Below are 56,988 nucleotides of genomic sequence, written 5' to 3' on the forward strand. Positions count from 1 at the left end.
CGGCCGGCTCGCCATCAAGCTCGACCGGCATCACCGAGAGCGCGTTGAAGGCGATGGGGTGCCCGGTCGCCTCCTCCGAGATCAGCGTGACGATGGCGCGCGCGAGCCGCTCGCGCTCGCCGGAAAAGATGCCGTAGGTGAGGCTGCCGGCCGGCAAGGTCTTGCCGGCGACGATGCGCAGTTGCGCGACCAGTTCGTCGAGCTCGGCTTGCGATAGCGAAAGTCCGGGCCGCTCGACGATCCGCGTGATGAGGTTAGCATGGGTGCGTAGGCTGAGATCGATGGTTTGCTGCGAAAAGGCGTTCAGCCAGAACGTCGTAAGGCTGCGCAATCGCGCGACCGACGATCGAATCTGCTCCCACAAGGACGCCATGCCGCCTGCCCGCTGCCGGGGAAGATGTGTGCATGGTCTATCTTAAGGAGGTTTGAGCGGAGGGGAATGGTTTGGCGAACGGTAAATGATGTTTGAACGGCGCGACTAGACGCGGAAGAAGACGACAGGCAGGAGCTTTTCAACACAAAGGCCGACACCGTAGCCCACGAGAATTACGATTGTCGCCCAGGCTGATACCAGTCGAACCACGAACCACAGCAGCCAGCCAAACTTTCTGGCTAGCCAGATCATATCAGACCGCCGATGCGACGGCGGCTCGCTGCCGGCCGCCGTAATCATGCGCGAGCAGCGAGCACGCACCCATAATGACGGCTCCGCAAAGCGCGAAAAGCGACAATACCAATGGCGGCAAAAGGCAATGAAACAGATAGGAGGCCAAGGTGAAGGAAGCGGCAGCGCCGATGATCGCTGTCAGGGACGCCCTTAGCGGGATTGAGAAATCGCAAGACAACGCCCCGTCGATGGTCACGGCCATTGCCGCCACAGCGAAGGTGAAGAGGAAGAATATAGTTGCAAGGAATGAGGCAAAGCCGCTTGGGCCGCCGGCGGAAACCACTGTCAGCGCGGCAATAAGCGCAACCACCGAGGGACCTGCGACCAGAAACACGAAAGCTCTTTTCATCGACGTCAACCTTGTGAGATGTCGCAATTGCCTGATCGGTGCAGCGGTCGGCGGGCGGCTGGAGATCACCGCCCGCCGCCCCGCTACTCACCTCCCTTCAACTTCACGCCGCGCGCGAGCTGCGCTCGACTTCCATCAGGAGGCGCTCGGCCTTGGCGTCCTCGATGCGGTTGACCAGTTTGCCGCTCTCGTGGTTGTCGCGCATCGTCTTGGTCATGGTGATGCAGGACTGGGTGAGCATCAGGAAGCCCATGGTGAGGTAGCCCTTGATCGCCAGGTCGAGCGGCAGCAGCCAGATGCCGATGCCGACCATGAAGGCCGAGGCGCCGAACGAGATGTAGGTGAAGGCGACCCAAGCGGGGCTGTGCTGGGCGGCGACGGGATGATTGGTGTTCATGGCAATTCTCCTTGTGATGTGGGTTTAAGGTTTCAACTTCAATTCAACAGTTGCGTGGTTCAGGTGGTGGTCTGCGTGCGTTTGGCGTTCAGCCGCGCGAGCACGTCGTCCGCGGTTGATTTGATCCGGGGGCCAAAGCCCTGTTCGGCGAGTTTCTCGGCGGTCGCGAGCGGGCCGCTCGCGGCGTCGAGTTCGATCAGCGCCTCGTCGGCGGCCTGGGCTTCCATCTGCCGCTCGCGCAGGCGCTTGAGCGTGTTCTCCGCTTCCGGCAGCGTGGACTCGTAGGGCCGCGCGGCTTCGATGCCGCCGCGGCGGAGGTTGCGCACGGCTTCCGAGGCGCGCGCGATGCGGCGGCCGCGATCGAGTTCGGTAAGGCGGGCCTCCGCGTTCGAGACATGGCGCTTCAGCCGCGTGATCTCCTGGGCGAACAGCGTGCGCGCGGTCATCGCGGCGTCGCGGTCGGCTTCGAGACCCGCGATCTGCTGCGCCGCCTCGCGGGCGAGGTCCTCGCGGCCGCCGTCGAGGGCCGCGGTGGTGCGGACTTCGAGATCGGCGATGCGCGCGTTGGTGGCTTCCAGCCGGCGGCCTTCCTGCTGGTCCTGCGCAATGGCCAGCGCCAGCGTGCGCTTGCTGCGATCGACGGCCGCCGCCGCATCGCGCATCTGCTGGTCGAGGATGACGAGCGCAGTGCGGTCTTCCAGTTGCTCCTCGGCGACGGCGATGCCGCCGCGGAAAAGTGTCAAAACGGTCTTGAACATTGGTGGCTCCCTGCTATGAGCATTGCTCATGAGGGGAACGTAGCATATTTTGAGCATTGCTCAAGAATTATTTGAGCGACGCTCATAAGAACGGTGAACGAATGGTTAAGACATTGGAAAGGCGAGAGAAACAGCGCGAGGAGCTGGTTGCCGCGGCCGAGCGGATGGTTGCGGCGAAAGGTCTCAGCGGGCTGAAGAGCCGGGAGCTGGCGCGCGAAATCGGTGTCGCCAACGGCGCGGTGTTCAATCTCGTCGCCGACATGGACGAACTGATCCTGCGCGTGGGCTCGCGGACGCTGGCACGGCTCGACGCCGCGCTCAGTGCGGCCGAAAGCGACAGCGCGCCCTCGCCGGCCGAAACGCTGGTGCGCATCGCAGTCGCCTATTGCGATTTCGCGGCGGAAAATCTCGAACTATGGCGCGCGCTGTTCGAGCACCGCATGGCGCCGGAAAAGCCGGTGCCGGAATGGGCGGTCGAGGAGCAGATGAACCTGTTCCGCCACATCTATCATCCGCTGGCAAAGCTGTTTCCGAAATGGAGTGCGGATGAGCTGAGCATCACCGCGCGCAGCCTGTTTGCCGCCGTGCACGGCATGGTGAGCCTTGGGTTGGAGCAGAAGCTGATCGCGGTGCCGGTCGCTGCGCTGCGCGACGAGATCGCGACCCTGGTCAAGGCGACGATCAAGGGGCTTGCGGACTAACTGGATTGCGCAGTTATTCTCGTCATGGCCGGGCTTGTCCCGGCCATGACGACCTTTTCAATAGATCGCTTTCGACTACTTAGCGATGTCAAACGGTGAACACGGTGGACCCCGTGGTCTTGCGCGCGGCGAGATCGGCGTGGGCTTTTGCGGCGTCCTTCAGCGGATAGGTCTGGTTCACCTCGATCTTCACCGCGCCCGATTTCACCACGTCGAACAATTCGTTCGCCATCGCGACCAGATTCTCGCGCTTGGCGGCGTAGGTGAACAGCGTCGGGCGGGTGACGTAGAGCGAGCCCTTGGCAGCCAGCAGGCCGAGATTGAACGGCTCGACCGCGCCGGAGGACTGGCCGAACAGCGCGACGACGCCGAGCGGGGCGAGGCAGTCGAGCGATTTCAGGAACGTGTCCTTGCCGACGGAATCGTAGACCACGGGGCACTTGTTGCCGCCGGTGATTTCGTCGACGCGTTTGACGAAATCTTCCTTGGTGTAGTTGATCGTGTGGTCGCAGCCATGGGCTTTTGCGAGCTTGGCTTTCTCCTCGCTGCCGACGGTGCCGATCACGGTGGCGCCGAGATGCTTTGCCCACTGGGACAGGATGAGGCCGACGCCGCCGGCGGCGGCATGCAGCAGGATGGTGTCGCCGGCCTTCACGCGATAGGTCTGGCGGATCAGGTACTGCGCGGTCAGGCCCTTTAGCATCATGGCGGCGCCGGTCTTGTCGTCGATGCCGTCGGGCAGTTTCAGCAGACGATCGGCCGGGATCAGCCGCGCTTCGGAATAGGCGCCGAGCGGCGAATTGCCATAGGCGACGCGGTCGCCGGGCTTCAGGTCGGTGACGCCGGCGCCGACCTCCTCGACCACGCCGGCCCCCTCGCCGCCAAGCCCGCTCGGCAGCGCCACCTGGTAGAGGCCGGTGCGGTTGTAGATGTCGATGAAGTTGAGGCCGACGGCAGTGTGGCGGATGCGCGCCTCGCCGGGTCCGGGCTTGCCGACCTGCACCTCCTCCCAGACGAGAACGTCGGGGCCGCCGGTTTTGTGAAAGCGGATGGCATGCGTCATGGAATACTCTCCTCGATGAGATGACGGGGGATGGAATGGCGGGGCGCGCTACGTCTCGATGATGACGTAGCTGTCCTCGACATGGACGGGAAAGGTCTCGGCCACGTATGGCCCTTTTTGCAGCTCCTGGCCACTCTCAACGGCAACCGGGTAGGATCGAACCTTGAAGCGTTTTGGATCGAACCAGGACTGGCCGTTGCGCATGTCGAATTCCCAGCCATGCCACGGGCAGCGCAGCAGTTCGCCGACGCGGTCGCGGACATAGACGCCCGGCTCCGGCGAGGTCAGCCGCGCGACGCAGGCGGCCTTTTCCAGCGGCGCGCCTTCATGCGGGCAGCGGTTGAGCAGCGCGAAGAATTCGCCGTTGACGTGGAAGATCACGATGTCGCGGCCTTCCACGCCGACAACCTTGTTGCCGCCGGGAGGAATGTCCGAGGTACGCGCGACGATGTGACGGGTCATCAGAACTTGTACACTGCTCGCGCGTTCGCGTTGAAGATTTTCTTTCGCTCGGTCTCCGTCAGCGGCGTCTTGAAGGCAAAGCGCGCGTCGTCATAGTCCCAGTGCGGATAGTCCGACGAGAACAGCAGGCGATCGATGCCGACCCATTCGATCAGCGAGCGCAGATGTTTTGCCTCGTCCGGCTCGTCGATCGGCTGGGTGGTGAACCAGAAATGCTCCTTCACATATTCGGACGGCTTTCGTTTCAGATGTGGCACCTCGTCGCGGAATTTCTCGAAATGCTGGTCCATTCGCCACATCGTGGATGGGATCCAGCCGAACCCGCCCTCGATGAAGACGATCTTCAATTTCGGGAAGCGTTCCGGAATGCCTTCGAGCACCAGGCTGGTGAGCGACGACGCGACCGTGTGCGCGTTCGACTGATGCTCCTCACAATAATAGGACGGCCAGCCGCCGCCGGTCGGCGCGTGCCCGCCATAGCCGCCGACATGGATGCCGAGCGGCAGGCCGAGCTCTTGCGCACGTGCGTAGATCGGCCAGTAGCGGCGACGGCCGAGCGGCTCGTTGGCACGCGGAGAGACGTTGATCTGGATGTGCTCGCCGATTTTGGCGCAGCGCTCGATTTCGGCGACGGCAAGCGCCGTGTCGTCCTGCCCGACCAGGATCGAGGCTTTCAAGCGCGGATCGCGGCGTGACCAGAACTCGAGTTGCCAATCGTTGATGGCGCGGCTGATCGCCGCGCCGAATTCGAGGTTCTGCTGCGAGAAGATGAAGAGGTCGAGCACCTGCAAAATGCCGAACTCGACGTCGAGCGGATCGAGGTGCTGCTTCTGCATGAAAGCAAGATCGGAGCCCGGCGGCCCGCCGGTCGGCGGCCAGGCATCGCGCCGCGCGATCAGCGGCGAGGAACGCGGGTAAGGCGTGGTGCCGATATAGGGCGTGCGCAGATGGCTGCCATAGGTCTTCAGATGCTCCTGCCAGCGCTTTGGCAGGAACTCGTTGAGGTCGCTATGCGCGTGAATGCTCGGATGGACGTCGCAATCGATGATGCGCAGCCGCGTCGCCGCGGTCTTTTCCTGCTCGAGGATGGGACGGTCGATGACGTCACTCATGCGAACCTCCTTAATTCAGCTTCAACCGAGGAAAGGTTTCAAGCGGATTGTCGGCGCACATCCGCGCGACAAGGCCCTTCGGCAGGTTCGGCGGCACCGGATCGTCGCCGTCGAACTGCCAATGCGGATAGTCGGACGCGAACAGGAACATCTTCTCCGAGCCGATCTGGTCGATGATATCCTCGACGGCGGTCGCATCGGCCGGCGCGTCGAACGGCTGCATGGTGACGCGAAAATTTTCGCGGATGATGGAGGCCGGCTCGCGCTCGACCCAGGGCACCTCGACCCGCACGCCGCGCCAGGTCTTGTTGGCGCGCCACATGAAGGCCGGCAGCCAGCTCACGCCCGATTCCATCAGCACGACTTTCAGGTTCGGATATTTGCCGAACACGCCCTCATAGATCAGGCTCAGAATTTGCGCCTGAAACGCCTGCGCTTCCGCCATGTAGTATTCGTAGCGATAGGACGGCCAGCCGATCGAGCTCGGCGCGGTGCGATAGGCGCTGCCGGCGTGGATCGCGAGCGGCAGCTTGTACTTTTCCGCGAGCTGATAGATCGGCCAGTAATGGCGGCGGCCGAGCAAGGTCTCGCCCTGCGACAGCACGAGGATGGAGACGAAGCGGTCGTCGGACGCGCGGCGCTCGATCTCTTCCAGCGCGAGATCCGGCGCCTGGATCGGTACCACGATGGAGGCGCGCAGCCGCTTGTCCTTATCGAGCCATTCGGCCGTGATCCAGTCGTTGATCGCCTTGCAGAAGCCGGCGGCCATGTAGGGATCGTAGACTGCCTGCGCGCCGTAGACGACGTTGCAGATCGCGTGGCTGGCCCCTAACTGGTCGAATGCGCCGCGCTGCACCATCGAGAGATCGCTCCCCGGCTTGCTGCCGTCCTCCGGCCGCCAGTCGGTGCGGCCGCAAAACGGCATGTTCGGCGGATAGGAATTGAGGTCGAGGCCGTCGATGGCGCGGCTCACCACCTGCTCTTTCCAGTGATCGTCGAGATAGGGCAGCAGCGTCGTGCGCGTTCCGCCCACCGCCGGGTGGATGTCGCAGTCGATGCGCATGGCGACCATCGTTGTTTCCCCGGAGTGGTTTCCTCGGACGTCGTTATTGGCGGCGCGCTGCCGCAGCGGCAAATGTGCCGCCGATGGCGGCCAAGCGCAAGGGCGGCCGACGCCATGCAGGGCTTGTCCGGCATGCGGAAAACGCAACCAGTCGCAGCTCGACATGCGGACAAATGCCGCACGGCCGGTCATCATCGGAAGAGTTATGCCGCGCTCGCCTGGACGATCTGTTCCAGCTCGCTCACAAGACTTTGCTTGCTGACCTCGGCCGTGGAAATTTCGCTCAAGTCGCGGGCTGCGGCGCGATACCGAGGATCCTCCGTCAATCGGCCGATCGCAGCAGCGATTTCCGTTTCGGTGGCTGATGGCGCCAGGGTCAAGCCGGCGCCGCAGGCTTCGACGCGCGCTGCGACGTCGCCCTGATCGCGCCCCATCGGCATCACCAACAGCGGCAGGCCGTGCAACAGCGCCCGGCTCACCGTGCCATGGCCGCCATGGGTCACGACGAGCGAAACTTCCTTCATGACGGCATCATGCGGCGCGCTGGGCAATAGTGTCACATTCGCCGGCGCGTGGAGCGAGACGCCGTCAAGAGCCGGCCCGAGCGTTGCAACCGCTTCCATCCCGATGCGCCCGATCGCGTTGACGACGCGTTGCAGCGCGTCGGCCTGGCCCTGATTCGTCGTGCTGAAGGAAACCAGTGCACGAGGACGATCGGACGTTCGGGACCAGGGGAAAGTCCACGGCTTCGACCAATCCGATAAATCCAGCAGCGGGCCGATATAACGAACGTTGCCGGGCAGCCGGTCGGCGGGAAAATCAAATGCCGCGCTCATGGCGATCAGGAGGCGGGCGGGCCGATCGAACAGGTCCAGCACATCGCCGCATGCGGCAAGCTGCAGGCTGGCGCGCGCCTCGTTCAGCATCGGCAGCCATTCGTTCATGACGGCGATGAACCGGCTGGTCGAAGCTTCGACCCGCAGGCGCTCGCCGAGTGTGCGCGGTGCGGACAAGCCGCTGCCGACCGGCGGTATGCCGGGCAAAGGCCGTATGCTGACTGTGGGCGAGAGCAGCGCGCAGGGAATGCGCGCGGCCTCGGCGGCCAGCACGGAGCCGAACAAGGCGCTGTCGGTCAATAATCCGTCGGTCGGGGCGCGCCTGATTTCATCCAGCGTATCAGCTCCGCGCGCGGCGGCCGGGCCAAACAGGAGTTCATCGCACGCGATTTCAAACGGCTCGCCGCCCTGCGCAATCGGCGAGAAGCGTGGCTCTCGCTGCCAGGTGGCAAAGCCGAAGCCTGCGGCCTCCACCGGTTCGCGCGCGTCTGCGCGTGCAATGAATCTGACATCATGGCCACTTTCGCGCAATTGCCGCGCTGCGGTCAGGGTCGGGCCGAGATGGCCCGGGCCTCCCCAGGACGCCACCAGAAAATTGCAGGAAGAATTGCGAGACATGGCTTGCCTACGCCGTGAATTGCTCTGTTCGCCGCGCCTAGTCTGGCGAAGTCAGGCAAAACCGTCTTGGCATTTTCGGACGCGTGATTCAGCGTTCCGTGATCGAACGTGAACCGCGGCTTGCAGATGACGCAAACTTCATATTGCCGTTCGGGAACGCATGTAAGATGAGCCGATTGAGACAAAGGAAACGAAGATGAAGCTGGCCCGCATCGCCGCACTTGCCCTTTCCCTGTCGGCCGCCTGCATCTCCACGGCGCTCGCGGGATCCTCCTCGGGATCGCCGGCGCTGGCAGTGGCCGCGCTGATCGCGCCCTATTCGCCGGACCTGTCGGCGCTCGACAAGGTGACGGTCGCCGCGCTGTTCGACGGCGAGAGCGGCAAGGTCGCGGCAAAGAAGATTTCCGTCACCGCCGACAAGATCACGTGCCGGACCAGCAATGTCGACCTGACGTCGCGCTCCTGCGAGCTGTCGTTCAAGGACGGCACGCATGCCCTGAAAGGACGCGAAGCCAATGAACTGTTCGCGACCATGGCGCTCGCGGGCGTCGCTCCCGAGGGCGCTGCCGGATCGAACATTGCGGGCGCGTCAAAGCTGCGTTGCACCCTCGACATCGCCGCCATCAAGCAGAAGGACGGCGGCGGCGCCTCCTGCTCATTCGAAGCCGGTAATTAGCGTCGCCCTTCAGCGCGGCGAAAGGCCGCCCCTCGCCGTGAGCGGTGGATGCCGCGCCACACCCCTTGCCGCCAATGCGGAAAGCGAAAATACTCGCCTCGAAAGCGGACGTAATCCGCTGGATTGGCGCAAGGGGAGGAAACCATGGCGCATGACGTTGAGACTGGATTCGGCGCGAGCCGCCGTGGATTTTTGGGCGGCACGGCGCTTGCCACGGCAGGCGCTGTCATCGGCAGCATCCTGCCCTCCGGCAATGGCGGAGGCATTCCGCAAGCCCATGCGCAGGCCGCCGCGCCTGCCGCACCGAAGGGACCGCAACATTTGAAATTCCCCGGCAAGAACGAAAAACTCGTCGTGCTCGGCGACAAGCCGCTGGTGGCCGAGACGCCGGAAAGCCTGCTCGACGACGAGACCACGCCGATCGAAAAATTCTTCATCCGCAACAACGGTCAGCTTCCCGAAGAAGCGAAGAATCCCGATGCGTGGAAGATCACGATCGACGGCGAGGTCAACAACAAGCTCGAGATCACGCTGGGCGAACTGAAATCGAAATACAAGCCGGTGACGCGGCGGATGGTGCTGGAATGCGGCGGCAACGGCCGCGGCGCGTTCTCACCGCCGGCGCGCGGCAACCAGTGGACCAATGGCGGCGCCGGTTGCGCCGAGTGGACCGGCGTGCCGCTGGCCGAAGTGCTGAAGGCCGCGGGCCTGAAGAAAAGCGCAAAATACACCGCGCATTACGCCGCCGACCTGCATCTGTCGGGCGATGCGGCCAAGCCGACGATTTCGCGCGGCGTAAGAATCGAGAAGGCGCTCGATCCATACACCATGATCGTCTGGGCGATGAACGGCCAGCCGCTGCCGAACATCCATGGCGGCCCGGTGCGCCTGATCGTGCCCGGCTGGCCAGGCTCGGCCTCGCAGAAATGGCTGACGAAGATCACCATCCGCGACAAGGAGCATGACGGCCCGGGCATGACGGAATTCTCCTATCGCACGCCGATCAAGCCGATGGTGCCGGGCGACAAGGGCGACCCCGCCAACTTCCGTATCCTGGAATCGATGCCGGTGCGCTCGATCGTGACCAGCCCCGCCAATGGCGCCAAATTCGCAGCCGGCACCAAGGAGCTGAAGCTGCGCGGCGCCTCATGGGCGGGCGAGCTTACGGTGAAGCAGGTCGACGTCTCCATCGATTCCGGCGCGACGTGGCAACGCGCGGTGCTCGAAAAGCCGAAGAACAAATATGACTGGCAGCGCTGGACGGCGACGCTGAAGCTGCCCTCCGACGGCTATTTCGAGATCTGGACACGCGCGACCGACTCCAAGGGAGTGATGCAACCGCATCAGGCGGGCTTGTGGAATCCGCAAGGCTATGGCGGCAACGCCATGCATCGCGTCGCGGTGCTGGTCGGATGAGGCTGCGTGGAGCGCCGGCCCTGCTGGCGGGATTGCTGTGGATCGCGCCGGCGTTTGCGCAAACCGCGTTCACGCCGCGCGATGAAAGCCCGGAAGAATTCGTCGCCGGCCCCGGCCGCGACGAGACCTTCTATACCTGCACCGCCTGCCACGGCTTCAAGCTGGTGGCGGCGCAGGGTCTCACACGCGCGCAGTGGGAGGACTCCATCAACCTGATGATCCGCCGCCACAACATGCCGCCGCTCGAGGACAAGGACCGCGCTGTTGTGCTCGGCTATCTCGAGACGGCCTACCCGCCGCGCGCCCCTGCCGGGCGCGGCGGATGGCAGAATCCGTTTGCAAAATAGCGTCTATTTTTTCAGGCTTGTGGCTTCATCCTTCGAGACGCGGCCAAGCGGCCGCTCCTCAGGATGAGGTCTGAGACCCTCATGGTGAGGAGCGCATCTTCGCGCGTCTCGAACCATGAAGGCCCTTGACGCTGCAAGGATCGATCAGACTTCGAACTGGACTAATGCGCCGGGCTCAGCGACGCGCGCTGATAGCGCAGCCAGATCACCGCGACCGCCGCGGCCATCATCAGCAGCACGGAAAACCAGTTGAGCGGCTGCCAGCCCCAGCGGTCCTGCAAAAAGCCCGCCATGAAGCTTGACGTCGCGGTGGTGCTGAAGACCAAGAGGTCGTTGAGCGCCTGGGCCTTGCCGCGCTCGTTGGGACGATAGCAGGTCGTCACCAGCGCGGTGGCGCCGACGAACAGAAAATTCCAGCCGACGCCGTTGACGGTGAGCGCAATGCGGAAGTTCCACGCGTCTATCCCCGACAGCGCAGTGATGACGCCAACCAGCATCAGCACGATGCCCGCCGACATCACCGTGGTGACGCCGTACCGGTTGATGAGGTTGCCGGTGAAGAAGGACGGCACGAACATGCCGAGCACATGCATGAAGATGACCCAATGGGCTTCCGCATGCGGAAATCCGCAGCCGACGATGGCGAGCGGCGAGGCGCTCATGATGAAGGACATGGTGCCGAATGCCAGCATGCCGGCGATCGCGGACGCAATGAAGCGCGGCTGACTGGCGATCTCCCACAGCGGACGCGGCGGGATGGCGGATTCTGCCGGGCCGGCCGCCGCGGCTGATGAAGCGACCGAGGGGAAGTTGATGAAGGACATGATCGTGAAGACGATCACGTGCAGCACGAAGATCGCGGCATAGGTCGCAAGGTAAAGCGGCATGACCAGATCGTGCGTCACGCGCACGAGGCTGGGGCCGATCACGGCGGCCGCAACGCCGCCGGCGGTGACCCACGAGATCGCCTTGGCGCGGTAGCTGACCGGCACCAGCTCCGCCGCAGCGAAGCGATACATCTGAAGACACGACACGGCATAGCCAAGGATGAGGCCGCCGAGGCACATCACCAGGAAGTTGGCGGTGTAGAGGCCGGTGCACATCACGGTGGCGCCCGCCATGCCGAACAGCGAGCCGACGCGAAAACCGATGTTGCGGCCGATCCGCTGCATCAACAGCGCGGCCGGAAACACCCAGATCATCACGCCGAGATGCTGCATGGTGACCGGCAGGTTGGCCAGATCAGGACGATGATAGAACGTGATGACCGACAGCCCCGTCGCCGCGAACATCATGGTGTTGCAGGACTGGCCGACCGCCTGGCAGCAGGTGAGCAACAGGAGATTGCGATGGGCGTGCCGGTCGAGCCCCGGCTCGGGATCGGCTTCCGGCTTCAACGCGGAGTCGGGATTGAGTGCATCCATTATTGTCGTTGCCCAGTAGACCTCGGGAGGCACGCGCACGGCTGGCGCGTCAGGACGCCGCACGCCCTTCTCCAGCAAAAGAGCCTCCCGCTCAAGGCCAGAATGGAAGATTTTGCTGACATCCCCTGCATGGCAGCCATAACATTCTTCACGGCGTTGATGACCCCGCCAAATCGCGTAAGCTCGCGCCGCCGCTCAGGCCAAGGCACCGGCCGTAAAATCGTGCTGAATTGAATGCGGCGGGGGCGAGGAATGTCCGACGGTCTCGATTTCACAGTGCAGCGCCCGCCGGCCTATGGCGAGCTGACGGATGTCCTGCCAAAACTGTTCTGGGTGCGGCTGCCGGTGCCGACGGCGCCCAACCACGTCAATTGCTGGCTGCTCGACAACGGGCCGGGCTGGACGATTGTCGATACCGGCCTCAACACCGACGACACCTTCGAGATGTGGGACAAGCTCTGGCGGGGATTGCTGCGCGCCCGCCCCTTGCAGAACCTCACCTTCACTCATGCGCACGCCGACCATTTCGGCCTCGCCGGCTTCTTCGTGAAGGAAACGAAATGCAGCGTCCGCATGCCGCTGGCCGAATGGCTCAGCGGCTGGAAGATGTGGCACGAGCGGGAGGAAGGACCCGACGAGCAGTTTGCGTCCTTCATGAAGCGCAACGGGGCGTCGGGCGACGAAGCCGCAGTGATCATGGCGGCGCAACGCCCGTCAAAATTCCTGGGAGGGCGGCCGCCGCGCGAATTCATTCGGATCAGGGATGGCGATGTCATCGCGATGGGACAACGCGAATGGCAGGTGATCACCGCGGGCGGGCATTCGGCCGAGCACGCGCTGTTCTTCTGTGCGGGCGAGAAAATCCTGATCGCGGGCGACCAGATCCTCTCGCACATGGCGCCATCGGTGATCGCGCCTGCGGCGCAGCCGGAAGCCAATCCGATGCAGGAATATCTTGACGCGCTGTTCCGGCTCGAGGCGCTGCCGGCGGACACGCTGGTGCTGCCGTCGCATGGCCTGCCGTTTCGCGGACTGCATCAGCGGCTCGCCCAGTTGCGCGAGCACCACCAGGCGCGGCTCGACGACGTGATGTCGGTCGCATCGGGCAAGACCAATGCGTTTCTGGTCGCGCAGGAAATCTTTCCGCGCGCGCTGTATGCCAATCCGCGCCTGGCGTTTGGCGAGGCGCTGGCTCATCTGAATATGCTGGCATCGATGGGACGACTGGCGCGCGACGTCGACGGCGACAGCGTGATCTCGTTCGCGCCGGCGTGAAGTCGGGTTCGACGTGGCTTCGTCCGGCGATCTTCCCAAAGCAACGATCGGCCTGCTGCACGCAAGAGCGTGGCAAATTGCCATGATCGGGCTGGGCACGGCCGCAGTACAGCTCGATACGTCCGTGAATATCGCCTTCCCGGCCATCACCCGCGGATTTGGCCTCGCGATCGGCGATATCCAGTGGGTGGTGATTTGCTATGTGCTGACCTATGCGAGTTTGCTGCTGGCGTTCGGACGCGTCGGCGACACCGTCGGTCACGCACTGATTTTCCGCGTCGGCCTGATATGGAGTGCGGTGGCGCTGGCCCTCGTCGCATGGTCGCCGACATTCAGCGCGATGCTGTTCTTTCGTTTCCTGCAAGGCATCGGCGCCGCGCTGGTACTGAGCTGCGGCGTTGCGCTGGTGACATCGCTCTATGGCGAGGAGCGGCGCAGCCGGGCGCTTGGCATCTACACCATGATGCTGGCACTTGGCCTGATGCTGGGTCCCTTGCTCGGCGGCGCGCTGACGGCAGCCTGGGACTGGCCCGCCGTGTTCTGGGTCCGGATTCCGATCGCGCTCGTGCCGTTGTTGCTGTTGCACGGGATACCGGTCGCGGCGAAACGCGAGACCGGCGACCGCTTCGACGTGCCGGGAGGCGTTGCGCTGGTGCTGGGCCTGGTCGCGATGCTGTTGGCAATCAATCGTGTTCGCGAATTTTCCGCCATCTGGTTCGCCCTGCTCTCCACCCTGTGCTTCGCAGCCTTTGTCATGCGCGAGCAGCGCGCGGCGCATCCGATCATCGCGGTCGGCATTCTCAGGAAACCAGGCTTTGCGCTGCTCAATCTCGTCAGCGTGCTGGCCAATCTCGCAGCTTTTTCGGTGTGGCTGCTGGTGCCGTATTATCTGGCGCGCGTGCCCGGTTATTCCCTGACGGAAAGCGGCGCCATCCTCGCGGCCGCCGCCGCAGGCGCTGTGCTGGCTGCACCGATCGGCGGCCGGCTCGCCGGACGGCACGTCTCCGCCGAGCGCCTCGCCATCGCTGGCGCCGTCATGATCGGCAGCGGATTGCTGATGCTCGGCTCCTGGACGGAGCAAACCCCGACGGCCTTGCGGATCGCGGGGCTCACTTTGCAGGGCATCGGCCTCGGCCTGTTCCAGCTTGCCTATTCCGATATCGTGACCGCCACGCTGCCGCTGAGGGATCGCGGCGTCGCGGGCAGCCTCGTTCTGCTGACGCGAACGCTTGGCACGGTAACAGCCGCTTCCGTCGTCCTGATGGTGTTCGGAATCCTGAACACCATCAGCGGCTTCGTCGAAGCCTTCCAGCATGCCTTTCAGCTTGCCGCCTTGCTGGCCTTTGCCTCGGCGGCGCTGCTGGCGGTTTCGCCGGGCATCCGGCGAAGGCCGGCAGATTAAGCGGGTTCGAGACCGAGCGACTTCGACGCTTCGATCCAGATCGGCAATTCCCGCTGATACAGCGCGTTGCTTTCCTTGAATCCGATCGCCGGCTCCAGCACGAAAGTCTTGAGTATTTCCTTCACTTTGGGATCGTTGTTGGCCGCGACGCAGAGTTCCGAGAGGCGATCGACGATCGGCTGCGGCGTCGCCTTCGGCAAGGCCCAGCCCGTAAAGCCGCTCACGGTAAAGAATTTCGATGTCGCGCCCTGGTCGGGCAAGGTCTTGATCTCGGGGATCGCGTCGACCTTTTTCGAATGCACCGCGAACACTGTGCCGTTGTTGCTTCCCAGGACGGCTTGCGCGGCGGTGTAACTGCCCATCGCGGCATCGATCGAACCCTCGGCCAGTCCTGTCCACATCGGCGCCTCGCCCCGGTAATGGACCGGCTCGATATTGAGGCCATACTGCTTGTTGAGTTCGTTGATCGTCATGTGCGGCGACGAGCCCGCGCTGTAGGTGCCGAAATTGACCTTGCCGCTCTTCTTCGCGAACGCGACGAAATCCGCCAGCGTCTTGACGCCGGTCTTCGGGTTGGCGACCAGAAGCAGCCCGGCGCCCGGGATGACGCTGACGAGCGTCAAATCCTTGTCCATGTCGTAGCCGGGGTTCTTCATCATCGCCCGGTTCATCACATAGGTGGTGGAGATCGAGCACAGGATGGTGTGTCCGTCAGGCTCGGCGCGCGCCACGTCCGCAGCGCCAATGGCGCCCGAGGCGCCCGCCTTGTTCTCGATGACGACGGTCTTGCCGACTTGCCGGGAGATGTAATCGCCGAAGGCGCGCGCGAGCAGGTCGGTCTGCCCGCCTGCCGGATAGCTGCAGACCATGCGGATCTGCCGCGACGGCCATGCCGTTTGCGCCAAGGCGCCGCGCAAGACAAACGGCGTCGCGACGGCTGCCGCCCCGGCAGCGATGAAATGGCGGCGATCGATTTTTGCAGACACAATTTCCTCCCTGATTCTCAGGGAGGTTACTGCATCACTCCGCCTCTGCCACGCGTGGAAGCCGGGACAGATTGGCGCATTGAAACCCGATCGCGCCCCGCTATGCGCCGAGGCCGGCCTTGGCGCATTGCTCGTCCTGGTCGCCGGTGACGCCGCTGACGCCGACCGCGCCCGTGACCTTGCCGTCGACCATGATCGGAATGCCGCCGGGCGAGGCGAAGACGCCGGGCAGCGTGGCCGTGGCAGGCCCGCCCTTGTTGATCGCTTCCATGAACACGCGCGTCGGGCGCCGATAGGTTGCCGCCGCCCTCGCCTTGCCGACGGCGATGTCCATGCTGGCGGTCTGCGTATTGTCCATGCGCTCGAAATACACCAGGAAGCCGTGATTATCGACCACGGCGACGGCCACGTTCCAGCCGTTCTTCCTGCATTCGGCGAGGACGCCGGCTGCAATCTTCTTGGCGCCTTCGGCATTGACCGCGGTGCCGTAGTCGGGACGCTTGTCTTGCGCCGATGCGCCCATGGCAAAGGCGGCGAGCGCAGCGGCAAGCAGGATTGTCCTGGTCTTCATCGTGATTCCCCCCGAGGTTTATTGTGCGGGAACATGATACCGCAGCGGGGAAGAGACGTCGATTGCATCAAATGATCGCACAACCCGGCCGGCGACGACCTGATGTCAAGTTCCGCAAATGCGATGGTGCGTTGCGTCAATCCGCCGTTCAAGCGGACGCGACATAGGGAATGCTGGCGACGATCGCGACGGTCTGGATCGCATTGCCGAGCATGCCGCCCCAATGCATCCGCCGCAGCCGCCGCACGGCACATTTGTCGCCGGCATCCCTGGCGCTGAGTTGGGCATCCCACCGGCGCAGAAACGAGCCGCGACTCCAGAACGCGAACGCCGCGATCAGGCCGATGCCGATGGCGAAGACCGGCCGGCCCGCAATGGCGAAGGTCAACGTCCCGATGATTCCGGCGATGCTCACCATCAGGAAATGCGCATTGAACATGCCGCGAAGCAGCAGCGTGACCGGCGGGATATCGAGCTTCACCAGCAGGAAGGCCGGCGCCGCCAGCAGGAAATAGCCCATTGGAAAAAGCAGGATGACAATGGCAGCCAAGGCGAGACCATCTGCGGTCATGCGAACACTCTCCTTCCGGGTGGCAAGGATCTCCGGCATCAGCCTGGCATGATATTGGAGAGTATTTCTGCGCCACTATTGGGCTTTGGTCGGACGTGGAGGCCACAGGGCAGCCCCTGCGATCGCTCCACCGAACCTGTTGGGAAATCCGTTCGCGCCGCAGACGCAGTCAGATTGCGAAAACCCAGACCGCAACGATTGTCGCCAACGTCGCAACGCCCGAGATCGTCCAGCCCACGGCATAGGCTGCGTCGTCCTCGCCGGTGTCGTGCATCATCTCGACCGGGCGGTCGGCACGTATCCATTGGTCGGCCATGACGGCCTCCATCGCGCCTGCCCTGCCCGGACAAAGCGCGATGGAGCCTTCGGTTCCCGCCGAAGGCGCTTACGCCTGCGTGATCCCGGCAATCCCTTCGATGCCGGTGGATCAGCACAGGTGCCGCGCGCTTGTGATCAGGCGGCCTTGGCTGGGCGCAGGCGATCCAGCACCGGCAGCAATTCCGACGGATCGGGCCGCTGGGTGTAGTCCGGGTTCACCTCGGCGTAAGCGATGACACCGTCGGCGCCGATCACGTAGCGCGCCGGCATCGGCAGCACCCAGGACGGATCGTTGTTGAACGCCGGCAGGTCGTTCTTGAAGCTCTTGTAAAGCTCGACGAGGTAGTCCGGCAGCGCAAAGCGGATGCCGAAGGCATCGGCCACCTCGCTCCTGACATCGCTCAGGATCGGGAAGCCGAGCTTGTTGTCGCGCTGCGATTTGCGGTTATTCGGGGCGGTCTGCGGCGAGATCGCGACCAGGCTGGCGTCGCGCACGATGATGTCGGTAAGCGCCTCCTGGAGTGCCTGCAGGTCCAGATTGCAATAGGGACACCAGACGCCGCGATAGAACGAGACAACCAGCGGCCCCTTGGCGAGCAGTTCGCGCGAAGAGACCGGATTGCCATCCGTATCCTTCAGCAAAAACTCCGGCGCGACATCGCCGGCCTTCTTGGCCCGCTGTGCCTGACCGCTGGCGATCAGTTCGGCCGTGGCACGCTCCATGATTTCGAATTGGTCTTTCGTCACGTTCCAGGGCGGACGGCCGGAGCGGAAGTCGGCTTTGAAGGCATCGAGGCGGTCTTGCAGGGCCATGAAAATCTCCATCGGTTGGGGTTGGCCCGCAAAATCTGGCTCATTTGCCGAATAGGGAGTATACAGCAAATACGGAGATCATTTATTTGGATATCAAATGAGTGACCGGTTGCAGGAATTGGCGGTTTTCGTGCGCGCGGCGGATAGCGGCAGCTTTTCCAGGGCCGGGCGCGAGCTCGGGCTTTCACAGCCGTCGGTCTCGCGCATCATCGGCGAACTGGAAGCGCGGCTTGGCGTGACACTGCTCTTGCGCACCACGCGGCGCATCACAGTGACCGATGCCGGTGCGCTGTTTCTCGACCGCGCCCGCGAAATCCTCGCCGAGATCGAGGATGCCGAAGATGCCGCGCGTGGCCTCGACTCGCTGCGTGGCTTGATCCGTCTTGCCATCCCCGTGATGTACGGCACGCGCGAGATCATCCCGCGGCTGCCAAAATTCCTGGCTGCGCATCCGCTGCTGCGACTCGAAATGTCCGTTGTCGATGCACGGCAGGATCTGGTCGCGGAAGGCGCCGATATCGCAATCCGCCTAGGCGACCTCGACGATTCCGTGTTCGGCGCGCGCAAGCTCGCGACACTGCAGCGGATGCTGGTCGCCTCGCCCGCCTATCTTGCCGCACGCGGCACGCCCAAAACGCCGGCCGACCTCGCCTCGCATGACTGCATCTTCGGGCCCGGCAATTTCGGCCGCGACAGCTGGTCGTTCAACCGCGACGGCGCCGAAGTTTCCGTGGACGTTCGCGGCCGCATCCACACCGAGTCGGGACCGGGCCTATTCAGTTGTGCCATGGCAGGATTGGGGATCGCGATGGTGTCGACGGCAATGGCGGGCGCCGAGGTCAAATCGGGCGCGCTCGTGCAGGTGCTGCGCGGCTACAAGCTGACGCCGGTCGACGTGCATGCGGTGTTTCCCGGTGGGCCGCGGCCGTCGACCAAAGTTCGCGCGCTGGTCGATTTTCTGGCGGCTGAATTGAAGGCCTGAGACTAAACCGCCTGCGCCACGCGCTCGCGCGCCAGCGGCAGCACCTCGCGGGCAAAGATGCCGGCGGAGTGCAGCACTTCATCTTGCGTGAGATCGCCGAAGGAAAACTGGCTGATGAAGTAGGTGGCGCCGGCTTCGTTCGCCATGCGGCTGACCTGTTCGCGAATGGTGCCGGGCGAGCCTACGATGCCGCCGCCGTTTTTCACGACTGTCTCGAAATCGTCGGGAATGCGTGCGTAGCGCGGCTGCGTGCCGTGCAGGTTCCAGAGCTTCATGAAGCTTTTGTAGAACGACGGCCAGGCGCGGCGGCCGAGCGCCATCGCTTCGCGGTCGGTGTCGGCGCACACGACAAACCGGTTGATTCCGAGCAGCGGCATCTGCTCGGCCGCATGGCCGGCCGCCGCCCATTCGGCGCGGTAGCGATCGGTGATCTCGCGCACGCGCGGGATCGGCCCGCCGCAGACGATGTTGATGCGGCTCTGCGCGGGCCAGGCCGCGCCTTCCGGCACCGGCACCGCGTACCACAGGGGTGGATGCGGAAGCTGTGCGGGCTTCAGATCGATCGGAACGTTCTTGTAGGTGAAGTGCTTGCCGGAAAAGTTGACCTGGTCCTTTGTCAGCGCCTGCATGATGACATTGTAGACTTCGACATACATTGCCTGGGCCTGGTCCGAATCGACGCCGAAATAATCCAGCTCGTGCGGCGAGGCACCGCGGCCGATGCCGATTTCGATGCGGCCACCGCTGAGATGATCCAGCATGCAGATTTCTTCGGCGAGCCGCAGCGGATGATGAGTCGGCAGCACATAGACCAGCGCGCCGAGGCGAATGCGCGTGGTGCGCTGCGTGACGGCGGCAAGGAAGACGCTGGGGGACGGCGTCAGGTTGAGCGGCGTGGAATGATGCTCGCTCATGTGATAGGTGCGAAAACCAGCGTGGTCGTAGAATTCGATCAGCTTGAGCCGCTTCTCGTACTGCTCGGAGAGCGGATACGGGCCGCGGTCATTCTGATCGAAGATGCCGAACTGCATCCTCTACTCCGCCGCTTGCGCCACCGGTTGGCCGATCGCGGCTTCGAGCCGCGCGCATTCGGCTCGGTAGCGCGCGACATTGGCTTCCTTGATATGGCCGTAGCCGCGCACGGTCTCCGGCGCTTTCGCAAGCGCCACCAACCGCGGCAGGTCGAGCTTGCCGTCGAGATGGCGGAAGATCATCGCTGAATACTCGCCCGGCAGCGCGCGCTCCATCTTGCGCTCGGCGGTGTAGCCGAAGATGTCGAGCGCAGAGCCGCGCAAGCGCTTCAGCTTCGCGAGCATGCCAAACGCCTTGAACACCCACGGACCGAATTCGCGCTTCTGCAGATGGCCGGTGACCTTGTCACGGCGGGCGACCAGCGGCGGGGCGAGCAGCACCTTCAGTCCGGGATCGCCGTCGAACTGCGCCTGCAAGGCTTTTGCAAATTCGCCGTCACTGTAGAGACGGGCGACTTCGTATTCGTCCTTGTAGGACATCAGCTTGAACAGGCCCTTTGCAAAGGCTTCGGTCAGCTCAGTCGAGCCGGGCGCGGCCTTGGCTTCGGCGGCGCGCACGCGCTCGACATCGGCGAGATAGCGTTTCGAATAAGCCTCGTCCTGATAATCGATCAGGAATTTCGCGCGAAAGGCGATGGTCTCGTCCAGCGTCTTCCTGACAGGGCCATTTCCACTCGACTTGAAGCGGGCGGCACTGACCACGCGCGGCAAATCGTGCGCGGCGAGCCGGCCCCAGTTGAAGGCGGTGCGATTCATCTCGATCGCAGCGCCGTTGAGTTCGATCGCCTTCTGAATCGCTTCGAGCGACAGCGGGATCGCACCGCGCTGGAACGCAAAACCGAGCATGAAGGCGTTGGTGGCGATGCTGTCACCGATCAGTGCGGTGGCGATGCCGGTGGCATCGAGAATGTCGAGATGATCGGCGGTGACCGCGCCGCTCAGCGCATCGCGCATCGCGCCCATCTCGAAATCGATGTCGGGATTGATGACGAAGCTCGCGGTCGGCAGCAGGTCGGCATTGACGACGGCGCGCGTGACGCCACGTTCGGCGCGGCTCAGCGCCGTGGCCGATGTCGCCACCACGATGTCGCAGCCGAGGATGAGGTGGGCATTGCCGGGCGCAATGCGTACGCTGGCGAGATCGTCCGCCTTCGGGGCGATGCGGACATGGCTCATGACCGCGCCGTTCTTCTGCGACAGGCCGGTGAAGTCCAGCGTCGAGCAGGCCTTTCCGTCGACATGGGCGGCCATGCCGAGCAGCGCGCCGATGGTGATCACACCGGTGCCGCCGATGCCGGTGACGAGGATGTTGTAGTCGCCTCCCAGCGCCGGAATGACCGGGTTCGGCAGATCGGCGAACAGCGCGGAGGGATCAGCGGCCGCACGATCGGCCTTGCGCAATTTGCCACCATGCACGGTGACAAAGCTCGGGCAAAAGCCCTCGATGCAGGAAAAGTCCTTGTTGCAGTTCGACTGGTCGATGCGGCGCTTGCGGCCGAGCTCGGTCTCCAGCGGCTGCACCGAGACGCAGTTCGACACTTGCGAGCAGTCGCCGCAGCCTTCGCAGACGCGCTCGTTGATGAACACGCGCTTGGGCGGATCGGGATAGAGCCCGCGCTTGCGGCGGCGGCGCTTTTCCGCCGCGCAAGTCTGGTCGTAGATCAGCACGGTGAGGCCGCCGATATCGCGCAGCTCGCGCTGCACGGCATCGAGCTCGCGGCGGTGATGCACGGTCGCGAGCGGCGGGAAGAAATTGGCCGGATATTTTTCGGGATCGTCGGTGACGATGGCGAGGCGTTTTGCGCCTTCGGCCGCGACCTGGTGCGCGATCTGTGCCACGTTGAAGCCGCCTTCGGCGGGCTGGCCGCCGGTCATCGCGACCGCGTCATTATAAAGTATCTTGTAGGTGATGTTGACGCCGGCCGCGGCTGCGGCGCGCAGCGCCAGCAGGCCGGAATGGGTATAGGTGCCATCACCCAGATTCTGGAAGACGTGCTTTTCGTCGGTGAACGGCGCCTGTCCGATCCAGGCAACGCCCTCGCCGCCCATATGCGAGATGGTCTGGGTGCGGCGGGCGGGGATCGACAGCGCCATGCCGTGACAGCCGATGCCGGCCATCGCGCGGCTGCCGTCGGGAATTTTGGTCGAGGTGTTGTGCGGGCAGCCGGAGCAGAAATATGGCGTGCGGCTCAGCTTCGCCGCGCCGATGCCCTCGGCCGGGCGATCGAACGCTTCGAGTTTTGCAAGACGCTGTTCCAGCGCCGGGCTGTGATGGCCGAGCTTGCGCAGCCGCGCCACCACGGCAGCGGCCACCATGGTCGGCGTCAACTCGCCTTCGCTCGGCAGCAGCACGGCGCCGCTCTCGTCGCGCTTACCCACCACCGACGGACGCTTCGAGGCGTCCATGTTGTAGAGAATGCGCACGAGCTGGTCCTCGATGAAGCCCCGCTTCTCCTCGACCACCAGCACATCCTGCAGGCCTTCGGCGAATTGCAGCGCACCGCGCACTTCGAGCGGCCAGGTCAGCGCGACTTTATATATGCGCAAGCCCAGCGCCTGTGCCTCGGCGTCATTGATGCCGAGATCGGCGAGCGCCTGGCGCAGATCGAGATAGGCTTTGCCGGTCGCCATGATGCCGAGCCGCGCCGGCTTAGAGTCCAGCACGATCCGGTCAAAGCGGTTGGCACGCGCGAAGGCTGCGACCGCGTCCATCTTCGGGCCATGCAGCCGCCGCTCCGCCTCCATCGGCGGATCGGGCCAGCGGATCGAAAGGCCGCCCGGCGGCATCTCGAAATCATCCGGTATGACGATGTTGATGCGATCGATGTCGCTGATAATGGAGGCCGAGCTCTCGACCGTCTCCGAGATCGCCTTGAAGCCGACCCAGCAGCCGGAAAAACGCGACAGCGCAAAGCCCAGAATGCCGAGATCGAGATAATCCTGCAGCGTCGCCGGATTGACCACCGGCATCAGGGCTGCGGCAAACACCTGCTCGCTCTGATGCGCCAGCGTCGAGGACTGGCAGCCGTGATCGTCGCCGGCGAGCGCGATCACGCCACCGTTCTTCGAGCTACCCGCCGAGTTCGCATGCTTGAGCGCATCGAGCGAGCGGTCGACGCCGGGGCCCTTGCCGTACCAGATGCCGAACACGCCATCGACCTTCGCGCCCGGAAACATGCCAACCTGCTGGCTGCCCCACACCGCTGTCGCGGCGAGGTCTTCGTTCAGGCCGGGGACGAAGGCGATATCGTGCTGCTGGAGGAAGGATTTTGCGCGCCACAGCGCGTGGTCGTACATGCCGAGCGGCGAGCCGCGATAGCCTGAGATGAAGCCCGCGGTGTTGAGTCCCGCGGCGCGATCGCGTTCCCGCTGCAACATCGGCAGCCGGACCAAGGCCTGCGTTCCCGACAGAAAGATTCGCTTCGCATCCAGCCGGTACTTGTCGTCCAGCCCAACTTCCATCAACGCCATGATGAACCTTTGCCCCGCTCTGCGGCCCTTGTGGTGGACCTGATTTTCGTTTGAGCGCAGCATGCACCGGATTTGCCATGCATGCACAGCCCCCTATTTGCCGCGTGGCGGCATATCAGGCGTGCATTTTGCTTGATCTGGCGGCGATACTTGCCGCAGGAACGAGGAAAGCGGAGGAGACGCCGATGACCAAGGCCTTCGATAGCGAGATCACCGAAAGTAACAACGTCCTCATGGGCCCGTGGCGGCAACCGAAGCAGATGCTGCATGCGCAAGTCTACGATTCGCACGCCTCGATCCATGACGATGCGACCGCGCAAAAGCTCGGCTTCCAGGGCGGCACCATCGAGGGCCCGACGCATTTCAGCCAGTTCGCGCCGCTGTGCGAACGCATCTGGGGCAAGGCGTGGTTCGAGACCGGATGTCTGTCGGCGCATTACCGCAATCCCGTGTTCGAAGGCGAGGAGGTGCAGGCCAGCATCGAGAGGCCGAAACTGAGCGAGAACATTTGCGCGATCGGCATGACGCGCCAGGACGGCACCGAGATTCTTCGCGGCACGGCATCGGTGGGAGGCGATGGATCGCAGACCGCGCTGTCGCTGCGGCTGAAAGAGCTGAAGCCGCTGACTGACCCCGTCATTCTCAGGGATGTCGAGGTCGGCATGAAGACGACGCGACAGACCATCCGGATGGATGCCGATCAGCACATGGGCGATCTCTATCCGTTTTCACTGAACGAAAAGCTGAAGGTCATCACCGAGCCGTCGCCCTGGTACGCCAGCGGCGACAATCCGTGGGGCCGGCCGATCGTGCCGTTCGAGATGCTGAGCGTGCTGTTCCAGTACCGCGCGCGCGAGGACAAGTTGCCGGTGCGCGGCCCCGCGGTCGGCCTGTTCGCGGATCAGGAAATCCACGTGCTGCGCGGACCACTGTTTGTCGGCGAGAGCTACACGACGGAACGCGAGGTGGTTGCGCTCAGCGGCAGCCGGCGCACCGAGAGCATGTGGGTGCGCACGACCGTGTTCGGCGGCGACGATGCGCCGGTCGCGACGATGCTGCTGAATCTCGCAAGCATCAAGCAATCCTACGCACCGTATGAGAAGGAATACGCGGCGCTCTATGCCTGAAGTCAGCCTGCCGCGGAAGACGAGCCGTGCCCCACTCCTTCGGCATGGCCGATGCCCGCGTCGGCGCCGTGATGCGTCAGCGGCTTCATGCCCGTGACGGTCCGCAGCAGCACATAGAACACCGGCGTCAGGAACAGCCCGAAGATGGTCACGCCGATCATGCCGGAGAACACGGCGACGCCCATGGCGCGCCGCATCTCCGAGCCGGCGCCGGTCGACAGCACCAGCGGCAGCACGCCCATGATGAACGCCATCGAGGTCATCAGGATCGGGCGGAGCCGCAGCCGGCTGGCCTCGATCGCAGCGCGGATCGGCGAGCGGCCGGCGAATTCGAGCTCGCGCGCGAATTCGACGATCAGGATCGCGTTCTTGGCCGACAATCCCACCAGCACGATCAAGCCAATCTGGGTGAACACGTTGTTGTCGCCCGCCGATAGCCAGACGCCGAACATCGCAGCCAAAAGGCCCATCGGCACGATCATGAGGATCGCCAGCGGCAGCGTGAGGCTTTCATAGAGCGCGGCCAGCACGAGGAACACCAGCAGGATCGCCAGCGGGAACACCCACAGGCCGGAATTGCCGGCGATGAACTCCTGATAGGTCAGGTCGGTCCATTCGAAGGCAAATCCGGGCGGCAGCGTTTCGGCGGCGATGCGCGTCGCTGCCTCCTGCGCCTGGCCGGACGAATAACCCGGCGCTGCGGCGGCATTGATGTCGGACGACAGGAAGCCGTTGTAGCGGATGGCGCGTTCGGGACCCGCGCTCTGGCGAATCTTCAAGAGCGCCGACAGCGGCACCATGTCGCCCGACGCCGAACGCACCTTCAACTGACGGATGTCATCCGCCCGCGCCCGGAACGGCGCGTCGGCCTGAACATAGACCGAATAGGTGCGGCCGAACTTGTTGAAGTCGTTGACGTAGAACGAGCCAAGATAGATCTGAAGCGTGTTGAAGACTTCCGTCACGGGGACGCCGAGCTGTAGCGCCTTGGTGCGGTCGATGTCGGCGAACAATTGCGGGACGTTGACCTGGAAGCTCGAGAAGGCGCCGGCGATCTCGGGCGCCTTTGAAAGCGCCGCCATGAAGGCCTTGGTCGCGTCATTGAGCGCGTCATAGCCGAGGCCTGCCCGGTCCTCGATTTGCAACTTGAATCCGCCGATGGTGCCGAGGCCGTTGACCGGCGGCGGCGGGAACATGGCGATGAACGCCTCCTGAATCCCCGCATATTTCTTGTTCAGGTCGGCCGCGATGGCATTGCCGCTGAGCGAGGGATCCTTGCGCTCGTCGAACGGCTTTAGCGTCGAGAACACGATGCCGGCGTTCGAGGAGTTGGTGAAGCCGGAAATCGACAGACCCGGAAACGCCACCGAGCTTTGCACGCCGGGCTGGGTCAGCGCGATGTCGCTCATCTTGCGGATGACTTCCTCGGTGCGGTCCAGCGTCGCGCCATCGGGCAACCGCGCAAATCCCACCAGATACTGCTTGTCCTGGCCCGGCACGAAGCCGCTCGGCACCTGCTTGAACAGCACCGCGGTGGCGGCGACCAGCACGAGGTAGAGAACCATGACGGCGGACTTGCCGAAGATCACCTTGGTGACGCTGCGGCTGTAATTATCGGACGAACGCGTAAAGGCCTTGTTGAAGCCGCGAAAGAACCAGCCAAGCGCCCTGTCGAGCACCCGGGTCAACCAGTCCTTGGGATCGTTGTGTCCCTTCAACAGCAGCGCGGCAAGCGCGGGCGACAACGTCAACGAATTGATCGCCGAGATCACCGTCGAGATCGCAATCGTCAGCGCGAACTGCTTGTAGAACTGGCCGGTCAGGCCGGAGATGAAGGCCAGCGGCACGAACACCGCGATCAGCACCATCGCGATCGCGATGATCGGTCCCGACACTTCCTTCATCGCCTGATAGGTGGCGTCCCGCGGCGACAGGCCGCTCTCGATGTTGCGCTCGACGTTCTCGACCACGACGATGGCATCATCGACCACGATGCCGATCGCCAGCACCAGCCCGAACAGGCTAAGCGCGTTGATGGAGAAACCGAAGACGTGCATCACCGCGAACGTGCCGACGATCGACACCGGCACCGCCAGCAGCGGGATGATCGACGCGCGCCAAGTCTGGAGGAACAGGATCACGACCAGCACGACGAGAGCAACCGCCTCGAGCAGCGTGTGGATCACCGCTTCGATCGAGGAGCGGACGAATTGGGTGGGGTCGTAGACGATCTGGTATTCGACGCCTTCCGGCATGTTCTTCTTGATCTCGGCCATCGTCGCGCGGACATTGTCCGATATCTGGAGCGCGTTGGATCCCGGCGCCTGGAAGATTGGGATCGCCACCGCCTGCTTGTTGTCGAGCAGCGAGCGCAGGCCGTATTCGGAGGCGCCGAGCTCGACGCGCGCGACGTCGCGCAGCCGCGTCACCTCGCCGCGCGCGCCGGTCTTGACCACGATGTCGCCGAACTGTTCTTCGGTGGAGAGGCGGCCCTCCGCATTGACGGAAAGCTGGAGATCGAGGCCCTTGACGCTGGGCGAGCCGCCGACCACGCCGGCGGCCGCTTCGACGTTCTGGGCCTGAATGGCCTTGACGATGTCATTGGCGGTCAAGCCGCGTTCCGAGGCCTTTTGCGGATCGACCCACACCCGCATCGAATAATCGCCGGCGCCGTAAAGCTGGACATCGCCGACGCCATCGATCCGCGCCAGCCGGTCCTTGACGTTGAGCACGGCATAATTGCGCAAGTAAGTCATGTCGTAGCGGTTGTTGGGCGACAGCAGATGCACGACCATGGTCAGGTCGGGCGAGCTCTTCTTGGTGATGATACCGAGCTGCCGCACCACGGCCGGCAGGCGCGGCTCGGCCTGCTGCACGCGGTTCTGCACGAGCTGCTGCGCCTTGTCGGGATCGGTGCCGAGCCGGAACGTCACCGTCAGCGTCATCGCGCCGTCGGTGGTGGCCTGGCTCGACATGTAGAGCATGCCTTCGACGCCGTTGATCTGCTCCTCGATCGGCGTCGCCACCGTTTCGGCGATGACCTTTGGATTGGCGCCGGGATAGGTCGCGCGCACCACGACCGATGGCGGCACGACATCAGGATATTCCGAGATCGGCATCGCCAGCAGCGAGATGAGACCGGCGAGGAAGATCAGCACCGACAGGACGCCGGCGAAGATCGGCCGGTCGATAAAAAATTTCGACAGATTCATGGAATGCCCCTGCGCCAGCGTTCAGCGCTGCGCGACGTCCTGGTTTTTGTCCGCGGAGGCATGCTGCGAACCGCGCATGCCCATTTCGGCGACTTCGAGTTTCACGAGCGCACCGGGACGCACCCGCTGCAAGCCGTTGACCACGACGCGGTCGCCCGAGTTCAGGCCCGAGGTGACGATGCGAAGTCCTTCGACGCTGCCGCCGAGGGTGATCGGGCGATAGAGCGCACGATTGTCGGGCCCCACGACCAGCACGAACTTCTTGTCCTGATCGGTGCCGATCGCCCGCTCATCGACCATCACCAGCGTCTGCTGCTTCGGCTGGCCCATTCGCAACCGTGCGAACTGGCCCGGGATCAGCCGGCCGTCCTCATTATCGAATGTGGCGCGAACGCGGATGGTGCCGCTTTGGCCGTTGACCTGGTTGTCGATCAACTGGATGCGCCCCTTCACGGTGGCGCCCGAGGACGTCGACATCTCCACCGGAATTTGATCGAGCTTGCCGCGCTTGCCGCCGGCATCGGCGATCGAACCGATCGCGCGCAGCACGACGTCCTCGTCGGCATCGAAGCTGCCGTAGATCGGATTGACCGACACCAGCGAGGTCAGTACCGGCGACGCCGTGCCGGCGGCAACGAGATTGCCGACGGTCACCTCGATCTTGCCGACCCGTCCGTCGACCGGCGCGCGCACTTCGGTATAGCCAAGATTGAGCCTTGCGGTTTGCAGCGTGGCTTCGGCGGCCTTCACGCTGGCGACGGCTTCGCGATGGGCGTTGTCGCGCTGGTCGTAGTCACGCCGGGTCACGACGTTGTTGCCGACAAGCTGCGCGCCGCGCTCGAGTTCGCTGGCGGTGAAGACCACGCGCGCCCTGGCGGCTTCAAGCTGCGCCTCGGCCTTGTCGACCTCCGCCGCATAAGGCGCGGGATCGATCTTGAACAGCACGTCGCCCGCCTTCACCAACTCACCCTCGGTGAAATTGGTCGACTGGATCGCACCTGCCACCCGCGGACGGAGTTCGACGCGGTTCACCGCTTCCAGGCGGCCGGAGAAATCGTCCCACAGGCTGGTCGATCGCGGCTCGACTACCGCCACCGTGACCGCTACCGCCGCTTCAGCCACGGCGGCGTTTTGGGTCGCCTGGGCGGCATTGTGAAAATAGCGGCCGGTCAGCATCGAGCCGGCCACGGCCACGGCGCCCACGAGAACGAGCCCGACGAGAACGCGTCGGAATCGGCCTGAACGGCGGGAAGGGGAAGAGGGGTGCATTTGCGCGCTCCATTATTGTAGTGCTTGCTACAAATGTGGAGCTGGACCGTAGAGCGCAAGATACTTATGTATCAGCCACTACGAAAATTTATCCCAAAACGGGAATGCAAGGCAAGCTTGAATAAGTAAAATAAAAACAACAGGATAGGACCAAGGTCGCGACTTCAAATGAACGCCCGGTCCGAGGGAGTGACGAACATGGCCATGGGACGCCCCCGCGAGTTCGACGCCGATTCCGCTCTGGATCAGGCGATGGAGGTGTTTTGGCGGCACGGCTACGAGGGCGCGACCATCGCCCAGCTTACCGATGCGATGGGCATCAACCCCCCAAGTCTCTATGCCGCCTTCGGCAACAAGGAAGGGCTGCTGAAAGCCGCCCTCGACCGGTACACCGCCAAACGCGCCGAGTGGATGGACGAGATCTTGAGCGCGCCGACCGCACGCGACGTCGCGGAGCGGATGCTGATGGGTATCGCGGACACCCAAACGGATCCTGCCAACCCGCCCGGCTGTCTCCTGGTGCAAGGAGGTCTCGCCTGCGGGACGGGCTCGGAGAATGTGCCGTTCGAACTCGCCGCGCGGCGTGCCTTGACGGAAGATCAGTTGTGCGAGCGCTTCACAAGGGCGAAGAGCGAGGGCGACCTCAAGCAAACCGCTGATCCGGCCGCCCTGGCACGCTATGTCTCCGCCGTGTCTGTCGGCATGGGCGTAATGGCGTCATCAGGCGCCGATCGCGAGGCGCTGCGGCAGGTAGCGACCGTGGCTGTTGAGGCGATCGAACAACAATCGATCCATTCCTGAAAGAAGGCCGATCGCACACGCTGGCAGCGTGTGCAACTGTCGGACAGCACTCTAGTCAGCCGATCCGGCTGGCGGCTTTACCTTGGCGCGCAACTCGTCGACCAGCACGCGCTTGTTCTCCGAGTAGTCGATCGGCACGACGACGAGGTGCACACCGTCGCCCTTGAATGCCGCCTCCAGCACCCGAACGAGATCATCGGCCTTACCGACGCGTGATCCTTTTGCGCCGTAGCTCTCGGCATATTTCACAAAGTCCGGGTTGCCGAAGGTCAGGCCGAAATCGGGAAAATTGTCGACCGCCTGCTTCCAGCGGATCATGCCATAGGCGGAGTCCTCGAGGATCAGGACGACGAGATTGAGCTTGAGGCGAACCGCCGTCTCCATTTCCTGCGAGTTCATCATGAACCCGCCATCGCCGCAGACGGCCATCACCCGCCGATCCGGGTACAGCATCGACGCCATCATCGCCGACGGAAGCCCTGCCCCCATGGTCGCCAGCGCATTGTCCAGCAACACCGTGTTGGCGACATAGGTGCGGTAGTTTCGGGCGAACCAGATTTTATACATGCCGTTGTCGAGGGCGATGATTCCATCCTCAGGGATGACCTGCCGCACGTCGTGAACGATGCGCTGCGGGGTTACCGGGTAGCGATCTTCCTCGTTGCGTTCTGTGATGCGACTGAGGATACCCTCGCGCAGGCCGAGCAGCGCGCCAGCATGGTGCAGCCGGCCCTCGACGCGGTCGGCGAGCAGTTCGAGGCTCGGGCCGACGTCGCCGACCACCTCGCATTGCGGGAAATAGACCTGCTCGACGGTCGCCGGCGTGTAGCTGACATGGATCACCTGCGGCCCCGTCGGGCCCATGATGAAGGGAGGTTTTTCGATCGTGTCGTGGCCGATCGCGATGATCAGGTCGGCGCGGTCGACCGCTTCATGAACATAGTCGCGCTCGCTGAGCGCGGCGGTTCCCATGTAAAGCTTGCTGCCTCCCGCAACCGCCCCCTTGCCCATCTGGGTATTGAAGAATGGAATTTGCGTGCGCCGGACGAACCCGCTGATGCCGGCAGTGCTGCGCGGCCGCGACGCGGCGGCACCGAGCATGATCAGCGGACGCTTCGCCGCCAGAATCATTTCAGCGGCACGGTCGAGCGAGGCCCGGTGCGCGACGGGAATTTCGATTGGATGCCGTGGGATGGCCGCGATGGCGTCAGCCTCCTCGGCCGCGATGTCTTCAGGCAATTCCAGCAGCACCGGGCCGGGTCTTTCCTCCGTGGCAATCCGGAAAGCATCCCGCACCAGCGTCGGGATGGTGGCGGGACTGACGATCTGCCGTGACATCTTGGTGAGCGGCTTGAACGCACTCACCACGTCGACGATCTGAAAACCGGCCTGACGGCTCTTCATGATGCCCTTTTGTCCGGTGATCATCACCATCGGCATCGCGCCAAGCAGGGCATAGGCCGCGCCGGTCGTGAGATTCAACGCGCCCGGACCCAGCGTGGTCATGCAGACGCCTGGCTTGCCTGTAAGCCTGCCATAGGTCGCGGCCATGAACGCCGCGCCTTGCTCGTGCCTCGTCACGACGAGTTGAATCGACGATTTCCTCAGGCTCTCGACCATGTCGAGATTTTCTTCGCCGGGAACTCCGAAGATGCGCTCGACGCCCTCGTTCTCCAGCGCGGCCACCATCAGATCCGATCCCTTCGGCATGCCTGCCTCCTGCTTGGCTCAATGGTTCATGCGTAGCTTGCATCCGAAGCTTACGGGGGCAAGCGGGTGGCGATCGACGACTAGCCGCCAATACCGGTCACTCAATTGCGATTCGACTGTGATCGAAAGCTTCGGAATTTTCCAGAGGTGTGCTTACGACTCCCTCGCCACAGGCATTATTGCGGCACTTCCCGGCGTACGCATCGTGACGACTATTTGTCGTCGGCGCATTGCCGCGCCGCGGGCCTCGCCACGCGAGCGCTGAGGCTCGCGAAACAGTGAGCATCCTGTCCCGCCTATTCGTGCTGGTGGCTGTCGCCATACTGCCCGTGATCGCCATCCAGGCGTACAGCGAGCTCGCCCAGCGGCGATCACGCGAAGTGGAAGTGCAGGACCATGCAACCAACCTAGCCAGGCTCTCCGCGGCAGAGCAGCAACAGATCGTGCAGGGAATTCGTCAAGTCCTGATCGCCATGTCCGAGCTTCCGTCGATCAAGACGAAAGACAGCCAGGCGTGCAATGCTTACCTGGCGGCTTTGCATGAGCGATTTCCGGCCTTCATTACCTTTCTAGTCACCGATCTGAAGGGCTCGTCGTTCTGCGACACGAACAGCGACCACAGACCGATCAGCATCGCTCACAGGGCCTACTTTGCCGACATCCTGAAGACGCGGACATTCACCGTCGCAGAGTTCTCGGTAGGCCTGTCAACTGGCCGCAACGTCATTCAATTTGCACTGCCATTCTATGGCGAGAATAACCGGATGGCCGGCATCATTGTGGCGGGTCTCAACCTGGACTGGCTCGCCGAGTACATCGCCGACAAGGGCGTTCCGCAAGGAGCCGCGCTTGCCATCATGGATCGCAACGGCACTTACCTCGCCCGCTACCCGGATAACGGCCGGTTCGTCGGCACAAAGATGCCTGCTGGAGAATACTTGAAAACCGGCGATATCGTCGACGTTGACGGCGTGGAACGGATTGAAGGCTACTCGGCACTACAGGCTGATTCCGGGGGACTCGTCGTCGGTTTCGGCCTCGACAAGGCGCAGGCCTTCAGCGAAATCGATAGTCGCACGCAGCGCGGCATCCTTCTCATCGCGCTCAGCGCATCGCTGGTGCTGGTCCTGACATTCCTGGGCGCGCGGCGGTTTATCGATCGCCCGTTAGGCCAGTTGGTCGGCGCTGCGAACCAATGGCGGCTCGGCGACTACGGCGGCCGCCTGAACATTCGGGATGGATCTGAAATCGCGCGGGTTGCCGATGCGTTCAACACCATGGCCGATGCGCTCCAGCGTCGGGAGCGTGAATTATCCGAAGCGAAAGAGACGGCGGAGGAAACCGCAGCCCGCATCACGACAGTCTTTGAGAGCACCACCGATAGCGTGATCATCGTCGATCGAAATCTGCGGATCAGTTACCTCAACGCACGGGCCCGCACGCAGATCGCCGAAGGCCGCGACCTTGTCGGCGCGCCCTTCGGCGAAGCCTTTCCGGACGATCCGGAAAAAGAGATTTTCAGGCGGTGCCGGGAAGGCATGTCGGATCAGCACCCGGTTTCGTTCGAGGCGCTTTGTCCGCGCAGCGGTGCCTGGTACGAGATCAATGCCTTCCCCTCCGGCGAAGGTCTGGCGATCTACTTTCGAGACGTCACCGAACACAAGCAGGCGATAGAGGCGCGACGGATCATCGAGGAACAGCTTCACCAGAGTCAGAAAATGGAGTCCGTCGGACAGCTCACCGGCGGTGTTGCGCACGACTTCAACAACCTGCTCATGGTGATCTCGGTCAATCTGGAGCTGATTGAAGCCGCTGCTGATAACAGCGATATCCGGCGGTTCGCCGCGACTGCACGACGGGCGACCGATCGCGGAGCCAAGCTGACCACGCAGTTGCTCGCCTTTTCCCGGCGACAGAAGCTCAACCCGAGTGTGGTCGATGCAAACCAGCTCATTCTGGAGTTCAGCGGACTGCTGCGCCAGGCGGTCGGAGGAGCATGTGAGGTCAAACTGCTGACCGATGAGCGGCTATGGCGATGCCACGTCGACCCGTCGCTGCTGGAGACCGCCCTCCTCAACCTTGCCCTGAACGGCCGCGATGCCATGCCGGATGGCGGCGTGCTCGAGATCCAGAGCAGGAACGTCGTCCTGGATGAGCAAGCTCCCGCCGGCTGCCCGCCAGGATCCTATGTGAGGCTGTCCGTGACAGACACCGGCTCCGGAATGACCCCTGAAGTTCGCAACCGCGCTTTTGAACCCTTCTTCACAACCAAGGAGGCCGGCAAGGGCACCGGACTCGGCCTCAGCATGGTCTATGGCTTTGTCCGTCAATCCGGGGGGCACGTCACCGTGGAAAGTACACCCGGCGAGGGAACGACCGTCGCGCTGTACCTGCCGAAGGCCACACAAGATTTGGACATCGAGACGGAAGCCGTTCAAGCAACCGCGGAACCGGCAGGTCACGAGCGCATCCTCCTCGTCGAGGACAATGAGGATCTCCTCGAAGCTACGTCGGCAATGCTGACGACATTCGGTTATCAGGTTGTTTGCGCAAAAAATGGCGAGGAGGCTATCGCAATACTCAAAAGCGGCCAGCAATTCGAGCTTCTGTTCAGCGATGTCGTCATGCCAACCGGAATGAATGGAATTGAGCTTGCCCGGGAAGCGAGGCTGTTGAACAACGAAATGAGAGTTCTGCTCACGTCCGGTTACGCGAACGACGTGCTGGAGCGTCATCAGGCTACCAACGAGTTTCCGATCATCAACAAGCCTTACCGCCTGCCGGACCTGGCGGAACGGATACGGTCGATCCTGAAAAAAGCGTAGCGCTGTCGACGGCCCGGAATTGGGCGATCTGCGACCGGGACGGCTGTCCTGGAAAAATCATCTCCCGGCGGCAGGCGCAGGGCGCCTAAGCCATTGGAGATGGATGGTGGGCACGACAGGGATCGAACCTGTGACCCCTACCATGTCAAGGTAGTGCTCTCCCGCTGAGCTACGTGCCCTAATAGATTTCGATGGGTCGGGGGTCCGTATATCGGCTCCCGACCGGGGCTGCAAGGATCGTTCGGCGCTAATTTGCGGCGAATCAGGCCGCCAGCATCTTGTTCACTTCGCTGACCAATTCGCGAAGATGGACCGGTTTGGCCAAAACCTTTGCGTTCTTCGGCGCCTCCGAATCGGAGTTGAGCGCCACGGCCGCAAAGCCGGTGATGAACATGATCTTGATATCGGGGTCCAGTTCCGAGGCGCGGCGCGCCAGCTCGATGCCGTCCATTTCCGGCATGACGATGTCGGTCAGGAGCATTTCGAACGGCTCCTCGCGCAGCCGCTGATAGGCCGACATGCCGTTGTCGTGGGGCGAGACCTGGAAACCGGCGTTTTCCAGCGCCTTCACCAGAAAGCGGCGCATGTCGTTGTCGTCTTCGGCGAGAAGGATTTTATGCATGGCGGTACGCGACTATCCCCGGGAGTCAAACTCTGCCGGTCCACTAAGCCCGACAGACGGTAAATTTCGGGTGAAAGGCGAGCGGAAGCAGGCCTACGGTTTAGCTTAGGGAAGGCCGCGCCGGAAGGCGTTCGAGGGCCATGAAGGATGCGTTTTTTGTTCTCGAGAAGCGTTCCAGGGGGCTTTAGGGTTTTTTCACTTGGCAGAATGGCTGCGATTACCGACAATGCGCGCTCATAAAACTTCCGGTTTTCTGGCAGGAAATTTCGTCCAGAGGTCTCGGACATTAGGGGACGGCGCCCGACGATGACCCAGTTTGATGGCGAACTGTCGCCTCCGTTCGAGATCGTCGAACCGGCGACCTGGCGGGCGCCGATCATCTTCAACTCTCCGCACTCCGGCTCGGTCTATCCGGCGGAATTCCTTAACGCCGCGCGGATCGACCTGACCTCGCTGCGCCGCTCCGAGGATTCGTTCATGGACGAACTGATCGGAGGGCTGAGCGATCGCGGCTTTCCGACGGTCAGGGTGCATTTCCCCCGTTCCTATGTCGACGTGAACCGCGAGCCGTACGAGCTCGATCCGCGGATGTTCAGCGGCCGGCTGCCGAGCTTTGCCAATACGCGCTCGATGCGGGTGGCCGGCGGCCTCGGCACCATTCCGCGCGTGGTCGGCGACGGGCAGGAGATCTATCGCGAGCGGCTTTCGGTCGACGACGCGCTCGGCCGGATCGAGGCGCTCTACAAGCCCTACCATCGTGCGCTGCGGCGGCTGATCAACAAGGCGCATCAGGCGTTCGGCACCGTGATCGTGGTCGATTGCCACTCGATGCCCTCGGTCGGTGTGTCGCGCGACGAGCCGCGGCGGCCGGACCTCGTGATCGGCGACCGTTACGGAACGAGCTGCACGCCGCTGCTGGCCGACACGGTCGAGGAGACCATGAGCGCGCTCGGCTATTCGATCGGCCGCAACAAGCCCTATGCCGGCGGCTTCATTACCGAACATTACGGCAATCCGGCTTCGGGCCTGCACGCCGTCCAGCTCGAGCTCAACCGCGCGATCTACATGGACGAGCGGCGCCGCGAGCGCGGGCCACGGTTCGCACAGGTGATGGCCGATTTCGCCGCGATAGCCGATGCGCTGGCGGCGCTGCCGCTCGGCGATCTCGGGCCATTCCAGGCGGCCGCCGAGTAACGGGGCGCGATTTACCCGCGCATTGTCGGCAAATTGTCGACAAGCATTCGGATAACCTTTCGGAACGGGAACAGCGCGCCGTTAACGATTTGGGGGTGTTTGCACCCGCTCCCCACCATATCCGGGAAACTACGGGGCATTTTAACTTTCGCATTCAACGACTCTTCAAGCTTGGAACCCAAGTTCGTCGCCCGCGGAACCTGGAAGCCGCGCTAACCTGGAGGTCAACTTGAAGAACATCTTTGCAAAATTCCTGTCGGACGAGTCTGGGGCAACGGCGATCGAATACGGTCTGATCGCAGCGGGCATCTCGCTGGCGATCATCGCGGTCGTGAACGGCGTCGGCTCGAACCTCAGCGACAAGTTCACGTCGATCAACTCGTCGCTGAAGTAAGCTCAGTCGACGACTGCCGGATCGCTCGCACCGGCGGGCATCCCTTCCGCCCAAGAAAAAAGGGCCGCTTGAATGAACAAGCGGCCCAAGTCTAGGGAGGAAACGCCCAAGGAGGGCAGCGATAGCGCGAGGCGCTACCGCACCGCAACAATATGCGACCGCGCTGCACAAAACGCAAGTCTTTTTGAAACTTTTCCCGCGCAATCTTCGTCAGGCTGGCGGTTATGCAACAGCTTGGTTAAATAGAAATTTCTTTTTTAAGATCAATATCTTACATGTAGACTACCGGGAAATTCCGCGTGACGGATGTGTCACAATCCCCAATATTCCCAACTTCGTGATTGGCGCCTTCACCAATAATGCACGCCTAACCGAAGCCGATTCGAAAGCAGACAGGCTCATCTCATTGCGAATAAGGCCGCCGCAACCGGTGCGCGGCTCGCTGGATTGAGCTAGGCAAGAGGCCCGGATTCGTGGAGCTTCCGGGCAAGCGATCAAGGACAGCCGTGACGGTCATCGATTTCAAAGCCTTTATCGGCCGGCTTGCGACCGCCTCCGGCGAAACCATCCTGCCGTTCTTCCGCACCTCGCTCTCGATCGACAACAAGAGCTCGAGCCACGATTTCGACCCGGTCACGGAAGCCGACCGCGCCGCCGAAGCGGTCATGCGGCGGCTGATCAAAGCCAATTTCCCGCAGCACGGCATTGTCGGGGAGGAATTCGGTAGCGAGCGCGAGGACGCCGAATATGTCTGGGTGCTCGATCCGATCGACGGCACCAAATCGTTCATCGCGGGGTTTCCGATCTGGGGCACGCTGATCGCGCTGCTGCACAAGGGCACGCCGGTGTACGGGATGATGCACCAGCCCTATATCGGCGAGCGGTTTTCCGGCGACAACGGCATGGCCAGCTACACCGGCCCCACCGGCGTGCGCCGGCTCACCGTGCGGCGCTGCGCCTCGTTGAAGGATGCGACGTCCTACACCACGAGCCCGCTGCTGATGAATGCCGCCGACCGCGCCCAGTTCGCCAAGGTCGAGGCTGAGGTGAAGCTGACGCGCTATGGCGGCGATTGCTATTCCTATTGCATGCTGGCGGCCGGCCACCTCGATCTCGTGGTCGAGACCGAGCTGAAGCCCTATGACATCGCCGCATTGATCCCGATCGTCAACGGCGCCGGCGGCATCGTCACCGACTGGGACGGCAAGCCGGCACAGAGCGGCGGGCGCATCGTCGCCGCCGGCGATCCGCGCGTGCATGAAGAGGCGCTGAAGCTGCTGAACAGCTAGAGCATGATCCGGAAAAGTGGACACCGGTTTTCCGAAAAGATCATGCTCAAACAAGAAGATAGAGCGGAATGACGATTCGAAGAAGAGTCATCCTGCTCTAGCTCACTTACTAATGCGCTCTTGCGCGGTCCTGCAAAGCAAAGAACACTGTGCTGTGGTTGAGGCGCGCGAAGACGCGCCCAACGGAAACGTCTGCACGGGAGGCTCGCGTGAGAATTCTTGGCGCGCTCGTCGTCGGCCTGGCGGTGGCATGGTCGCAAGCAGCCCGAGCGCAGGATTTCCCCGCCAAGCCGATCAAGCTGATCGTGCCGTTTCCGGCCGGCGGCCCCAACGACATCATCGCCCGCATCGTCGGCCAGCGCATGTCGGAGCTGGGCAAGCAGCCGGTCGTGATCGACAACCGCGGCGGCCAGGGCGGCGCGCTCGGCACCGATGCGGTCGCCAAGGCCAATCCCGACGGCTACACCATCGGCATAGTCAATGCCGGCGCGCTGGCGATCAACCAGAGCATGGAAAAGGTTTCCTACGATACGTTGAAAGATCTCGCGCCGGTCACCCTTGTCGTCACCGTGCCGGAGATGCTGGTGGTGGCGGGCAATGTGCCGGCAAGCAACATGAGCGAACTGGTGGCGCTCGCCAGGGCAAAACCCGGCACGCTCAATTTTGCCTCGACCGGCCCTGGCAGCCTGCCGCATCTGGCAGGCGAACTGTTCAAGCTCACCGCAAAGATCGACATCGTGCACGTGCCCTATCGCGGCGCCGCACCGGCGGTGAACGATCTCCTGGGCCAGCAGGTGCACATGACGTTTCTCGATTTGCCGGCGATCCTGCCGCATATCAGGAGCGGCGCGCTCAAGCCGATCGCACTCGGCACCATGCCGCGCGCGCCGACCGCGCCGGAAGTACCGACGACCACCGAGGTCGGCATGCCCGAGCTGCGTATCGAGAACTGGTACGGCATGATCGCGCCGGCGGGAACGCCGCCCGCCGTCATCGCCGAGCTGAACAGGATCACAGTCACCGCGCTCGCCGACCCGTCCGTGAAATCGAGGCTGGCCGAACAGGGCCTGACCGCTGTCGGCAATTCGCCCGAGCAGTTTCGCAGCTATATCGCCAGCGAGACCGCGAAATGGGCGAAAGTGATCAAGGACGCCGGCGTTCAGACGACGAAATAACTACCGCGCCGACTTCCTCAAATGCTCCACCAACTGCTGCGCCGGCTTTGGCAGCGCCTTGAAGCTGCGGGCGCAAATCGCCAGGCGCCGGTCGGCCCAGGAATCCCGCATCCTGACGACCGCGATCTTCATCGAACGGGCGCAGCGGCGCGCCGCGATCTCCGGCATCACGGCGACCCCGATGCCATCAGCCACCATCTGGCCGATGGCGTCGAAATTATTCATCCTGGCGCGAAAACGCAGGCGCGCGCCGAGCTTGGCGGCATGACCAGAGACATGGGCATGCAGCGCGCTGGAGGTGATGAGGCCAACGAAATCGCGGTTCACCACGTCGCGGAAATCGACCTGGCGGCGGCTTGCAAGCTCGTCCTGGCGCGGCACCACCAGCACCAGGCGGTCCTCGCTGAAGGGAATGCGCTCGATGCCCTCGGGCAGCGCATGCTCGGCGGCCAGGCCAAGATCGGCAGCACCTGACGCGATCGCGCGCGCGATCTCGGCGCTTTCGCGTTCCTCGACATCGATGGAAATACGGGGATGCTCGGCGAGGAAAGCGGCGAGCGTCCTCGGCAGATATTCCGAGATGGTGGAGGTGTTGGCGAGCAGATGCACGCTCGCCCGCGCCCCGCTGGCGAAGGAAGCGAGATCGCCGCGCAGCGCATCGACATTGTGGAGAACGATGCGGGCGTGATCGAGCAGGCTCTCTCCCGCCGAGGTGAGCTCGACGCCGCGGCGGACGCGCTTGAGCAGGGCAATGCCGAGCGCCGCTTCCAGCCCCTTGATCCGTTCGCTCGCCGAAGCCAGCGCCAGGTGGACGCGCGCGGCGCCCGCGGTGATGCTGCGGGTCTCCGCCACTGCGACGAAGAGTTGCAGATCGACCAGATCGAAACGCATGCCTTTCCTATCTCCTCATGGTGAGGCGCGCGTCTTCGCGCGTCTCGCACCATGAAGGCCCGTCTGTGGCTTTCATCCTAAGACGCCGCGGCGCGGCTCCTCCGGATGAGGTCAGATACTCATGCCTTCGGAATGGCCGAAGGCATTCTCCGTAAGGTCCAGATTGTGCCTGATAATGCGATGGGTCAATGTCCGACGCATGCAAGACTCGCTTCTCATCTTCATCGGAGCCGCGTTCCTGCTCGCCGGTTTTGTCAAAGGCGTGATCGGGCTCGGGCTGCCGACGGTGTCGATGGGCCTGCTCGCCGTGAGCATGCCGCCCGGCCAGGCCATCGCGATCGTGATCGTGCCGGCGATCGTCACCAATATCTGGCAGACGTTTGGCGGCCCGTATCTGCGCGATATCCTGCGCCGGCTGTGGCCGCTGATGCTGGGCACCGCGGCCGGCATCTGGCTGAATGCAGGACTTCTGACCGGCCCCTATGCGCCCTATGGCACCGTGATCCTCGGCGGCCTGCTGATCGTCTATGCGGTGATGGGCCTGAGCAAGCTGCAGTTCAAGATCGCGCGCCGCGACGAGAAATGGATCGGCGGCATCGTCGGCGTGATCACCGGCGTGGTATCGGCGGCGACCGGCGTGCAGGTGATTCCGTCGATGCCGTTCATGCAGGCGATCGGCATGGAGAAGGACGAACTGGTGCAGGCGCTCGGCGTGTTCTTCACGGTTGCGACCGTCGCGCTTGCCTTCAACATCACCGCCTCGGGCCTGCTGACGGCGGCCACCGCACTGCCCGGTGCGATCGCGATGACGGCGTCCTTTACCGGCATGTTCATCGGACAGGCCGTGCGCACCCGGATGCATCCGGAGGAATTCCGCCGCTGGTTCCTGATCGCGATGATCTTTCTCGGGCTCTATCTGGCGATCAGCGCGCTAATCAAGCTGCACGGCTGAGTCATTTTCCGGCACATGATCTTTTTGCGTGACCCACTTTTCCGGATCATGCGCTAGCGCGACTCCAGCATCGCAACGCGAAAGCCGAGATAGACGAACAACCCGCCGAGCACCCGGTTGATCCAGACCATCACCCCCTCCGAGCTGCGGATGCGGCTCGCCGCCCGCGCGGCGAATGCCGCGATGCCGAGGCACCACAGCGTGCCGTTGAAGATGAAGACGGCACCTAGCAGGAGAAAGGCTTCCGTCTTGTGCAGGGAGTCCGCGGCGACAAATTGCGGCAGGAAGGCGAGGAAGAACAGCGCCACCTTCGGGTTCAGCATATTGGTAAGCGCGCCCTGCCAGAACACCTTTCTCAGCGACGTTTCGCCGCCCTGCGTGGCCGCTTCGGCGATCGGCCGCGGGCGCGACAACAGCATCTGGATTCCGGTGAAGAGCAGGTAGGCCGCGCCGACCAGTTTCAACACCGCGAATGCCGTTGAGGAGGCCATCAACAGGGCCGACAGTCCGATTGCTGCGCCAAACACATGAACCAGGCATCCGGTGCTGATTCCGAGCGCCGCGGCAGCCCCGCCGCGCCACCCCAATTGGATGCTGCGGCCAAGGATATAGGCCGTGTCGGGACCCGGCGTGATGTTGAGCAGCAGGCCGGAGAGGATGAAGAGCCAGAATTCGTGGATGCCAAGCATGATCGCTCTCATCTCACGTGCGGCGTTGCTCGCGCAAGGCGCGCCCCGATCGTGGCAGCATTAGCCCGGCCCCTCGAAATCTGCCAATGCCCGATTTCATGGGTTGGGCGATGACCTGACGACCGACATTTCTGTCCCGGCCCTTTGGATCAATATTGCGTCATTATTACATGCACTACGCTCTTCCGCGGACCGCAAGCTGGCTTATAAGCATGGGCTTCGGCAGGCCGGCCACGTCGAGGCCGTCTGCCGTTCTGGAGTTCGGGGAAATGGAAAGACGCCTGGCCGCCATCGTCTGCGCTGACGTCGCCGGCTATTCGCGCATGATGGGTGCGGACGAAGCGGGCACGCACGCCGCCTTCAAGGCGCACCGCACCGCGATCTACCCGATGATCCTCAATCACGGCGGCCGGATCGTGAAGAACACCGGCGACGGTTTTCTTCTGGAATACCCCAGCGTCGTCGGCGCCATCGAATCGGCGATCGCGATGCAGGCGCTGATGGCGGAACGAAACGATCAGCTTCCCGCCGAGCGGATCATGCAGTTCCGCATGGGCGTCCACATGGGCGATGTGATCGCCGACGAGGACGAGGTATTCGGCGACGATGTGAACATCGCCGTCCGCCTCGAATCGGTTGCCGCCCCGGGCGGGGTGGCGGTCTCGGCCAAGGCCTATTCCGAGGCCGGCAAGCATCTCAGCGCCACGCTCCTGAGCGCCGGACGCCATCGCCTGAAGAACATCGACGAACTGGTCGACGTCTGGAGCTGGGAGCCGGGCGAGCCCGAACCGCTGGGGATGGAGTCCAGGGATGCGGCCAGCCTGCCGGCGCAATACCGGACCGCCATTGTCGGCGTGCTGCCCTTTACCAATCTTTCCGGCAGCACTGATGAATATTTCGCCGACGGCCTGACCGAGGACCTGATCCACGCGCTGTCGCTGCAATCGTTCTACCGGGTGCTGAGCCGCAACGCGACCTTTGCCTTCAAGGGCAGGAATCTGTCCGCGCGGCTGATCGCGCGGGAGATCGACGCATCCTATCTGATCCAGGGTTCGGTGCGGCGCGCCGGCAACAAGATCCGCGTCACCGCAGAGCTGATCTCTCCCGAAAATGGCGAGCAATTGTGGACCGGCCGCTATGACCGGGATATGGGCGACCTGTTCGCGCTACAGGACGAGATCACGACCAGCCTGTCGGCGGCACTGGCCCCGGAAATCTTTCGTGCAGAGGCGACGGCGCCGGCGCGGGCATCGTCCACCGAGCTCACGGCCTGGGACCGTTTCCTGAAGGGCCTCTCCCACTATTACCAGCAGACCAAGGCCGATTTCGACGCCTCGATCGCGCTGTTCCGGGAAGCCATTGCGCTCGACCCATCGCTCGCCATCGCGCGTGCCTATCTCGCCACCAACATGCTGCAAAGCGTGCAGTTTGGATGGGTCCGCAGCACCCGCGAATTGTGGGCGGAGGCCATGGAGCTGGCCGAAAGCAGCGTCCGGCTCGATCCGCGGTCGTGCTTCGCCTACCAGATCGTGTCCTTCGTGCACGCGAACCAGGGCGACTACGAGTCGGCGCTCGAAGCAATTCAAAAAGCCATTGCGCTCAATCCCTACGACATGGGCGCGCGCGGTGTGCTCGGCGTCTGTCACATGGTCGTCGGCGAACATCGCGCGGCGATCGAATTGTTCTCCACCGCAGCCACGCGCGGCAACTCCGATCCCCGCTATCAATGGGACGCTTGCGCTGCGTTCAGCCATTATCTGCTGCGGCAGTACGATGCAGCGTTGTCGTGGTCGCGCGAGGCGCTTTATCTCAATCCCGACCATCTTCAGGTGCTCGCCCTGCGCGCGGCGGCGCTGGCGCAATTGGGACGCACCGAAGAAGCAGCCAGGGCGACCGAAGCCCTGCTCGGCAAGTATCCCGGCCTGACGGTCGAGAAGCACCTGCGGAATTTCCGGTGGAAGAATCCGGCCGATATCGCGCTCTACCGCGAAGGGCTTTCCAAAGCCGGCGTGCCAACGACCCGGCTGACGCTGGTCGAGCCGACTGCAAAGCGCACGGCGAATTCCTGACCGCCCTCAACCCGCCTCGCTGCGTCTTGAGTTGACTCACGTTCGAATCCAGCCAAAACTCCAACGCATCTTGAGGTAGTGCGGCGAGCGTGTTCGCCTTTCAAGAGCTTCATTCGGCTTAAAGAATCTTTTTGCATCATCCGCTGCTTTTTTGAGGGATCAGGTCCATGCAAGACGGCCGCGACGGCACGATTTCCGACAAGACTCCCATCCAGCCGATCGACGTTTCATCCAACAATCCATGCCCCTTCCTGCGAGCGATCGTGTCGGAGGGTTTTGTCGGCGGCCATGACGTACCGCTCGCGACCCTGGCCGGCACCGTGGAGGCGGCCAGCGGCAAGACCGGCTTTCCGAAGTTCGTGGCCGGCGTGAAAACCTGGCTGGTCGCCGTGATCGCCAATGGCCTCGGCCCCTGCCGTCTGCTGCGAAGCACCTGGTCCGGTGCAACGCTCGACGAATTGCGCAACGGCCCGCTCGACAAGCATGGCGTCGGCTCGCGCATCCTCGGTGTGAACGCGCAGGTGAACGAAGGGGAACTGGCGCGCTTCGCCTCGTTCGGAAAGGACCGGCCCGATCCGGCAGGCGGCACCGAGCGCGGCCTGACGGCCAGCGAGATCGTCACCTACATGGACGCGAATTTCGAGCGCGGCAAAGGTCACCGGCGCTGGTACGACCGCAAGCTGATGAAGGGCGAATGGCCGGTCCTGCTCGACGTCATGGGCAAGGGCGAGGGCAACGAGCGCTATCTCAGCGTCGCCGAGGTGCGCACGCTGTTTACCGAACGGCGGCTGCCCGAACGCATCAATGCGCGGCTGCGCGTGCGGCCGACCTCCAGCGGCGTCGTGCGCACGCTCGCCAAGGGGGCGGCCGTGCTTGCCGCGCTCGTTCTGGCGTTCGTCGTCGTGCTCGCTGAATTTCCCGGGCTGCTGCGGCCGCTCCCCGGAATCGGCAAACTGGTGCCGCCGGCGCTGCCGGCGCCGATGGAGGTGAAGGCCGCCTACTGGCTCGACCAGAACTGGTCGACGGAAGACCGTTTCTGGTTTCAGCATGCGAGCCAGGGCACCGCGACCTTCCCGGTGCCCTATTCCTGGTATGTCGCGCTCGAGCAGCCTGTCATTCACCTGTTCAGCCGACCGGGCATGCTGACCGACAGTGCTTACCTGGAGCGGTTCGGTTTCATTCCCAGCCCGAAAACCGTGCGCGCCGATGCCAACACGCTACGCCGCTTTGGCTTTGTGAACTCCGATGCCAAGACCGAGCCGGCGCCGGAATCGGTCGCCGGCCTGAAGCCGTTGCCGGCAGACAATCTCGACGGTTTGCCGGTCGGCTTTGCACGCATGACCGGCGTCATCAATCCCGCGACCGGCGGCGCCGAGGCCGACAAGATCGGCCTGACCTGCGCCGGCTGTCACACCGGCAGCCTCAACTACAAGGGCACCAGCATCCGGTTCGATGGCGGGCCGGCCATGCTGGAGCTGCGCAAACTCGAGCTCACCACCGGGCTCTCCATCCTTTACACATTGTATGTACCGGGCCGTTTCGATCGTTTTGCCGACCGCGTGCTCGGACGCGATGCCGACCCGGCGGAGCGCGACAAGCTCAAGACAGAGCTGAAGGGCGTCTGGACTTTCCTGAAGAGCCAGGTCGATGCCATGGACAAGCTGGCGGACAACGGCCAGCCGGATACGCCGGAAGGCTATGGACGGCTCGATGCGCTCAACCGGATCGGCAATCAGGTTTTCTATACCGACTTCGTCAAGAGCAACCTGCAAGGATACGAACGAAACCTGCATGCCAATGATGCGCCCGTCAGCTACCCGCCGGTGTGGACGGTGCCGTGGCTGTGGTGGGCGCAATACGACGCCTCGATCGAGCAGCCGCTGATCCGTAACGCCGGCGAGGCGCTCGGCGTGCGCGCCTCGCTCAATCTGTCGCCCGACTTTCCGGCGGACCGGCTGTTCCGCTCGTCGCTGGCGCTGGAAAATCTGGCGCGCATCGAGGCGATGCTGCGAGGTTCCGATCCGTTCAGCCGGACACCAAGAAGCTTTGGCGGGCTGACGTCACCGAAATGGCCGTCGCATCTCTTTCCCGACGATGACGCCTGGAAGATCGACCAGTCGCGCGTTGCGAAGGGGCGCACGCTTTACGGCAACATCTGCGCGGAGTGCCATCTCGGGCCCGTCGCCGACGCGGCGTATGACGAACAATTCAAGGACGCCAAGGACAAGAAGTTCTGGATCGACAACCCGCGCTGGACGCAGGATCGCAACGGCGGCTGGATACTGAACGAGGTCACGAAGAGTGCGGCCGTCATGGGGACCGATCCGGCGCAAGCCAACGTGCTGGACAAGCGGCAGGTCCAAATCCCCGACTTCCTGAGGATGGACCCTGCGAAAGAACTCAAGGCCCGCTGGAATTGCGACATGCAGTCGTATTCCTCGACCGAAATGCCGTTCTCGATCGCGCTGATGATCGCGGTTCAGCGCACCGGCGAGAAATGGTTGAGCGATCGCGGCATTACCGATCCGGACCAGATCAAGAAGATTTGGGGTGACCGCAGCAACTGTCCGAACCCCGCCGCTGCCAAAGAGCCGCAATATCGCGCGCGGCCGCTGAACGGCGTCTGGGCCACCGCGCCCTATATTCACAACGGCTCGGTGCCCTCGCTGTGGTGGGTGCTGACGCCGCAAGCCGAGCGCCCGAAACAATTCTGCATGGGCGCGCGCGACTTCGATCCGAAAAAGGTCGGGTTCGATGTGCCGGCTTCCGGAGAATCCTCGTGTAAGAGCGGCCAGACCCTGTTCTCGATGACGGACAGCAGCGGCAAGGCGATCAAGGGCAACAGCGTGCTCGGCCATTCCTTCGAGGCGGCGGCAGATGCCGACAAGAAAACCTATCCGAACGGTGTGATCGGCCGGAAGCTGACCGATGAGGAGCGCTACGACCTTATCGAGTATCTGAAGACGCTGTAGCGCGATCCGAACAATTCTTCAGCCATATGGCGTGCTCGCGGCGTCGAGCACGCCATATTCATTTGAGCCGTTCCATCATGCTACAATAGCACCATTCCGGTAGAAGGAAGCAGAGCCATGTGGGATCGACCGTTCTTTCACGAAGGCATGCGTGATTTTCAGGATCGTTTCGACGGGCGGCGCGTCGCCGAAGCCATCGAGGACAAGCGCAAGCACTATGAATTCTGGGACGACGAGAAGGAGCTGATCGAAAGCTCGCCGTTCTTTTTCATCGCGACCACGTGGCAGGACTACGTCGATTGCAGCATCCGCTCCGGCGATCCCGGCTTCGTCAAGATCACCGGACCTGATGTGATCGAATTTCCGGAATATGACGGCAATTCAATGTACCGGACGATCGGCAACATCTCGAGGAATCCGAATGTCGGCCTGCTGTTCGTCCGCTTCGACGGCAAGAGCCGTCGCATCCGCGTCAATGGCCGGGCTGCCATCCTTGACGACGCGGCATCGCTCGGCCGGCATCACGGCGCCAAGCTCGTGGTGCGCGTGGAGTGCGAAATCTATCCGAACTGCCCGCGCTATGTGCCTGATATGATGGGGGCCGACGCCTTCAAGGCTTCGCCAAGCATCCCGCGGCCCGGTCAGGGCACGCCGCCATCGCCGGAATGGAAGAAGCGCAACTACATCCGCGAAATCCTGCCAAAGGACGACCCGCATCGCGACGAGGTGAAAGCTTCACCGGCGATCGACTAAAACTCTCCTGAAAAACGCATACTCAGAATTGTAAGCAGGAAGTTTGTTGCCGCGCACCAGCTACAGGGCGCGCGGCAACTCAGCTTCAGGGCTTGAACACGAAGCCCGGTTTAATCGCCACATCTGCAGGAATGGGCTGCAGATCGGAAAATAGGTCCGGGTAGGTATTCATCACGTTGAGGATGAACTTGGGCTCGATGTGCTTGTTCACATCGAACACCGACTTGATCACGCCAAGCCGTTGCAGCGTATCCTGCGCCTTCCAAAGCGCACGATAGTTATGAGCGGAAATGCGGCGGTCGACCTGCTGGACGTTGTACTGCATTGCAGTCTCCGCCACGTCGAGCTTCAACCCGGGAATCCAGCGCGTACCGATCGCGGCGGCCTGCTTGGGATTCTTGCGCATCCACTGGTCGGCCTCCGACACGGCTGCCAGGAATTTCTCGACCGTCGCTCCGTTCTTCTCCACCCAGGGCCGCAGCGCGACATTGAAGCCGAGATAGGAGATGACATCGCCGCCGCGGATGACCTCGACAGCGCCCGGCACGTCCTTCATGGCAATCACCGGTGCCGGGTCCCAGCACACAAACCCATCCACGCCCTTGGCGAGCAACGCCACGCTCATCTCCGGCGGCGGCGTGTTGATCAGCGTCACGTCGGTCGGCGCAAGGCCAGCCTTCTCGAGCAGGCCGAGAATGTAGAGATGGTTGATTGTGCCGAACGAGGTCGCTATTTTTTTGCCCTTGAGACTTTTCAAGTCGCCTTTGACGATCCCGGAATCGCCGTTGGCGATGAGGGCGAGCGTGGCATCGGATCCGAGCTTGGTGGCGTTGCCGCTGAAGTTGCCGAAGAAAACCAGATCCATGTTGCGCAGAATGGCGCCGATGGCCGGCACGCCAGCCTGCACCATGTCGGTTTCGCCTGCCTGCAAGGCATTGAGCGCATCGACGCCGGTTGCATATGGGCGGGCGATGGTCACGTCGAGCCCGTACTTTTCGAAGAAGCCGCGCTCCAGCGCAATCGGCAGCGCCAGCATGTCCACCGCCGCCACCATGCCGACCTTGAGTTTTACGGGTTCCTTGGCCTGCGCCATTGCCAGTGACGGCAGCAGCAACAAGGCGCAGAGCAGCATCGCAAGTCGTCGCATTTGGGTCATCCCCCTGGTTGAAGCGGCTCGACGCGCGTAACCCAGTAAGGCCGGGCGACGGTCGTCAAGTCCGCTCGTTTCACTCCTCGAACTTCAACGGATTTTTCTTGTGTTCCGGATACCCGGCCGTACGTCTGCATCAGCTGAACGTGGAAACGTTCAGGTTCGAACGGCAGCACGACGAGGATATTCACCCTCTCCGAGCCGCCGGCGAAGTTCGCGATCTTTCGCGGTGCGGCGATGGTCAGCCAAAGCTGCCAGGCCAGATAGCCAGCCGCCACCGCTATGAGGATGTGCGCCTTTCGCGATCGAAGGGCATCTTTCAACATGGCTCAGGCCGACCGCACGAGTTGAAGAACGCGTCCCGACAATTCCTTGAACCGCGCATCATCGTTCAGCGAGTCCCATGATCGCGGCCGTGGCAAATCCACGGCAATTTCCTCGAGCACACGTCCCTTCGACAGTGCGATCACCCGGTTGGCGAGAAACACCGCTTCTGCGACGTCATGCGTGATGAAGATGACCGTCGGCCGCTTCTCCTGCCAGATCCGCGTCAGTTCTTCCTGGAGCGTCATTCGAGTCTGGGCGTCGACGCTCGCGAACGGCTCATCCATCAGCAGCACGTCCGGTTCGTTCGCCAGCGCGCGTACGACGCCGACACGCTGCTGCATGCCGCCCGACAATTCGGCGGGATAACGCCCGGCTGCCTCGGTCAGTTTGGCGAGCGCCAGATATTCGTGCGCGATCTTCTCGCGTTCGACCCTGCCGACGCCGCGCATCTTCGGACCGAAGGCGACATTCTCGAGCACGGTTCGCCACGGGAACAGGGCAAAAGACTGGAAAACCACGCCGCGGTCGGGGCCCGGCCCCTTGACCGGACGGCCGCCAACCAGGATCTCACCGCCTGTGTGCGGAATGAAGCCCGCGATCATGTTGAGGATCGTCGTCTTGCCGCAGCCCGAAGGCCCGACGATGCAGACGAATTCTCCCTGCTCCACGTTCAATGACACATCATGCACTGCAGTGACGTTGGTGCCGGCATAGGGGTCGAAATACGTCTTCGACAGATTGTTGATAGTCAGATTTTTCATCGCGTCACTAGCCCCCACCGCTGTCCGGTAGCCCGCTCGATCGGTGCCAGTATCCAGCTATCGACGATGTACCAGAGTATTCCCAGGATGATCATGCCGAGCAGTATTTCCACGACCGACCCGGAGCGGCGCGCGTCGAACATAAGGAATCCGATACCGCTGGTGCCGACGATAATCTCGGTTGCGATCAGGGCGCGCCAGCCATAGCCGAGCCCGTTGCGCAGGCCGGTCACGATGTTGGGCAGCGCTCCCGGCAACACCACTTCCCACAACATGCGAATGCGCGAGGCACCCAGGCTCTGGGCCGCGCGATGCAAGGTGATGGGGATCGAGCGCACGCCCAGCACCGTGTTCAGGACCACCGGGAAGATCACCGTGTAGACGATGACTACCGTGATGGTAGTTAGGCCATAACCGAACCAGATCACCAGGATCGGTAGCCAGGCGATATCGCCGATGGCCTGAAAGAACAGAAGCAGCGGCCACAGCGCCGTACGCGCGCGCTGGTTAAGACCGACCAGGATTCCGAGAGGAATGCCGAGGGCGACGCCCCAGAACGCACCGACGGCCAGGCGCACGATGCTGTCCTGCAGGTACTCCGGCAGGATGCCCATATAAACCAGCGAACCGAAAGAGCGCACCACCTCCGCCGGTCCCGGCAGGAACGCGCGCGGAAATATTTGCAACTCTGTGACGATCCACCAGGCCGCAATCACCGGAATGAAAGGCGCGATGGAGCCGATCGACGGATAGCGCGCCGTCAGGCGAACGCAGTGGCTCCAGATCTTGAGAAGAAACTGCTTCATGCGCGCTGCACCATGCCCCAGCGTTCGATGGTGGCGCGCTCGATCGGTGCCAGGACCAGCCGGTCGAGCAGTAGCCAAAGCACGCCGATCACAATCATGCCGAGCACGATCACTTCAGTCCTGTAGAAGTCGCGCGCCACAAACAGCATGTAGCCGAGGCCGACATTGGTGGCGATCATCTCGGCTGCGATCAGACCACGCCAGGCAAAGCCCAACCCGGTGCGTATGCCCGTGACGATGTTAGGAAGGGCGCCCGGCAGCAGCACTTCGGTCAACATCGCCCATGGTCCCGCACCGAGCGATGCGGCCGCATTGCGCACGTGCAAGGGAATGGTCGATACGCCGAGCAGCGTGTTGTACGTCACGATGAAGAACACGGCATTGAAGATCACGAAGGTGATGGCGCCGAAGCCGTAGCCGAACCATAGCGTCGCGATCGGGATCCACGCGATGCCAGCCAGCACCGAGAAAAACCTGAACAGGGGCGTCAGGAAGCTGGAGACAACCGGACTGACGCCCATGGCGATGCCCAGGGGAATGGCGATCAGTAACGCGAGCACTGTTCCGACGGCGACGCGCAGCAGGCTCGCACCGATGTGCCGAACAAGGGTACCATCTTGAATTCCCTCAATCCCAGCCTGGACCACAGAGGAGAGATGAGGAAACAGCCGAGGATTAACGTCAAAATACGGGATGAAAACAGCCCATAGAACGATAAGCACTATAAAGGGAGAGCAGAACCAAAGTGCGGACGAGAGCCTGTGCAGCATCACGCTTTCCTCAGGCTGCGGGTGCCGCCCGGCCGCGCGGCTCGTCGAACGGCACCGGCATTTTTTCTAGACAATTTGGAGTGGGTGTAACCAAGGACTTGCTCCATGGCTTTACGAGCCTTTTTTGCATCGCCCTCTTCGATGGCACGGGCCGTGGCAGCGTGGTTGGCAAGATTTTCCTCGAACCAGCCTGCGATGCTATCGACGGCGACTACAAATACCGCGCTCAGAATCGTGTCGATCGCGCCGCGAAAGCCCTGCAGCACCGGATTGTGCGTGGCGTCAAGAATGGCGAGGTGAAACGCCTTGTCTGCAGCCGTTGCGGAAGCCTGATCGCTCGAGGTTTCCATCGCTACCAAGGCTGCATCGATCCGTTGCCGGTCCTGCTTGGTAGCGCGCGTCGCAGCGAGCGCGGCAGCGGCCGGCTCAATAATTGAGCGCACTTCCTGAATTGCCAACAGCAATTCGCGGTCGAGTTTATCCTGACCGACCAGCCAGTTCAGCACGTCACGATCGAGCAGGCTCCAATCGCGCCGCGGCAACACGTGAGTGCCGTGGCGCGGACGCACGCTGACGAGCCCTTTCCCTGAGAGCATCTTGATGGCTTCACGGACTACTCCGCGGCCGACACCGAAACGGGCTTCGAGTTCGTTCTCGGGCGGCAATACCGCACCGGCCGGGATGATCTCCTGGGCGATCTCGCGGCCGAGTGTCGTCAGAACCGCGTGGATGCGGCCTGGCTTCAAACGCTTCTCGGCGGATTTGACGCGCTTGGCGCTCGACAATCTGCTCACTCCCCGACCGCCGGCTCTTGGGCCCGCTGGCATATTCAAGCCATACACTGACTTTGTTGCTCTCGCAATCATCCGATGTTAAATATCCGATGAATAAAAACGTTTTGGCGGTGCAGCAATTGCGTCGTCGCGGAGAGGAAACCCAACCGTGTCGACCATTGGATATTTGACGACGACGATCTTCGATTTTGGTGCCATCAAGAGCCTGCCGACCGAGTTGGAAGCGCTTGGAATTCGTCGGCCATTGCTTGTCACGGACGTCGGCGTACAGAGTGCCGGCATTGCAGCGCAGGTGCTGACCCATCTCGATCCGACGACCGTTGCGATATTCGCCGGCACGCCGCCGAACCCGACGGAGGAAGCAGTACGTGAAGGCGTCGTCGCCTACCGCGATGGCGGCTGCGACGGCGTCATTGCACTCGGCGGCGGTTCGCCAATCGACCTTGCCAAAGGCGTAGCTTTGGCCGCAACCCACGAAGGTCCATTGGAGCATTACGCGGCAATCCGTGGCGGTGTCGGCAAGATCACTGCGCAGGTCGCGCCGGTGATCGCCATTCCGACCACTGCGGGAACTGGCAGCGAGGTCGGCCGCGGTGCTTTGATCAATCTGACCAATGGCTCAAAGCTGGCGTTGATCAGTCCGCATTTGATACCGAAAAGGGCGATCTGCGATCCTGAGCTCACGTTCGGACTGCCGCCGTTGTTGACGGCGGCAACTGGCATCGACGCGCTCACGCATTGCATCGAAACGTTCCTGTCACCGTTGGTCAATCCGCCGGCGGAAGCGATCGCGCTCGACGGTGCACAGCGTGCATGGCACTTCATCCAGCGCGCTGTGACAAACGGCGCCGACCGCGAGGCGCGTTGGGAGATGATGATGGCGGCACTCGAAGGTGGGCTTACGTTTCAGAAGGGGCTCGGCGCAGTGCACTCGCTTTCTCACGCCGCCGGCGCGTTACGCTCGCCGACACTGCATCACGGCATGCTGAACGGCGTGTTCCTGCCGCACATTCTGCGCTTCAACGCGCAAAGCGTCGGGAACAAATACGAGAAGCTAAGCGATATATTCTGCATTTCGCGCAAAACGGACCTCGCCACTGCGGTGTCCGATCTCGTCCAATCGTTAAAGCTACCGGTAACGCTCGGCCAGATGGGCTTTGAAGCGCGGCATATTCCTCAAACAGTGGTCCGGGCGTTAGCCGACCACTCGAATGCCACGACTCCTCGGAAAGCGTCTGCTGAAGAATTCGATGGGTTACTGCGTGCAGCGCTCTGAGAGCAGTATCTAAAGGAACGCCATAAATCCGAACTTCGTCTTAGGGCAGCCGCCGACATCAACTCGGCGTATCTTGTGCAACGAAGACGTATCGCAACTGACACAGCAGAGGTGGGGCAGCACGATAATCGTGTTGAGATGGCTTTGGGCACTCAAAGGAAAATTGCGCTTGTCACCGGGCCGGGGTCAGGGATTGGCCGTGCTTCCTCGCTCGCTCTGATGAAGGCGGGTTTCACTGTCGTCCTGGCCGGACGCCGCATCGAGTTGCTCGAGGAAACCAGGAGTCTGGGACCTGCGCCTGAAGTGAGCACATCTGTCATATGCGATATATCAGATCCGGATTCGATCGCTTCTTTATTTGCGAAAGTCATTGATCTTCACGGACGACTTGATCTGCTGTTTAACAATGCGGGCATAAGCGCTCCATCGATTCCCATGGAGGATGTTAGCTTTGCGCAGTGGAAAGCTGTGATTGATACCAATTTAACCGGTCCATTTATCTGCACGCAGTTTGCGTTTCGGATTATGAAAAATCAAACGCCTCGAGGAGGTAGAATAATTAACAACGGTTCGATATCCGCTCACGCTCCGAGGCCTTTCTCGACTCCCTATACCGCGTCAAAGCACTCAATCACCGGCTTGACCAAGGCGGCCTCGTTAGACGGTCGGGCATACAATATCGCGGTCGGTCAAATTGATATCGACAATGCTGAAACACCCATGACAGCGCGTATGACTAGCGGTGTACTACAAGCCGACGGTCGGCAGATGCCGGAGCCGTGTATGAATGTCGATGATGTCGGCAATGCTGTAGCTTGCATGGCAAATTTACCACTCGATGCCAACGTGATGTTTATGACGATCATGGCAACAAAGATGCCGTTCGTTGGAAGAGGATAAGTTGTTCAAGCGGTTCCCCGGCCGCACGGTTCCGGTGCCGCCATTTCTACTGTGCATGGGGTTGTTTTCGAGTTTTTGCATTTGACATGCCTCCGCGGCGCGAAGTGCCCGCCGGATCATCGCCTTACGGGCGCCGCCGGCATGGGCGGCCAGGCCTTCACTTGAACAACGGCTTCACTTGAACAACGGCTTCACTTGAACAGCGGCGTGCCCGGCACGAAGGCGTCGAACGCAGCCCAGAACTGGCCGCGGTAGCGGTCCTGCTCCTGCAAAATCTCGTGCTTGGAGCCGGCGATCACGAGATGCGAGCCGGCACGCAAATGATAGGCGAACTCCTCGATCGCCGCCGTCGACACGATGGTGTCGTTGCTCGCCGCCAGCATCAGGATCGGCTGGCGGATCTCGGATGGGTACGACATCTCGCGAAATGTGTTCATGGCGCGGAAAGCGGTGTCGGCCCAGGCCACCGTAGGCGAAGCGATGCCCAGCGTCGGATCTTCCTCGAGGATCGCGGCGTTGCGCGCATAGCGCACGGGATCGCTGGTCAGCGGATTGTTGACGAAGGAATCGGTGCCGGTCAGCCGGTCGTTGCCGCCGGGCACGTAGCGGCCGCCCTGCCCGGTCAGCCGCATGAAGCGCAGCAGCGTGCGCACCGGAAGCGAGGTCGTACGCCCCGGCAGGTCAATCATCGGCGCCGACAGCACCATGCGGTCGAACCAGCGCTTTCCGGCATGCGCCAGCCGCAGCATGACCGCGCCCCCCATCGAATGGGCCAGTGCGAAGTAGGGCGGCGGGCAATCCGGCAGCACCACCTGCTGCACGAAGGTTTCGACGTCGACCTCGTAGTCGGCGAAGTCCCGCACATAGCCCTTGCGCGGATCGCGCAGCCGCCGCGAGGAATGGCCCTGCCCGCGCCAGTCGATCATGGCGACCGCAAATCCCCGTTCGCGCAGGTCGCGGACGGTCTCGAAGTATTTTTCGATCATCTCGCCGCGCCCGGCAAAAACGCAGACCGTGCCCTTGCGCCCGGCCGGCGGCGCCCAGCGCGCAAAGCGCAGTTCTGCGCCGTCAGGCGTCTTGATGGTGCCCGAGACGACGTCTTCCGGAGCCGGGTTCGCGGGGATCGAGACGAGCGTCATGGGCATTGCAACCGGGTGGATGAAGAAGGCTGGAAATCAAGGCTTCCGGCATCGAAAAAGCGGCTCCTCGCCGCCTCTTGAACGCCGTTCCACCCCTCCCATATCACCATCGTGCAGGCCGCTACCAGTGCTTCGGGAACCCGAAGCATCAGGCTGCACAGGACTACAGCCCGGCCCGATGGCGGGCGGGTAATTCAACAGTCGCTCAATGGAGGACTACCCTATGCGTACCTACGACCTCACTCCGTTCTATCGTTCCACCGTCGGCTTTGACCGCCTCTTCAACCTGCTCGACCAGGTGACTTCGGACGGCAGCCCCGGTTATCCCCCCTACAATATCGAGCGCACCGGCGAGAACGCCTATCGCATCTCGGTTGCCGTATCCGGCTTCTCGCAGAGCGAGCTCTCGATCGTCGCGAAGGAAAACACGCTGACGATCAAGGGCGAGAAGGTCGCCAACGAGAACGGCAAGGACAACTCCGAAGTGCTCTATCGCGGCATTGCCTCGCGGGCCTTCGAGCGCGTCTTCCAGCTTGCCGATTTCGTCCAGGTGAAGAACGCCTCGCTCGAGAACGGCCTGCTCCATGTCGACCTCGTCCGCGAGATCCCCGAGGCCAAGAAGCCGCGCAACATTCAGATTGCGAGCGGTGACAAGGCCCCGCAGGTGGTCGACGGCGCGGCCGGCAAAGCCGCTGCCTAAGCGCGATCCTGTCTCAGCAGATATTGGCTGAAACGAAAACGCCCCGGGAAACCGGGGCGTTTTTTATCGACGGCGCCGCTGCGGACAGGAAAATCAGTCGAGCCCCTGCGCCTTCGGCATCTCCTGCGTCGGCTGGATGGCGGGTGGCTCCGGCTTGGCCTGCGTTTGGCCGGCGCTGCCAGTCCCGGCGGGGGCCGTGTCGGAAGGCTTTGGCTGCGCGACCGCGGCCTGGTGCTGCGCCGGCGGTTGGACCGGCGGCCTGGCTGCGGCCTGCGCCGCAGGCTTTGCAGGTTCGCTCGCCGCGCCTGCCGCCAGCGGGCTGGGCTTCGGCACGGGCACGGTGCGGCTCGCCACGCGCGGCACCGAGGCCGGTGGCCGCGGCTCGCCCTTTATTTCCGTGGGCGGCGGCATGCCGGGCGGACCGTAATTGTTGAATGCCCCGTCGAAACTGCGGCTGATCTGCCAGGCCGGCATAAAGCGGATGATGCGCCCGTTGCGGGCGTCGATCACCAGCCTGCCGTCCTCGCCGCCGCGGTCGATCACGGCAATGGTGTAGACGAAGCCGCGCTGGCGCGGGATGCCGAGCGGCGAAAAGCCCGCCTCGCGGATGATGTTGTAGACCTCATGCGGCGGCAGCAGGCCCGCCGGCTCGTAACCATAGCCGTTGCCACCATAGCCGTTGCCGTAGCCATAGCGCGGCTCCGGCGGCGGAACCTCAGCGGGAGGCGGTGCGTAATACGGCCCGCCGCGATAGGGCGGCGCTTCACTGTAGGGAGGCGCTTCGCTGTAGGGCGCGCCAAAATCCGAAACCCGGCTCGGACCCAGCACCTGCGCATCGGCCGCCGTCGCGCCCAGCGCCAGACTTGCCGCCAACGCCCATCCTGTGAACAACTTCATTTGAAAGTGCTCCTGTGATGCCCCGGAGCGTTTTCGCTCTTCTGCCCGAACCGGAGATTTGCCGGGGATTCTGGCGGTCCTTGGGCCGGATCACGGCGCAAATCCGGGAGCCCTCGGCGAAGCATCAACACTTGCAACGATCTGCCATGCAGCGGGGGACTTTCACGCGCTTGTGTGATAGATAAAAATTTGGCATGGTCCAAGGTAGGACAGCA

General features: G+C 63.0%; 53 protein-coding genes and 1 tRNA gene (1 of these 54 cut by a window edge). 22 read left to right on the forward strand and 32 right to left on the reverse strand.

Features of this window, described 5'->3' with window-relative positions:
- From JQ628_RS07210 to JQ628_RS07225, 4 genes are all read right to left on the reverse strand, one after another.
- Positions 1–373, reverse strand: partial view of a hypothetical protein gene (locus JQ628_RS07210; protein ID WP_212221352.1) — the beginning only. 638 nt of this gene lie to the left of the window's left edge; 373 of the gene's 1,011 nt are visible here — the first part of the coding sequence; the start codon lies at positions 371–373; its stop codon lies beyond the left edge, outside the window.
- A 253-nt stretch (positions 374–626) separates the two neighbouring features.
- Positions 627–1,001 carry a hypothetical protein gene (locus tag JQ628_RS07215; protein ID WP_212221354.1) on the reverse strand — a complete coding sequence of 125 codons (375 nt, stop codon included), beginning with the start codon at positions 999–1,001 and terminating at the stop codon, positions 627–629.
- Positions 1,002–1,119: 118 nt separating this feature from the next.
- Positions 1,120–1,413: a YiaA/YiaB family inner membrane protein gene (locus JQ628_RS07220; protein WP_212221356.1), complete on the reverse strand. Its 294-nt coding sequence runs from the start codon at positions 1,411–1,413 to the stop codon at positions 1,120–1,122.
- Between the two features lie 59 nt (positions 1,414–1,472).
- Entirely contained in the window at positions 1,473–2,171 is a 699-nt protein-coding gene (locus JQ628_RS07225; RefSeq protein ID WP_212221358.1) for a PspA/IM30 family protein, read from the reverse strand.
- Positions 2,172–2,272: 101 nt separating this feature from the next.
- On the opposite strand from JQ628_RS07225, the gene JQ628_RS07230 reads away from it, so the two are divergent.
- The gene (locus JQ628_RS07230; protein WP_212221360.1) at positions 2,273–2,872 is read left to right on the forward strand and encodes a TetR/AcrR family transcriptional regulator; all 600 of its coding nucleotides are present in this window, start codon (positions 2,273–2,275) and stop codon (positions 2,870–2,872) included.
- An 88-nt stretch (positions 2,873–2,960) separates the two neighbouring features.
- Here the strand turns inward: JQ628_RS07230 and JQ628_RS07235 are convergent, their stop codons facing one another.
- From JQ628_RS07235 to JQ628_RS07255, 5 genes are all read right to left on the reverse strand, one after another.
- Positions 2,961–3,935, reverse strand: coding sequence for a quinone oxidoreductase family protein (locus JQ628_RS07235; RefSeq protein ID WP_212221362.1), 975 nt, complete (start codon positions 3,933–3,935; stop codon positions 2,961–2,963).
- A 48-nt stretch (positions 3,936–3,983) separates the two neighbouring features.
- Entirely contained in the window at positions 3,984–4,397 is a 414-nt protein-coding gene (locus tag JQ628_RS07240; RefSeq protein ID WP_212221364.1) for a Rieske (2Fe-2S) protein, read from the reverse strand.
- A complete protein-coding gene (locus JQ628_RS07245) occupies positions 4,397–5,509 on the reverse strand; it encodes an amidohydrolase family protein (protein WP_212221366.1) in 1,113 nt (370 codons plus the stop codon). The genes JQ628_RS07240 and JQ628_RS07245 overlap by 1 nt, the downstream gene beginning before the upstream one ends.
- Positions 5,510–5,519: 10 nt before the next feature.
- The gene (locus tag JQ628_RS07250; protein WP_212221368.1) at positions 5,520–6,581 is read right to left on the reverse strand and encodes an amidohydrolase family protein; all 1,062 of its coding nucleotides are present in this window, start codon (positions 6,579–6,581) and stop codon (positions 5,520–5,522) included.
- A gap of 194 nt (positions 6,582–6,775) precedes the next feature.
- Positions 6,776–7,996, reverse strand: a complete 1,221-nt coding sequence (locus JQ628_RS07255; protein ID WP_349628031.1) for a glycosyltransferase — start codon at positions 7,994–7,996, stop codon at positions 6,776–6,778.
- Between the two features lie 226 nt (positions 7,997–8,222).
- On the opposite strand from JQ628_RS07255, the gene JQ628_RS07260 reads away from it, so the two are divergent.
- From JQ628_RS07260 to JQ628_RS07270, 3 genes are all read left to right on the forward strand, one after another.
- Positions 8,223–8,702, forward strand: a complete 480-nt coding sequence (locus tag JQ628_RS07260; RefSeq protein ID WP_212221372.1) for a hypothetical protein — start codon at positions 8,223–8,225, stop codon at positions 8,700–8,702.
- A 144-nt stretch (positions 8,703–8,846) separates the two neighbouring features.
- Positions 8,847–10,118, forward strand: coding sequence for a molybdopterin-dependent oxidoreductase (locus tag JQ628_RS07265; RefSeq protein ID WP_212221374.1), 1,272 nt, complete (start codon positions 8,847–8,849; stop codon positions 10,116–10,118).
- The gene (locus tag JQ628_RS07270) at positions 10,115–10,465 is read left to right on the forward strand and encodes a hypothetical protein (RefSeq protein ID WP_212221376.1); all 351 of its coding nucleotides are present in this window, start codon (positions 10,115–10,117) and stop codon (positions 10,463–10,465) included. Before JQ628_RS07265 ends, JQ628_RS07270 begins: the two co-directional genes overlap by 4 nt.
- Before the next feature lie 161 nt (positions 10,466–10,626).
- Here JQ628_RS07270 and JQ628_RS07275 read toward each other — a convergent pair whose 3' ends face one another.
- Positions 10,627–11,952, reverse strand: coding sequence for an MFS transporter (locus JQ628_RS07275; RefSeq protein ID WP_212221378.1), 1,326 nt, complete (start codon positions 11,950–11,952; stop codon positions 10,627–10,629).
- A 189-nt stretch (positions 11,953–12,141) separates the two neighbouring features.
- Between JQ628_RS07275 and JQ628_RS07280 the strand changes: the two genes are divergently transcribed.
- The gene (locus JQ628_RS07280; RefSeq protein ID WP_212221379.1) at positions 12,142–13,164 is read left to right on the forward strand and encodes an MBL fold metallo-hydrolase; all 1,023 of its coding nucleotides are present in this window, start codon (positions 12,142–12,144) and stop codon (positions 13,162–13,164) included.
- Positions 13,165–13,246: 82 nt separating this feature from the next.
- Positions 13,247–14,566, forward strand: a complete 1,320-nt coding sequence (locus JQ628_RS07285; RefSeq protein WP_212221381.1) for an MFS transporter — start codon at positions 13,247–13,249, stop codon at positions 14,564–14,566.
- On the opposite strand, the gene JQ628_RS07290 is transcribed toward JQ628_RS07285, so the two are convergent.
- The 5 genes from JQ628_RS07290 to JQ628_RS07310 form a co-directional block, all read right to left on the reverse strand.
- A complete protein-coding gene (locus JQ628_RS07290; RefSeq protein ID WP_212221383.1) occupies positions 14,563–15,552 on the reverse strand; it encodes a Bug family tripartite tricarboxylate transporter substrate binding protein in 990 nt (329 codons plus the stop codon). The two genes, JQ628_RS07285 and JQ628_RS07290, sit on opposite strands and share 4 nt — an antisense overlap.
- A 100-nt stretch (positions 15,553–15,652) precedes the next feature.
- On the reverse strand, positions 15,653–16,123 hold the full coding sequence (locus JQ628_RS07295; protein WP_212221385.1) for a GlcG/HbpS family heme-binding protein: 471 nt from the start codon (positions 16,121–16,123) through the stop codon (positions 15,653–15,655).
- A 148-nt stretch (positions 16,124–16,271) separates the two neighbouring features.
- Positions 16,272–16,694, reverse strand: coding sequence for a hypothetical protein (locus tag JQ628_RS07300; RefSeq protein WP_212221387.1), 423 nt, complete (start codon positions 16,692–16,694; stop codon positions 16,272–16,274).
- A gap of 169 nt (positions 16,695–16,863) precedes the next feature.
- Complete coding sequence (locus JQ628_RS07305; protein ID WP_212221389.1) at positions 16,864–17,010, reverse strand: hypothetical protein; 147 nt, start codon at positions 17,008–17,010, stop codon at positions 16,864–16,866.
- 137 nt (positions 17,011–17,147) lie between these two features.
- Complete coding sequence (locus tag JQ628_RS07310) at positions 17,148–17,825, reverse strand: peroxiredoxin-like family protein (RefSeq protein ID WP_212221391.1); 678 nt, start codon at positions 17,823–17,825, stop codon at positions 17,148–17,150.
- A 97-nt stretch (positions 17,826–17,922) separates the two neighbouring features.
- Between JQ628_RS07310 and JQ628_RS07315 the strand changes: the two genes are divergently transcribed.
- Complete coding sequence (locus JQ628_RS07315; RefSeq protein ID WP_212221393.1) at positions 17,923–18,807, forward strand: LysR family transcriptional regulator; 885 nt, start codon at positions 17,923–17,925, stop codon at positions 18,805–18,807.
- Between the two features lie 2 nt (positions 18,808–18,809).
- Here JQ628_RS07315 and JQ628_RS07320 read toward each other — a convergent pair whose 3' ends face one another.
- Together JQ628_RS07320 and JQ628_RS07325 are read right to left on the reverse strand one after the other, a co-directional pair.
- Positions 18,810–19,838, reverse strand: a complete 1,029-nt coding sequence (locus JQ628_RS07320) for an LLM class flavin-dependent oxidoreductase (RefSeq protein WP_212221395.1) — start codon at positions 19,836–19,838, stop codon at positions 18,810–18,812.
- A 3-nt stretch (positions 19,839–19,841) separates the two neighbouring features.
- On the reverse strand, positions 19,842–23,309 hold the full coding sequence (locus JQ628_RS07325) for an indolepyruvate ferredoxin oxidoreductase family protein (RefSeq protein ID WP_212221397.1): 3,468 nt from the start codon (positions 23,307–23,309) through the stop codon (positions 19,842–19,844).
- Between the two features lie 185 nt (positions 23,310–23,494).
- Between JQ628_RS07325 and JQ628_RS07330 the strand changes: the two genes are divergently transcribed.
- The gene (locus tag JQ628_RS07330) at positions 23,495–24,436 is read left to right on the forward strand and encodes a hypothetical protein (RefSeq protein WP_212221400.1); all 942 of its coding nucleotides are present in this window, start codon (positions 23,495–23,497) and stop codon (positions 24,434–24,436) included.
- Between the two features lie 2 nt (positions 24,437–24,438).
- Here the strand turns inward: JQ628_RS07330 and JQ628_RS07335 are convergent, their stop codons facing one another.
- Together JQ628_RS07335 and JQ628_RS07340 are read right to left on the reverse strand one after the other, a co-directional pair.
- Entirely contained in the window at positions 24,439–27,648 is a 3,210-nt protein-coding gene (locus JQ628_RS07335; RefSeq protein WP_212221402.1) for an efflux RND transporter permease subunit, read from the reverse strand.
- A 21-nt stretch (positions 27,649–27,669) separates the two neighbouring features.
- Positions 27,670–28,917 (reverse strand): efflux RND transporter periplasmic adaptor subunit, encoded by a 1,248-nt coding sequence (locus tag JQ628_RS07340; RefSeq protein ID WP_212221404.1) that lies wholly within the window; start codon positions 28,915–28,917, stop codon positions 27,670–27,672.
- A gap of 198 nt (positions 28,918–29,115) precedes the next feature.
- Between JQ628_RS07340 and JQ628_RS07345 the strand changes: the two genes are divergently transcribed.
- Positions 29,116–29,718 carry a TetR/AcrR family transcriptional regulator gene (locus tag JQ628_RS07345; RefSeq protein ID WP_212221406.1) on the forward strand — a complete coding sequence of 201 codons (603 nt, stop codon included), beginning with the start codon at positions 29,116–29,118 and terminating at the stop codon, positions 29,716–29,718.
- Between the two features lie 51 nt (positions 29,719–29,769).
- Here JQ628_RS07345 and JQ628_RS07350 read toward each other — a convergent pair whose 3' ends face one another.
- Positions 29,770–31,428: an acetolactate synthase large subunit gene (locus JQ628_RS07350; RefSeq protein WP_212221408.1), complete on the reverse strand. Its 1,659-nt coding sequence runs from the start codon at positions 31,426–31,428 to the stop codon at positions 29,770–29,772.
- Positions 31,429–31,706: 278 nt separating this feature from the next.
- Here JQ628_RS07350 and JQ628_RS07355 point away from each other — a divergent pair, with 278 nt between their 5' ends.
- The gene (locus JQ628_RS07355) at positions 31,707–34,253 is read left to right on the forward strand and encodes an ATP-binding protein (RefSeq protein WP_212221410.1); all 2,547 of its coding nucleotides are present in this window, start codon (positions 31,707–31,709) and stop codon (positions 34,251–34,253) included.
- Between the two features lie 104 nt (positions 34,254–34,357).
- Here the strand turns inward: JQ628_RS07355 and JQ628_RS07360 are convergent.
- A tRNA-Val gene (locus tag JQ628_RS07360) sits at positions 34,358–34,432 on the reverse strand.
- An 83-nt stretch (positions 34,433–34,515) separates the two neighbouring features.
- Positions 34,516–34,875, reverse strand: a complete 360-nt coding sequence (gene cpdR / locus JQ628_RS07365) for a cell cycle two-component system response regulator CpdR (RefSeq protein ID WP_027539837.1) — start codon at positions 34,873–34,875, stop codon at positions 34,516–34,518.
- 306 nt (positions 34,876–35,181) lie between these two features.
- Here cpdR and JQ628_RS07370 point away from each other — a divergent pair, with 306 nt between their 5' ends.
- From JQ628_RS07370 to JQ628_RS07390, 5 genes are all read left to right on the forward strand, one after another.
- On the forward strand, positions 35,182–36,069 hold the full coding sequence (locus tag JQ628_RS07370; RefSeq protein ID WP_212221412.1) for an N-formylglutamate amidohydrolase: 888 nt from the start codon (positions 35,182–35,184) through the stop codon (positions 36,067–36,069).
- Between the two features lie 229 nt (positions 36,070–36,298).
- A complete protein-coding gene (locus JQ628_RS07375; protein WP_212221414.1) occupies positions 36,299–36,463 on the forward strand; it encodes a Flp family type IVb pilin in 165 nt (54 codons plus the stop codon).
- Positions 36,464–36,647: 184 nt separating this feature from the next.
- Positions 36,648–36,914 (forward strand): hypothetical protein, encoded by a 267-nt coding sequence (locus JQ628_RS07380; protein WP_212221416.1) that lies wholly within the window; start codon positions 36,648–36,650, stop codon positions 36,912–36,914.
- 55 nt (positions 36,915–36,969) lie between these two features.
- Positions 36,970–37,752, forward strand: coding sequence for a histidinol-phosphatase (gene hisN / locus JQ628_RS07385; RefSeq protein ID WP_212221418.1), 783 nt, complete (start codon positions 36,970–36,972; stop codon positions 37,750–37,752).
- A gap of 209 nt (positions 37,753–37,961) precedes the next feature.
- A complete protein-coding gene (locus JQ628_RS07390) occupies positions 37,962–38,927 on the forward strand; it encodes a Bug family tripartite tricarboxylate transporter substrate binding protein (RefSeq protein ID WP_212221420.1) in 966 nt (321 codons plus the stop codon).
- Here JQ628_RS07390 and JQ628_RS07395 read toward each other — a convergent pair whose 3' ends face one another.
- Positions 38,928–39,818: a LysR substrate-binding domain-containing protein gene (locus JQ628_RS07395; protein WP_212221422.1), complete on the reverse strand. Its 891-nt coding sequence runs from the start codon at positions 39,816–39,818 to the stop codon at positions 38,928–38,930.
- Between the two features lie 199 nt (positions 39,819–40,017).
- On the opposite strand from JQ628_RS07395, the gene JQ628_RS07400 reads away from it, so the two are divergent.
- Positions 40,018–40,770, forward strand: coding sequence for a sulfite exporter TauE/SafE family protein (locus JQ628_RS07400; protein WP_212221424.1), 753 nt, complete (start codon positions 40,018–40,020; stop codon positions 40,768–40,770).
- Between the two features lie 53 nt (positions 40,771–40,823).
- Here the strand turns inward: JQ628_RS07400 and JQ628_RS07405 are convergent, their stop codons facing one another.
- Positions 40,824–41,459 (reverse strand): LysE family translocator, encoded by a 636-nt coding sequence (locus JQ628_RS07405; RefSeq protein ID WP_212221426.1) that lies wholly within the window; start codon positions 41,457–41,459, stop codon positions 40,824–40,826.
- A gap of 269 nt (positions 41,460–41,728) precedes the next feature.
- Between JQ628_RS07405 and JQ628_RS07410 the strand changes: the two genes are divergently transcribed.
- The 3 genes from JQ628_RS07410 (at position 41,729) to JQ628_RS07420 (ending at position 47,253) form a co-directional block, all read left to right on the forward strand.
- Positions 41,729–43,528, forward strand: coding sequence for an adenylate/guanylate cyclase domain-containing protein (locus JQ628_RS07410; RefSeq protein WP_212221428.1), 1,800 nt, complete (start codon positions 41,729–41,731; stop codon positions 43,526–43,528).
- A gap of 167 nt (positions 43,529–43,695) precedes the next feature.
- The gene (locus JQ628_RS07415) at positions 43,696–46,500 is read left to right on the forward strand and encodes a di-heme-cytochrome C peroxidase (RefSeq protein ID WP_212221431.1); all 2,805 of its coding nucleotides are present in this window, start codon (positions 43,696–43,698) and stop codon (positions 46,498–46,500) included.
- Between the two features lie 117 nt (positions 46,501–46,617).
- Positions 46,618–47,253 (forward strand): pyridoxamine 5'-phosphate oxidase family protein, encoded by a 636-nt coding sequence (locus JQ628_RS07420; RefSeq protein ID WP_212221433.1) that lies wholly within the window; start codon positions 46,618–46,620, stop codon positions 47,251–47,253.
- A gap of 85 nt (positions 47,254–47,338) precedes the next feature.
- Here the strand turns inward: JQ628_RS07420 and JQ628_RS07425 are convergent, their stop codons facing one another.
- Genes JQ628_RS07425 through JQ628_RS07450 form a run of 6 tightly spaced genes read right to left on the reverse strand, consistent with a single transcriptional unit; the run spans position 47,339 to position 51,852 of the window.
- Positions 47,339–48,385 carry an ABC transporter substrate-binding protein gene (locus JQ628_RS07425; protein WP_249127595.1) on the reverse strand — a complete coding sequence of 349 codons (1,047 nt, stop codon included), beginning with the start codon at positions 48,383–48,385 and terminating at the stop codon, positions 47,339–47,341.
- Between the two features lie 20 nt (positions 48,386–48,405).
- Positions 48,406–48,729, reverse strand: coding sequence for a hypothetical protein (locus JQ628_RS07430; RefSeq protein ID WP_249127596.1), 324 nt, complete (start codon positions 48,727–48,729; stop codon positions 48,406–48,408).
- A 3-nt stretch (positions 48,730–48,732) separates the two neighbouring features.
- Positions 48,733–49,491, reverse strand: a complete 759-nt coding sequence (locus tag JQ628_RS07435; RefSeq protein ID WP_212221437.1) for an ABC transporter ATP-binding protein — start codon at positions 49,489–49,491, stop codon at positions 48,733–48,735.
- Positions 49,488–50,297 carry an ABC transporter permease gene (locus tag JQ628_RS07440; RefSeq protein WP_212221439.1) on the reverse strand — a complete coding sequence of 270 codons (810 nt, stop codon included), beginning with the start codon at positions 50,295–50,297 and terminating at the stop codon, positions 49,488–49,490. Before JQ628_RS07440 ends, JQ628_RS07435 begins: the two co-directional genes overlap by 4 nt.
- On the reverse strand, positions 50,294–51,067 hold the full coding sequence (locus tag JQ628_RS07445) for an ABC transporter permease (RefSeq protein WP_212221441.1): 774 nt from the start codon (positions 51,065–51,067) through the stop codon (positions 50,294–50,296). The genes JQ628_RS07440 and JQ628_RS07445 overlap by 4 nt, the downstream gene beginning before the upstream one ends.
- The gene (locus tag JQ628_RS07450; RefSeq protein WP_249127598.1) at positions 51,067–51,852 is read right to left on the reverse strand and encodes a FadR/GntR family transcriptional regulator; all 786 of its coding nucleotides are present in this window, start codon (positions 51,850–51,852) and stop codon (positions 51,067–51,069) included. The genes JQ628_RS07445 and JQ628_RS07450 overlap by 1 nt, the downstream gene beginning before the upstream one ends.
- A gap of 157 nt (positions 51,853–52,009) precedes the next feature.
- Between JQ628_RS07450 and JQ628_RS07455 the strand changes: the two genes are divergently transcribed.
- Both JQ628_RS07455 and JQ628_RS07460 read left to right on the forward strand, forming a co-directional pair.
- Complete coding sequence (locus tag JQ628_RS07455) at positions 52,010–53,137, forward strand: iron-containing alcohol dehydrogenase (RefSeq protein WP_212221443.1); 1,128 nt, start codon at positions 52,010–52,012, stop codon at positions 53,135–53,137.
- Between the two features lie 138 nt (positions 53,138–53,275).
- Positions 53,276–54,037 carry an SDR family oxidoreductase gene (locus tag JQ628_RS07460; RefSeq protein ID WP_212222214.1) on the forward strand — a complete coding sequence of 254 codons (762 nt, stop codon included), beginning with the start codon at positions 53,276–53,278 and terminating at the stop codon, positions 54,035–54,037.
- Positions 54,038–54,228: 191 nt separating this feature from the next.
- Here JQ628_RS07460 and JQ628_RS07465 read toward each other — a convergent pair whose 3' ends face one another.
- Complete coding sequence (locus JQ628_RS07465) at positions 54,229–55,176, reverse strand: alpha/beta fold hydrolase (protein WP_212221445.1); 948 nt, start codon at positions 55,174–55,176, stop codon at positions 54,229–54,231.
- A gap of 223 nt (positions 55,177–55,399) precedes the next feature.
- Here JQ628_RS07465 and JQ628_RS07470 point away from each other — a divergent pair, with 223 nt between their 5' ends.
- The gene (locus tag JQ628_RS07470; RefSeq protein WP_212221447.1) at positions 55,400–55,876 is read left to right on the forward strand and encodes an Hsp20 family protein; all 477 of its coding nucleotides are present in this window, start codon (positions 55,400–55,402) and stop codon (positions 55,874–55,876) included.
- A 93-nt stretch (positions 55,877–55,969) separates the two neighbouring features.
- On the opposite strand, the gene JQ628_RS07475 is transcribed toward JQ628_RS07470, so the two are convergent.
- Positions 55,970–56,773 (reverse strand): hypothetical protein, encoded by an 804-nt coding sequence (locus JQ628_RS07475; protein WP_212221449.1) that lies wholly within the window; start codon positions 56,771–56,773, stop codon positions 55,970–55,972.
- Positions 56,774–56,988: the final 215 nt, after the last annotated feature.

Origin of the sequence: Bradyrhizobium lablabi (assembly GCF_018129385.1) — a bacterium.
Lineage (GTDB): Bacteria > Pseudomonadota > Alphaproteobacteria > Rhizobiales > Xanthobacteraceae > Bradyrhizobium > Bradyrhizobium lablabi_C.

Coding starts and splice junctions, on each gene's coding strand:
- JQ628_RS07475 (WP_212221449.1), bottom strand. CDS start 56,773: ATGAAGTTGTTCACAGGATGGGCGTTGGCGGCAAGTCTGGCGCTGGGC.
- JQ628_RS07295 (WP_212221385.1), bottom strand. CDS start 16,123: ATGAAGACCAGGACAATCCTGCTTGCCGCTGCGCTCGCCGCCTTTGCC.
- JQ628_RS07400 (WP_212221424.1), top strand. CDS start 40,018: ATGCAAGACTCGCTTCTCATCTTCATCGGAGCCGCGTTCCTGCTCGCC.
- JQ628_RS07300 (WP_212221387.1), bottom strand. CDS start 16,694: ATGACCGCAGATGGTCTCGCCTTGGCTGCCATTGTCATCCTGCTTTTT.
- JQ628_RS07395 (WP_212221422.1), bottom strand. CDS start 39,818: ATGCGTTTCGATCTGGTCGATCTGCAACTCTTCGTCGCAGTGGCGGAG.
- JQ628_RS07415 (WP_212221431.1), top strand. CDS start 43,696: ATGCAAGACGGCCGCGACGGCACGATTTCCGACAAGACTCCCATCCAG.
- JQ628_RS07445 (WP_212221441.1), bottom strand. CDS start 51,067: ATGCTGCACAGGCTCTCGTCCGCACTTTGGTTCTGCTCTCCCTTTATA.
- JQ628_RS07250 (WP_212221368.1), bottom strand. CDS start 6,581: ATGGTCGCCATGCGCATCGACTGCGACATCCACCCGGCGGTGGGCGGA.
- JQ628_RS07230 (WP_212221360.1), top strand. CDS start 2,273: ATGGTTAAGACATTGGAAAGGCGAGAGAAACAGCGCGAGGAGCTGGTT.
- JQ628_RS07465 (WP_212221445.1), bottom strand. CDS start 55,176: ATGACGCTCGTCTCGATCCCCGCGAACCCGGCTCCGGAAGACGTCGTC.
- JQ628_RS07220 (WP_212221356.1), bottom strand. CDS start 1,413: ATGAACACCAATCATCCCGTCGCCGCCCAGCACAGCCCCGCTTGGGTC.
- cpdR (WP_027539837.1), bottom strand. CDS start 34,875: ATGCATAAAATCCTTCTCGCCGAAGACGACAACGACATGCGCCGCTTT.
- JQ628_RS07430 (WP_249127596.1), bottom strand. CDS start 48,729: ATGTTGAAAGATGCCCTTCGATCGCGAAAGGCGCACATCCTCATAGCG.
- JQ628_RS07270 (WP_212221376.1), top strand. CDS start 10,115: ATGAGGCTGCGTGGAGCGCCGGCCCTGCTGGCGGGATTGCTGTGGATC.
- JQ628_RS07425 (WP_249127595.1), bottom strand. CDS start 48,385: ATGCTGCTCTGCGCCTTGTTGCTGCTGCCGTCACTGGCAATGGCGCAG.
- JQ628_RS07350 (WP_212221408.1), bottom strand. CDS start 31,428: ATGCCGAAGGGATCGGATCTGATGGTGGCCGCGCTGGAGAACGAGGGC.
- JQ628_RS07340 (WP_212221404.1), bottom strand. CDS start 28,917: ATGCACCCCTCTTCCCCTTCCCGCCGTTCAGGCCGATTCCGACGCGTT.
- JQ628_RS07225 (WP_212221358.1), bottom strand. CDS start 2,171: ATGTTCAAGACCGTTTTGACACTTTTCCGCGGCGGCATCGCCGTCGCC.
- JQ628_RS07235 (WP_212221362.1), bottom strand. CDS start 3,935: ATGACGCATGCCATCCGCTTTCACAAAACCGGCGGCCCCGACGTTCTC.
- JQ628_RS07320 (WP_212221395.1), bottom strand. CDS start 19,838: ATGCAGTTCGGCATCTTCGATCAGAATGACCGCGGCCCGTATCCGCTC.
- JQ628_RS07405 (WP_212221426.1), bottom strand. CDS start 41,459: ATGCTTGGCATCCACGAATTCTGGCTCTTCATCCTCTCCGGCCTGCTG.
- JQ628_RS07435 (WP_212221437.1), bottom strand. CDS start 49,491: ATGAAAAATCTGACTATCAACAATCTGTCGAAGACGTATTTCGACCCC.
- JQ628_RS07315 (WP_212221393.1), top strand. CDS start 17,923: ATGAGTGACCGGTTGCAGGAATTGGCGGTTTTCGTGCGCGCGGCGGAT.
- JQ628_RS07420 (WP_212221433.1), top strand. CDS start 46,618: ATGTGGGATCGACCGTTCTTTCACGAAGGCATGCGTGATTTTCAGGAT.
- JQ628_RS07370 (WP_212221412.1), top strand. CDS start 35,182: ATGACCCAGTTTGATGGCGAACTGTCGCCTCCGTTCGAGATCGTCGAA.
- JQ628_RS07260 (WP_212221372.1), top strand. CDS start 8,223: ATGAAGCTGGCCCGCATCGCCGCACTTGCCCTTTCCCTGTCGGCCGCC.
- JQ628_RS07265 (WP_212221374.1), top strand. CDS start 8,847: ATGGCGCATGACGTTGAGACTGGATTCGGCGCGAGCCGCCGTGGATTT.
- JQ628_RS07305 (WP_212221389.1), bottom strand. CDS start 17,010: ATGGCCGACCAATGGATACGTGCCGACCGCCCGGTCGAGATGATGCAC.
- JQ628_RS07310 (WP_212221391.1), bottom strand. CDS start 17,825: ATGGCCCTGCAAGACCGCCTCGATGCCTTCAAAGCCGACTTCCGCTCC.
- JQ628_RS07410 (WP_212221428.1), top strand. CDS start 41,729: ATGGAAAGACGCCTGGCCGCCATCGTCTGCGCTGACGTCGCCGGCTAT.
- JQ628_RS07240 (WP_212221364.1), bottom strand. CDS start 4,397: ATGACCCGTCACATCGTCGCGCGTACCTCGGACATTCCTCCCGGCGGC.
- JQ628_RS07280 (WP_212221379.1), top strand. CDS start 12,142: ATGTCCGACGGTCTCGATTTCACAGTGCAGCGCCCGCCGGCCTATGGC.
- JQ628_RS07325 (WP_212221397.1), bottom strand. CDS start 23,309: ATGGCGTTGATGGAAGTTGGGCTGGACGACAAGTACCGGCTGGATGCG.
- JQ628_RS07470 (WP_212221447.1), top strand. CDS start 55,400: ATGCGTACCTACGACCTCACTCCGTTCTATCGTTCCACCGTCGGCTTT.
- JQ628_RS07345 (WP_212221406.1), top strand. CDS start 29,116: ATGGCCATGGGACGCCCCCGCGAGTTCGACGCCGATTCCGCTCTGGAT.
- JQ628_RS07245 (WP_212221366.1), bottom strand. CDS start 5,509: ATGAGTGACGTCATCGACCGTCCCATCCTCGAGCAGGAAAAGACCGCG.
- JQ628_RS07330 (WP_212221400.1), top strand. CDS start 23,495: ATGACCAAGGCCTTCGATAGCGAGATCACCGAAAGTAACAACGTCCTC.
- JQ628_RS07335 (WP_212221402.1), bottom strand. CDS start 27,648: ATGAATCTGTCGAAATTTTTTATCGACCGGCCGATCTTCGCCGGCGTC.
- JQ628_RS07440 (WP_212221439.1), bottom strand. CDS start 50,297: ATGAAGCAGTTTCTTCTCAAGATCTGGAGCCACTGCGTTCGCCTGACG.
- JQ628_RS07285 (WP_212221381.1), top strand. CDS start 13,247: ATGATCGGGCTGGGCACGGCCGCAGTACAGCTCGATACGTCCGTGAAT.
- JQ628_RS07460 (WP_212222214.1), top strand. CDS start 53,276: ATGGCTTTGGGCACTCAAAGGAAAATTGCGCTTGTCACCGGGCCGGGG.